Annotated in this window: 49 protein-coding genes and 2 tRNA genes (2 of these 51 cut by a window edge); 20 read left to right on the top strand and 31 right to left on the bottom strand. The window is 37.5% G+C overall.

What is annotated here, in order from left to right; translation table 11 throughout:
- The 3 genes in view from H3T57_RS02870 to H3T57_RS02860 are tightly spaced (at most 16 nt apart) and all read right to left on the bottom strand, a layout consistent with a single transcriptional unit that may run on beyond the window.
- On the bottom strand, positions 1-339 hold the start of the coding sequence (locus tag H3T57_RS02870; protein ID WP_198193128.1) for a sel1 repeat family protein. The gene continues 897 nt to the left of window position 1, outside the view; 339 of the gene's 1,236 nt are visible here — the first part of the coding sequence; the start codon lies at positions 337-339; the stop codon falls past the left edge of the window.
- 1 nt (position 340) lies between these two features.
- The gene (locus tag H3T57_RS02865) at positions 341-2,977 is read right to left on the bottom strand and encodes a virulence factor SrfC family protein (protein ID WP_198193127.1); all 2,637 of its coding nucleotides are present in this window, start codon (positions 2,975-2,977) and stop codon (positions 341-343) included.
- A gap of 16 nt (positions 2,978-2,993) precedes the next feature.
- Positions 2,994-5,918 (bottom strand): virulence factor SrfB, encoded by a 2,925-nt coding sequence (locus H3T57_RS02860; protein WP_198193126.1) that lies wholly within the window; start codon positions 5,916-5,918, stop codon positions 2,994-2,996.
- 266 nt (positions 5,919-6,184) lie between these two features.
- Here H3T57_RS02860 and H3T57_RS02855 point away from each other — a divergent pair, with 266 nt between their 5' ends.
- A complete protein-coding gene (locus H3T57_RS02855; RefSeq protein ID WP_155568166.1) occupies positions 6,185-7,552 on the top strand; it encodes an MFS transporter in 1,368 nt (455 codons plus the stop codon).
- Here the strand turns inward: H3T57_RS02855 and H3T57_RS02850 are convergent, their stop codons facing one another.
- From H3T57_RS02850 to thiD, 3 genes are read right to left on the bottom strand one after another with little or no spacing between them, the layout of a single operon-like run.
- Positions 7,553-8,476 (bottom strand): retroviral-like aspartic protease family protein, encoded by a 924-nt coding sequence (locus H3T57_RS02850; RefSeq protein ID WP_198193125.1) that lies wholly within the window; start codon positions 8,474-8,476, stop codon positions 7,553-7,555. It lies immediately after the preceding gene.
- Positions 8,473-9,456 (bottom strand): tyrosine recombinase XerC, encoded by a 984-nt coding sequence (locus tag H3T57_RS02845; RefSeq protein ID WP_198193124.1) that lies wholly within the window; start codon positions 9,454-9,456, stop codon positions 8,473-8,475. Before H3T57_RS02845 ends, H3T57_RS02850 begins: the two co-directional genes overlap by 4 nt.
- A gap of 46 nt (positions 9,457-9,502) precedes the next feature.
- Positions 9,503-10,303 carry a bifunctional hydroxymethylpyrimidine kinase/phosphomethylpyrimidine kinase gene (gene thiD / locus H3T57_RS02840; RefSeq protein WP_198193123.1) on the bottom strand — a complete coding sequence of 267 codons (801 nt, stop codon included), beginning with the start codon at positions 10,301-10,303 and terminating at the stop codon, positions 9,503-9,505.
- Between the two features lie 153 nt (positions 10,304-10,456).
- Between thiD and H3T57_RS02835 the strand changes: the two genes are divergently transcribed.
- Entirely contained in the window at positions 10,457-12,706 is a 2,250-nt protein-coding gene (locus tag H3T57_RS02835) for a primosomal protein N' (RefSeq protein ID WP_232349716.1), read from the top strand.
- A gap of 152 nt (positions 12,707-12,858) precedes the next feature.
- Positions 12,859-13,842: an MYG1 family protein gene (locus H3T57_RS02830; RefSeq protein WP_198193122.1), complete on the top strand. Its 984-nt coding sequence runs from the start codon at positions 12,859-12,861 to the stop codon at positions 13,840-13,842.
- Positions 13,843-13,904: 62 nt separating this feature from the next.
- Here H3T57_RS02830 and gabD read toward each other — a convergent pair whose 3' ends face one another.
- Positions 13,905-15,371 carry an NADP-dependent succinate-semialdehyde dehydrogenase gene (gabD, locus tag H3T57_RS02825; RefSeq protein ID WP_198193121.1) on the bottom strand — a complete coding sequence of 489 codons (1,467 nt, stop codon included), beginning with the start codon at positions 15,369-15,371 and terminating at the stop codon, positions 13,905-13,907.
- Positions 15,372-15,601: 230 nt separating this feature from the next.
- Between gabD and H3T57_RS02820 the strand changes: the two genes are divergently transcribed.
- A complete protein-coding gene (locus tag H3T57_RS02820; RefSeq protein ID WP_155569306.1) occupies positions 15,602-16,699 on the top strand; it encodes a branched-chain amino acid aminotransferase in 1,098 nt (365 codons plus the stop codon).
- A gap of 74 nt (positions 16,700-16,773) precedes the next feature.
- Here the strand turns inward: H3T57_RS02820 and H3T57_RS02815 are convergent, their stop codons facing one another.
- The 4 genes from H3T57_RS02815 to H3T57_RS02800 are packed head-to-tail and all read right to left on the bottom strand — an operon-like array spanning position 16,774 to position 21,024.
- The gene (locus H3T57_RS02815; protein WP_155566873.1) at positions 16,774-17,283 is read right to left on the bottom strand and encodes a hypothetical protein; all 510 of its coding nucleotides are present in this window, start codon (positions 17,281-17,283) and stop codon (positions 16,774-16,776) included.
- A gap of 5 nt (positions 17,284-17,288) precedes the next feature.
- On the bottom strand, positions 17,289-18,551 hold the full coding sequence (locus tag H3T57_RS02810; RefSeq protein ID WP_198193120.1) for a hypothetical protein: 1,263 nt from the start codon (positions 18,549-18,551) through the stop codon (positions 17,289-17,291).
- Between the two features lie 5 nt (positions 18,552-18,556).
- Positions 18,557-19,309, bottom strand: a complete 753-nt coding sequence (locus tag H3T57_RS02805) for a hypothetical protein (protein ID WP_198193119.1) — start codon at positions 19,307-19,309, stop codon at positions 18,557-18,559.
- Positions 19,306-21,024: a serine protease gene (locus H3T57_RS02800; RefSeq protein WP_198193118.1), complete on the bottom strand. Its 1,719-nt coding sequence runs from the start codon at positions 21,022-21,024 to the stop codon at positions 19,306-19,308. The genes H3T57_RS02805 and H3T57_RS02800 overlap by 4 nt, the downstream gene beginning before the upstream one ends.
- A 303-nt stretch (positions 21,025-21,327) precedes the next feature.
- On the opposite strand from H3T57_RS02800, the gene H3T57_RS02795 reads away from it, so the two are divergent.
- The 4 genes from H3T57_RS02795 to H3T57_RS02780 all read left to right on the top strand — a co-directional run bounded on the left by H3T57_RS02795 (position 21,328) and on the right by H3T57_RS02780 (position 23,159).
- Entirely contained in the window at positions 21,328-21,825 is a 498-nt protein-coding gene (locus H3T57_RS02795; protein WP_198193117.1) for a hypothetical protein, read from the top strand.
- Between the two features lie 2 nt (positions 21,826-21,827).
- Positions 21,828-22,259 carry a hypothetical protein gene (locus tag H3T57_RS02790; protein ID WP_198193116.1) on the top strand — a complete coding sequence of 144 codons (432 nt, stop codon included), beginning with the start codon at positions 21,828-21,830 and terminating at the stop codon, positions 22,257-22,259.
- 46 nt (positions 22,260-22,305) lie between these two features.
- Positions 22,306-22,722: an outer membrane protein assembly factor BamE gene (locus H3T57_RS02785; protein WP_155565537.1), complete on the top strand. Its 417-nt coding sequence runs from the start codon at positions 22,306-22,308 to the stop codon at positions 22,720-22,722.
- A gap of 65 nt (positions 22,723-22,787) precedes the next feature.
- Complete coding sequence (locus tag H3T57_RS02780) at positions 22,788-23,159, top strand: hypothetical protein (RefSeq protein ID WP_198193115.1); 372 nt, start codon at positions 22,788-22,790, stop codon at positions 23,157-23,159.
- A gap of 3 nt (positions 23,160-23,162) precedes the next feature.
- Here H3T57_RS02780 and H3T57_RS02775 read toward each other — a convergent pair whose 3' ends face one another.
- Positions 23,163-23,567 carry a hypothetical protein gene (locus H3T57_RS02775; protein WP_198193114.1) on the bottom strand — a complete coding sequence of 135 codons (405 nt, stop codon included), beginning with the start codon at positions 23,565-23,567 and terminating at the stop codon, positions 23,163-23,165.
- Positions 23,567-24,175, bottom strand: a complete 609-nt coding sequence (locus H3T57_RS02770) for a hypothetical protein (RefSeq protein ID WP_198193113.1) — start codon at positions 24,173-24,175, stop codon at positions 23,567-23,569. Before H3T57_RS02770 ends, H3T57_RS02775 begins: the two co-directional genes overlap by 1 nt.
- Positions 24,176-24,380: 205 nt before the next feature.
- Here H3T57_RS02770 and H3T57_RS02765 point away from each other — a divergent pair, with 205 nt between their 5' ends.
- The 5 genes from H3T57_RS02765 to H3T57_RS02745 all read left to right on the top strand — a co-directional run bounded on the left by H3T57_RS02765 (position 24,381) and on the right by H3T57_RS02745 (position 25,765).
- On the top strand, positions 24,381-24,611 hold the full coding sequence (locus tag H3T57_RS02765) for a hypothetical protein (protein WP_198193112.1): 231 nt from the start codon (positions 24,381-24,383) through the stop codon (positions 24,609-24,611).
- Between the two features lie 82 nt (positions 24,612-24,693).
- Positions 24,694-25,167 carry a xanthine phosphoribosyltransferase gene (gene gpt, locus H3T57_RS02760; RefSeq protein WP_110438092.1) on the top strand — a complete coding sequence of 158 codons (474 nt, stop codon included), beginning with the start codon at positions 24,694-24,696 and terminating at the stop codon, positions 25,165-25,167.
- A gap of 67 nt (positions 25,168-25,234) precedes the next feature.
- Positions 25,235-25,312: transfer RNA gene (locus H3T57_RS02755), tRNA-Pro, on the top strand.
- Between the two features lie 59 nt (positions 25,313-25,371).
- A complete protein-coding gene (locus H3T57_RS02750; protein WP_198193111.1) occupies positions 25,372-25,680 on the top strand; it encodes an NADH dehydrogenase ubiquinone Fe-S protein 4 in 309 nt (102 codons plus the stop codon).
- 11 nt (positions 25,681-25,691) lie between these two features.
- Positions 25,692-25,765 (top strand) — tRNA-Arg (locus tag H3T57_RS02745).
- Between the two features lie 23 nt (positions 25,766-25,788).
- Here the strand turns inward: H3T57_RS02745 and H3T57_RS02740 are convergent.
- Positions 25,789-26,451 (bottom strand): L,D-transpeptidase, encoded by a 663-nt coding sequence (locus H3T57_RS02740; RefSeq protein ID WP_198193110.1) that lies wholly within the window; start codon positions 26,449-26,451, stop codon positions 25,789-25,791.
- A 523-nt stretch (positions 26,452-26,974) separates the two neighbouring features.
- Here H3T57_RS02740 and putA point away from each other — a divergent pair.
- A complete protein-coding gene (gene putA, locus H3T57_RS02735) occupies positions 26,975-30,616 on the top strand; it encodes a bifunctional proline dehydrogenase/L-glutamate gamma-semialdehyde dehydrogenase PutA (protein WP_198193109.1) in 3,642 nt (1,213 codons plus the stop codon).
- 122 nt (positions 30,617-30,738) lie between these two features.
- Here the strand turns inward: putA and H3T57_RS02730 are convergent, their stop codons facing one another.
- From H3T57_RS02730 to H3T57_RS02705, 6 genes are all read right to left on the bottom strand, one after another.
- Positions 30,739-32,112: a 4Fe-4S binding protein gene (locus H3T57_RS02730; protein WP_110438096.1), complete on the bottom strand. Its 1,374-nt coding sequence runs from the start codon at positions 32,110-32,112 to the stop codon at positions 30,739-30,741.
- Between the two features lie 26 nt (positions 32,113-32,138).
- A complete protein-coding gene (locus H3T57_RS02725; protein ID WP_110438097.1) occupies positions 32,139-32,969 on the bottom strand; it encodes an FTR1 family protein in 831 nt (276 codons plus the stop codon).
- Positions 32,970-32,980: 11 nt separating this feature from the next.
- The gene (locus H3T57_RS02720; protein ID WP_155568187.1) at positions 32,981-33,310 is read right to left on the bottom strand and encodes a cupredoxin domain-containing protein; all 330 of its coding nucleotides are present in this window, start codon (positions 33,308-33,310) and stop codon (positions 32,981-32,983) included.
- Positions 33,311-33,440: 130 nt separating this feature from the next.
- Positions 33,441-33,971 (bottom strand): iron transporter, encoded by a 531-nt coding sequence (locus tag H3T57_RS02715; RefSeq protein WP_198193108.1) that lies wholly within the window; start codon positions 33,969-33,971, stop codon positions 33,441-33,443.
- 479 nt (positions 33,972-34,450) lie between these two features.
- Positions 34,451-35,677: an autotransporter strand-loop-strand O-heptosyltransferase gene (locus H3T57_RS02710; RefSeq protein ID WP_155566889.1), complete on the bottom strand. Its 1,227-nt coding sequence runs from the start codon at positions 35,675-35,677 to the stop codon at positions 34,451-34,453.
- Between the two features lie 12 nt (positions 35,678-35,689).
- Positions 35,690-37,981, bottom strand: coding sequence for a Hint domain-containing protein (locus H3T57_RS02705; RefSeq protein ID WP_198193107.1), 2,292 nt, complete (start codon positions 37,979-37,981; stop codon positions 35,690-35,692).
- Between the two features lie 546 nt (positions 37,982-38,527).
- Here H3T57_RS02705 and galE point away from each other — a divergent pair.
- Positions 38,528-39,544 carry a UDP-glucose 4-epimerase GalE gene (galE, locus tag H3T57_RS02700; RefSeq protein ID WP_155566891.1) on the top strand — a complete coding sequence of 339 codons (1,017 nt, stop codon included), beginning with the start codon at positions 38,528-38,530 and terminating at the stop codon, positions 39,542-39,544.
- A gap of 66 nt (positions 39,545-39,610) precedes the next feature.
- On the opposite strand, the gene H3T57_RS02695 is transcribed toward galE, so the two are convergent.
- The 8 genes from H3T57_RS02695 to cydD all read right to left on the bottom strand — a co-directional run bounded on the left by H3T57_RS02695 (position 39,611) and on the right by cydD (position 48,867).
- Positions 39,611-40,093, bottom strand: coding sequence for a YbhB/YbcL family Raf kinase inhibitor-like protein (locus H3T57_RS02695; protein ID WP_110438103.1), 483 nt, complete (start codon positions 40,091-40,093; stop codon positions 39,611-39,613).
- A gap of 157 nt (positions 40,094-40,250) precedes the next feature.
- Positions 40,251-41,000, bottom strand: a complete 750-nt coding sequence (gene recO, locus H3T57_RS02690) for a DNA repair protein RecO (RefSeq protein ID WP_198193106.1) — start codon at positions 40,998-41,000, stop codon at positions 40,251-40,253.
- 28 nt (positions 41,001-41,028) lie between these two features.
- A complete protein-coding gene (gene tsf, locus H3T57_RS02685) occupies positions 41,029-41,934 on the bottom strand; it encodes a translation elongation factor Ts (RefSeq protein ID WP_198185373.1) in 906 nt (301 codons plus the stop codon).
- A 131-nt stretch (positions 41,935-42,065) separates the two neighbouring features.
- Complete coding sequence (gene rpsB, locus H3T57_RS02680) at positions 42,066-42,854, bottom strand: 30S ribosomal protein S2 (protein ID WP_110438106.1); 789 nt, start codon at positions 42,852-42,854, stop codon at positions 42,066-42,068.
- A 306-nt stretch (positions 42,855-43,160) separates the two neighbouring features.
- On the bottom strand, positions 43,161-44,993 hold the full coding sequence (gene recQ / locus H3T57_RS02675; protein ID WP_198193105.1) for a DNA helicase RecQ: 1,833 nt from the start codon (positions 44,991-44,993) through the stop codon (positions 43,161-43,163).
- Positions 44,994-45,019: 26 nt separating this feature from the next.
- On the bottom strand, positions 45,020-45,409 hold the full coding sequence (locus H3T57_RS02670) for an OmpA family protein (RefSeq protein WP_122123676.1): 390 nt from the start codon (positions 45,407-45,409) through the stop codon (positions 45,020-45,022).
- Between the two features lie 76 nt (positions 45,410-45,485).
- Positions 45,486-47,171 (bottom strand): thiol reductant ABC exporter subunit CydC, encoded by a 1,686-nt coding sequence (gene cydC, locus H3T57_RS02665; protein WP_198193104.1) that lies wholly within the window; start codon positions 47,169-47,171, stop codon positions 45,486-45,488.
- 1 nt (position 47,172) lies between these two features.
- Complete coding sequence (gene cydD, locus H3T57_RS02660) at positions 47,173-48,867, bottom strand: thiol reductant ABC exporter subunit CydD (RefSeq protein ID WP_198193103.1); 1,695 nt, start codon at positions 48,865-48,867, stop codon at positions 47,173-47,175.
- A gap of 267 nt (positions 48,868-49,134) precedes the next feature.
- Between cydD and H3T57_RS02655 the strand changes: the two genes are divergently transcribed.
- Both H3T57_RS02655 and H3T57_RS02650 read left to right on the top strand, forming a co-directional pair.
- Positions 49,135-50,970: an ABC-F family ATP-binding cassette domain-containing protein gene (locus H3T57_RS02655; RefSeq protein ID WP_198193102.1), complete on the top strand. Its 1,836-nt coding sequence runs from the start codon at positions 49,135-49,137 to the stop codon at positions 50,968-50,970.
- Positions 50,971-51,134: 164 nt separating this feature from the next.
- A complete protein-coding gene (locus tag H3T57_RS02650) occupies positions 51,135-52,193 on the top strand; it encodes a tRNA-dihydrouridine synthase (protein WP_198193101.1) in 1,059 nt (352 codons plus the stop codon).
- A gap of 455 nt (positions 52,194-52,648) precedes the next feature.
- Here H3T57_RS02650 and H3T57_RS02645 read toward each other — a convergent pair whose 3' ends face one another.
- Complete coding sequence (locus tag H3T57_RS02645) at positions 52,649-53,647, bottom strand: Gfo/Idh/MocA family protein (protein WP_198193100.1); 999 nt, start codon at positions 53,645-53,647, stop codon at positions 52,649-52,651.
- 241 nt (positions 53,648-53,888) lie between these two features.
- Between H3T57_RS02645 and secD the strand changes: the two genes are divergently transcribed.
- Both secD and secF read left to right on the top strand, forming a co-directional pair.
- The gene (gene secD / locus H3T57_RS02640) at positions 53,889-55,442 is read left to right on the top strand and encodes a protein translocase subunit SecD (RefSeq protein WP_198193099.1); all 1,554 of its coding nucleotides are present in this window, start codon (positions 53,889-53,891) and stop codon (positions 55,440-55,442) included.
- A 10-nt stretch (positions 55,443-55,452) separates the two neighbouring features.
- Positions 55,453-56,391 carry a protein translocase subunit SecF gene (gene secF, locus H3T57_RS02635; protein ID WP_155565555.1) on the top strand — a complete coding sequence of 313 codons (939 nt, stop codon included), beginning with the start codon at positions 55,453-55,455 and terminating at the stop codon, positions 56,389-56,391.
- Between the two features lie 38 nt (positions 56,392-56,429).
- On the opposite strand, the gene H3T57_RS02630 is transcribed toward secF, so the two are convergent.
- Positions 56,430-56,762: a hypothetical protein gene (locus H3T57_RS02630; RefSeq protein WP_155569327.1), complete on the bottom strand. Its 333-nt coding sequence runs from the start codon at positions 56,760-56,762 to the stop codon at positions 56,430-56,432.
- 51 nt (positions 56,763-56,813) lie between these two features.
- On the bottom strand, positions 56,814-57,269 hold the full coding sequence (mscL, locus tag H3T57_RS02625; protein ID WP_110438589.1) for a large-conductance mechanosensitive channel protein MscL: 456 nt from the start codon (positions 57,267-57,269) through the stop codon (positions 56,814-56,816).
- A 213-nt stretch (positions 57,270-57,482) separates the two neighbouring features.
- Between mscL and rpmE the strand changes: the two genes are divergently transcribed.
- Positions 57,483-57,671 carry the 5' portion of a 50S ribosomal protein L31 gene (rpmE, locus tag H3T57_RS02620; RefSeq protein WP_110438117.1) on the top strand. Its footprint extends 39 nt past the window's final position, so only the first 189 of its 228 coding nucleotides appear in the window; its start codon is at positions 57,483-57,485; its stop codon lies beyond the right edge, outside the window.

The following is a 57,671-nucleotide window of genomic DNA, read 5'->3' as shown; positions in this document are numbered from 1 at the left end:
ACTGCTGACATCATCTATTTTTTTATTTTCAACAACTTTTCTGGAAACACTTCGTTTGCCGATAATGGGAGGCCAGATTACGGTTTGGACAAGATCCAGTTCCGGAACCTTGATCTGGCATGGGCTCCCCGCCTCCAGTAAATCACATAAACGGTCAGCTTCAATAAATAAAACCAGATCATTTCCTTGTTGTTCCTGACGTATAACCTTTTGAACAGGAATTGAGGGAAATTGTGGAAACGTAATATTAAAATTCTGTCCCTTCAAATCTGCCTTACTTATTACGGTAATAGCGGCTTCACCTGGTCCTGATGCAGAAATTTTTAATACCGAATTCATTTTATAAACCTTTTAATACGGTTATGATACGCCCCAGGGCTTCATTTGCAGCTGGATCAATTCCATCAAGACTGGACGCGCCAGCATTTTCTTCAAATCGCTGTACCATGGCTGAAATCCAATCTCGAACAAAACGTTCGTGATATGGAACGGGATGTTCAGGTAAAATCAATATATCATTGGGTGCCTCTCTTGGTTCGAATACATGATGCTCACCCTTTAATCCTCTTGTCATGGGTCTTTCAGATAATGGTACGGAATGATAACCCAAATAATAAACAAAATTACCAATTTCCATTTCTGCCAACAAAACCTGTGTTTCACCCTTTAATGAACCACTGGTGAAAAGCGCCGCATTGCGTCTTAATTGTTCAGCAAGCCTATCCCTGAGATTTAACCGTCTTGCAAGCAAGGATATCTCTGCCGTTAATGCGGTTAATTGTTCTGTTGAAATATAAAAATGCTGTTCAACCTGATCATTACGAGAAAAATCATCCATAATATGATTCCATTTGGACAATACTAAATCGGCATATTGTTCATGACGATCTTTTGCCTGTCCCGTATCCACTTCTTTTTCCTGTTTTTGATCCGATAAATCAGCATCTGGAAACATATCCTGAAAAAGATCGTCTACATCACTTGTTCGACCGATCAACAATCTCTGGTTGGAAAGCTGCATTTCCATACTATGCCATGCTTCCATCATATCCTCTCGCCTAACCTGGAGTGACCGTAACAAAGATCCAAACATTTGTGATTTGACGGATTGCATCAATGATAGAGCTATTGATTGAGCCTCCGATGAAGCCTTTTTGATAGCTTCTTCCGTATTGCCACTATGATAATAAGGTGAAATGAAACGTGCCAGGTTAACAGCAAGATGTTCGATCTGTCCATTAATCTGTTCAACTTTTAACCGTGCGTCACATACTTTTCCCAATGCACCGGCAAGATAGGTGATACCTCCATCATTTGGCTGCAAAACAGCATTCCATGCCTTTTCAGGATTAGCCACATAACGCTTGATTTCAGGATTACTCAAATAAGCCTGTTTCATCGTTTCAACTAATTTTTTTGCCCGTTCAGCAATTCCAGCTTCTTCCTTATGTCCGTTAACGACCGTATAATCCATAACAGCTGGGAAACTTATAGAGGGACTGCGTAACCAGTAAAGATTATTGAAAGGATGATTATCTCTCCAATTCTCAATCCAACTGCACGTTTTAAAAAAGTCAATTAGACTTGCATTAATTCTGGCTGTCCATCTTGTGCTTGATGAAGGAGATTCTCCCGCTTTTTGTTCAAACTCCCGATCAAATTTTGTCAAAACAACAAACAAATTATCTCTTTGTCTATTACGTTCTTCTTCCGTCGCACCGATACTGTTTCTTACCCATCCATCAATCATACCTGGCAGGGTTGAAACATTCTGTATGGAATCACCAATACACAATAACATTGCCGAAATTTCACGTTCGGCTTCATAGCGTTGAAAAAGATAGGCCACCTTTCCCCGAAGAAATAAACGTCCCAAAGCTTCTGGTGCCTGGAGAAACGCTTGTGGATCGTAAATCATTTCTCTTGATCTTGCGCCAGGAAAATCAAGCAAATCCGTTTCCTTGAGAAATGCCCATGGAGCATCACTTCCTATTGGAACGGTTAATTCTGCCGTCAATGCCGTTACAATTGAACGATCAATTGATTGTCTTTCCCCTTTTGAAGTCAAAACGGTAATTTTATCCTGGGAATTCATTCCAAGCGTGAATAGAGTTTCAACATTCAATATACTTTTTTCTCTTGGCTTCAGTGCTTCTGTAGAGCAATAGACATTTTCCGTTTTTCCCAAATTTCCTAAAACTGTAAATAAATTTCTTCCTAAATTGGTAAATTGCCCCAGATTGTTCCATAATGGTGAAAACAAGACAGCCGATTCATGAGCTGGAATATACGGAACGGTTTCCCTCAGTTGCTGCCAGTAAATTTCTCTTAATTTTTCAAATCTATGATGGTCGGGATATTGTTTTTTCAAATATTCATATAGAACCTCTATATCATCAATATCTATAATTGAATTAATGATCTTGTCTTGCATAAAAGGTTTCATGGACTGAAACAAATTCTGTAGTGACTGATCGTCAATTTCGGCATCTTTTGTCTTAAAATCCTCAATTGATGTATTGGTCAATATTTTTATGACATCAACCGCTGACAACAATCGTAATGGAACAGGCATATTTTCATCAATAACGTCAATTTTCCGCGTCGTAAAACGAGATACAAGCCCCGTTGACTCATTACCCCCTTGTGGATTCATATCCGTTAAGAAATTAAGATTTTCTTTTTGATAATACGCTATCAATGCCTGTCCTGGTTTTGTCGCCAAACTTGAAACAAGATAGGATTTACCTGCCTGAGACGCTCCAAAAACCGCCACGGCAGGTGGCTGGTAAGCAGCATTGTCAAGTTGTCTGGCCTGCCGACGAAATCGCCTAAGGGTATATTTGACTGCATCCCCATCTCCCCTAATAGCTTTTGGATTATCTTCAAACCAGTGTAAAGCCATATCAACAGAACATAATACATTCCCGGTTCTTTTTTGTAGATGCCTGGTCATTTCTTGAATATCGTTTGGCATATTAAATAATCTTTCTCTAGGCTAAGGTAAAGCGACCTGTATCACGCCAATAACCTTCGGAATTCATCATGGTTTGCAATCTCAGGACCAAAAGCCGGGTGGGATATTGCTCGCCATTCCGATCTGTTATTTCAACAATCCTGAATTGTTCGCGATCTGAATAATCATTTTTTAGATTTTCCTTTTCTTGATCGATATCCTGACGCTTAATTGTTACCGTCAAAGGCAGGGCAATTTTATTCAGAGCATTGAAATTATTTATTTCCAAAACATATAATGGCGACGCTGGCCATCTTTCAATTCCAAGCTGACGAAAACCAATCTTGGTGGTATTTTCAAAATCATCAATCTTGAAACCTACATCTTCTTGAAGCTTCCTTTCGGGTAAATCTATATTCGAAAGCCAAACATTTTTATTCCTCAACTGACCATTTTTTTCCAAACGACCAATAAAACGCACAGTGGAATACATATGCAAATCACGTGATCGTAATACAAAATTCTGTAACTTCCCTTCCGCTTGCAAACATAAAGATGCACCAACTACAACGGTGGTTTTTGGATCACTTATACGGTTCTGAGCATCACGGAAAGAATAATATGCACCAACACGATAATGGTACATACCTATAATACGGTGAACCGGAACCGGCATGGCGGCCATAATCATATCAACAATTCTGCGTAATCTTGAAGGTCTACCTGAAATCAACAAGACATCACAATCATAGGTCCAAATTGCTTCGCACAATTTCGCTATGACATCACCCATAACATATGTGATCGAGGCCTCAACCTGTTGCACCTTGGCTATGATTTCCAAGTCGGTTATTTTAAAATTTTCTGCTCCTGCCTTTTTGGCAAGGGTCTGAATGTAATTTTGGGATCGCTCGATATTTTCCTTGTCCTCACCAAGAACATCGCCAATATGGAATGCATCAAGTATATCGATTGTTCGATCAGTTAAATTTTCATAACGGGACAATATTGCCAATGCAACCGGTTCCAAAACATTATTGACAAAAAGCTGTCTTAAATGACGCTCCTGTTCTGATTGCCCTCCCCAGTCCTGTCCAATGGCGGAACTAAAAAATGCCTGGGTGTCAATTACGCCCGCTTTACGTAGGGAATTTTCCATTATGGGTAAAATGATATGCGTTATGATATGTTCAAGAATATCATCCCCTGCTATTTTAAAGCTTTCCCTAAATTCCTGATGTGGACAAATTGTCTCACCCACAGGCACAGAATAGGAACTTATCATCAAATCAGTCGTTCCACCTCCAATATCCAAGCTTGCTATCCTAATTTTCGGTATCCGGTTATCAGTTTCCCTATCTTTATCGACATGACCGTTTAATTGCATGAACTCATCCACATTTCCACCGAGACGTTCGGTAATCTCGTTATATAACCAAACGATTTGGGTTGCTGTTGCCTCATCAAGATGCGTGTGAATTTTTGGCCGTTCTTTTGTAGATATACCCAGCATTTCGCAATATAAATCAATGGCTGAAATCGCACGATTACGTAAGATTTTCTGTTCCGCTACCGGCATACCGGGAGGTAAAGTCAATGTTACTGACCGAAGATGTCTCATTAAAGTTTTATTTTGTCTTTGTTCACGATTTTGAGGCGAGTTCATCTGTAATCTCGCTTGAAACAAAATTTCCACAAGCATAAAGGTAAATAATGAACTCCGTGAAAAATTTGGTTGTGTGGTGATATTCTCCCCTATTAAACGTTCCTCCTCAGTCAAAACACGACCATCCGGTGAAATCATTGCCATAAATGCCCCCGTAACTGGAGGATCGATTATTCTGCCCGAAATACCCATGGAACGGCTATTGTAACGCCAGCTTTGTAAAGATAAACGCGTGTCCCATATATATCTTTTAGGAGATGTGATACCGGTTATACCTTCATTTCCAATTCTTGTCCCTGCCAAATGTGCCGCCTCATAACCTACCCTGACCGGACTTGGCCAATAAAAGGCAGACACCCTTCCGGAACGACGAGAGAGAAGATCACTTCCAAAATTTGCACGAGCAAATTCTATACAGCTTGGAAATGGTTTGTCATATTTAAGATTGGGACGTGAAAGATCTCTAAGAATCAAAGGATAGCTATTTGAAAAATTAACATCCTGTCCCGGATGATCCTCAACTAAAATTCCACAGCTCCTTGAATTTCCCAAATCCAGAATTAGGTCTACCTCAACCGGCACTTGTGATGTTATTCCCTTACCACCATCCAGCAAATGCACTGATGGTAAGGTTTGCAAGGAGGTTAAAATCTGTAGGAATGCCTGATAGACGGCATAATGCCAACAATATCGTTCTTCATATAAAGAACTATTGACAACATTTTCCTGTTTGATTTTCAAAAGCCAATCACCCACCCATCCTTCATTCAAAAACCATGCCACATCAGTAAAATTAGAAACGAATTTATAACAGTCCTGTCTTTGGCTATCTTCTATAGTGGGTGCATTATAAATTTCATTATTATCCTGTGTTTGCAAACTTGTATCGAATACAAGATCAAATTGATACAAATCCTCCCTTATCTGTGTAAGATATCCACGTACCCAATTTGCCGGTCCATTTCGAAAATGCTCATCACCTGTTTCTTCACCCGATATGAGCGCAAAAAAAGGCAAGGGTATCCATTGATGCAGAAACATTTGCATCATCCCTTTCCAGGAAACCTCATAAATCTGATTTTCAGGTGGAACCTGACCGGATTGAACATCCCTCAACACACCTGTTTCGGGATCCTCCCTAAGGGAATGCAAGATATAACGTGGTGTACCATCATCATATTCACCATTACGCTCTTCCCAAAACCAGCAATGAACATTTTTTAATTGCGCAACAGGAATTTTTATAGACCAAAACTGTATTCCACTGTCAGGAATTAAAGTGATGATACGAGACATATGATTCTCAATCCCCTGAGAAATATTAGGACACAAATTGATAGATTAAACTATAACAGCTATTATAAAATAAAAAATAAATAATTGAATTATTTTAACGACCGAATTTTTATGAAATAATTTTGAAAATCTATTTAAATATAAATTTCAACCAATTAAAAAATAAATAATATTCTGAGTATGATTGAACATTATATTTATTAAGTTTCATATCTTGACTATATAAATCAAATACCGTACCTAAATTACTAGGTATATTAATAATCATGAACATTCCGATTGAAAACAATCAAAAACGGTTTTTACCCATTGTCGCAGCAATATCATTTTTCATGGCTGCACTTGATTCAACTGCCGTCAATACAATAATTCCCTACTTATCCAATTTTTTTAACACACCTTTATTCAAAACAAAAAATATCATTATTTATTATATGGTGGCTGGATCCCTATTTATTCCTCTTACGGGATATCTATGCCAAAAACATGGATGTCGCATAATTTTTTGTCTTTCGCTGGCAATTTTTACATCTGGTTCTCTTTTATGCGGACTTTCCCATAACTTGAATGAATTGTTAATCGCAAGGATTATTCAGGGTTCTGGAGGAGCACTTATGCTGCCGATCGGTCGATTGGCAATTATCCAGACCTTTTCCAAAGACGAACTGGTAAAAGCATTAAGTATGGTAACCCTTCCCGCTTTGACTGGTCCCTTGATCGGTCCCATTGTTGGGGGGATGATCACTTCTTATTTTCATTGGTCTCTAATATTTTTAATCAATATACCCTTCGGTATTCTTGGAATTATATTTGCCTTACGAATTTTTCCCGATATCAAGGATAAATCAATTAAAATGGATTATACAGGGTACGGAATATTTGCCATTTCAATAGCCTTTCTTACCTATGCACTCAGTCTATTTAGTGAAACAAAACAATTTAAAATTCCAACCCTGATTCTTATTCTGGGCATCCTTTTAATGATATTTTACTGGATAAAATCCTATAATCATAAACACCCCTTATTTCATCACAACCTTTTTAAAGTAAGAAGCTTCACAATTGGAATTTTCGGTAACATCGTTGCACGTATCGGATGCGGCGCCGTACCATTCATGCTGCCATTGATGTTACAAATTCTATTGGGACTTTCACCCGTAAAATGTGGTTTTGCAATGTTACCATTGGCCATTGCTTCTTTTGTAGGAAAATCTTTCGTCGATCAGATTATAAGACAGACCGGTTACCGACGTTTTCTGTTTATCAACACTATATTGCTCAGTTTTTCATATATTTCGTATGTAACTGTAACAAGTTCATCCAGCTGGACATTATTGATTGTTCTAATGCTCATTACTGGATTTATAAATTCCATTCAATTTACAGCCATGAATACAGTTACCGTTATTGATCTATCTTTTAGTAAACAACCTTCAGGAAGCGGTTTATTATCCACAGTCATGCAACTTTCCATGGCTTCTGGTGTTGCCGTCTCTGCAATACTTTTAAATGTAGATCAATCTTTGCATCCCAATTCCGCTCCTGCAATACATTTTCATTTTACATGGTTTTGGTTGGGTATAACGACACTTTTCAGCTCTTTTATCTTTTGGTTTTTGCCAAAAGGAAAATAATTATTCTTCTTTATTATTTATAAAATACAATTTTTCCCGTTTATAGGATATCCATATTTTATTTAGTGCAAACCAGTCTGAACCAATCAGCATATCTGCTTCATCATGCAATGGGGATACGGTCAATGTAGGTTTGATTTCAACCTGTCCACCAATTTCGAAACGCTTAAATTGATACCAGTGATAAACAACCTCTTTTGAACCAATCGAGCTTGCCAGTCCACCCGGACGTGTGGCCAGCTCATCTTCATGAATTCCCATTTCTTTTACTTTTTGAAGGGCAACTATTCGGGATCGTGCACCACTGTCAATTAGGGCTTCTAGGGGAAACTGATCAATTCTTACCTTTGTAAACACACGAAAACCTTTTTTGTCCAAATCAGTAATATGACCTTTTTCTTGCCAAAAAGGTGGTACCATACATAATAATGAATGGCTGTTCACCTCCCATAAATTCAGCTTTCCTGTTTTTAATGAAAATTCAACATCAAAATTTGATAATATATCTCCACCGATCAATCCTGAAATGGCAGGTTTAATTCTTGGAAATTGAGGTAAATTACCAACTGGTATAGATAAAGCGCCCAGATTGTACGTTCCTATGTGCATATTTCGGATAAAAACATTTTGTACTGTTTTACTTCCCCCTTTTGAACCCAGTATTATTGTTTTTTGGCCTGGATCCACAGGTAAATGCAGCCTTGAAGCTCCATCCAAAGAAATAAGACTTCCTTCTGAACCTGTGTCAATAATCAGGGAAACCATTTGTCCATTAATTTGAAAATCCCCTATTATATATCCTCCTATATTTCTGAGAGGAATTTGCGCAATTTTTTCATAACTGCATAAATTCCTTTCGGCTTTGGCAGAATCAAAAGACCATAAGCCTGTAAAAAAATAAAATGTCAGAATGAGTTTTTTCATATTTTTCTATTTATATTCGCTTTGGGATGGGCTTTATTCCATACTTCAAGTAAATGAGATTCATCCATCAATGTATAACGCTGCGTTGTAGACAGGCTTGCATGTCCTAACAACATCTGTATTGTTCTTAAATCTCCTCCGTTTTGTAAAATATGGGTGGCAAATGAATGACGTAGAGCATGAGGTGTTGCCAATTCTGACAATCCTGTCATGCGTCTGTATTCACGCATATTTTTTTGGGCAATCGATGGATTTAACCTTTTGCCTTTAACACCGACAAAAACTGGTGATTGAGATTTTATCATAAAAGGGTAATGTTTTTCCCATTTTATTAATGCCTCAGCCACATAGGACAAAATCGGCACAAGTCGTTCCTTATTTCCTTTACCGGTTATCCTTAGGGTTGCACCCTCATGGGTCAGATCTGCATTTCTGAGATCCCCCCAATTTAAGGATAAGGCTTCAGACAACCGCAAACCACAACCATACAACAATGTAAATAAAGCGATGTCACGATTTTGAGTCATTGGGGACTGATCAACAATCGCAATATTCCTAGTCAACTCTGAAGCCTCTTTTTCCGTCAATGGATGAGGTAAAGGTTGATTGACCTTTGGAATCTTTATTAATGAAGCAATATTATTCTCAATATAATAAAACCTTGCCAAAAAGCGATAAAATGACCGCAATGCGGATAAACGTCTTTTACGTGTACGGATTGCGGCATCTTGCGTATGTCGACCCTGACCAAGATAATGACTTTTAAGGGCTTTGTTATTTTCATCCGCCATCCATGCTCTGACATCCTTATATGAAAGATCGGCAAGATCATGCCCGGTTATTTCTTTACCCCTATAATTTGCAAAAAATTGTAAAAAAAGGGTTAAATCTTGTTGATAGGCAATAATACTATTAGATGAGGCTCTTTGACTGTCCCTCATCCATTTCAAGAAATGCTTTAAATAATCTTCTGCCAGCATGATTGGATCCTTTTCAACACGATTCTGTCACTGAAATGATAATTTATTATAAATTCCATATTCTGTAAAAATGATTGACCGGCCCATGTCCCTTACCCACTTGCAGCTGATTGCCAGCCTTAAGTGCATGCCCTAGATAAGTCTTGGCCTCTCTGACCGCATCAGGAATTTCCATAACGGGAATCAAGGCTGTTATGGCAGAAGACAACGTGCATCCTGTACCGTGATTATTATTTGTCAGCACTCTTTCATCCTCATAATCGAAAATTTCATTCTTATTACATAATACATCTAAACAGTTAAATCCCTCGAGATGTCCCCCTTTTAACAAAACCCAATGAGATCCAAATGAAAGTAATTTCTGTGCCTCCTCTTTCATTTCCAGCATTGTTATTGGATCATCTCTATTCAATAAAACGCATGCCTCCGGGATATTTGGGGTAATAAGGGTGGCAAGAGGAAATAGTTCGTCCTTCAATGCATTAACTGCCGCATCATTGATCAAATGATCACCGCTTTTTGCCACCATGACAGGATCAATAACGACCTTGGCAACATTATATTCTCTCAATTTCTGGGCTACAATCCTGACAATAAGCTCATTGCCAAGCATTCCGATTTTGACAGCGTCAACATGGATATCCTGAAAAATCGCATCGATCTGATCTGCAACCATTTTAGGATCCATAATTTGAAAAGATCTTACCCCTTGGGTATTTTGCGCAACAACCGCCGTTATAACTGACATTGCATAGGTTCTCAATGCGGAAAAAGTTTTGATATCAGCCTGGATTCCCGCCCCTCCACTTGGATCGGTTCCAGCAATTGTTAAAATATTTTTAATCATGTAGATCCCAATTTATGTCTAATATTTTATGATTATAGCTTTAATTCATTTTAGAGATATATTTTATCTTAAATCCAGAACATATAGTTTCAAACAATGCTATACTATCCTCGTAAAATAAGATTTTGCCTCAATTTCAATTGAGTTTGTCAAATGAATCCTGATATTTTATCTGATATGCCTCTATCTTACCGTAAAATAGTCCCGGTTCTTCTTCCTTACCCATTCAAGGAACCTTTTGATTATATAATTCCACACGACCTAAAAATAGAAAAAATCATTCCTGGTACCCTGGTTATTGTACCGCTCAATCAACGTAAGGAAATAGGGGTTGTCTGGCAAGATCACGTTCTATCAGGCAATTTGTCTTTATCATCCACCCCCAAAAAAGAAAAAAGAAAATTAAAAGAAATTATTTCCATTTTACCCATTCAACCCCTACCAAGAGTTTTAATGCAATTCATTGATTGGATGGCAAATTACAATTTTACAGAATCAGGTTCCGTTCTGGCAATGGCAATCCGTAATGTCAGAACTCTCACCGTTCCCTTAAAAAAAGAATATGGATGGATAAAAACTTCACCTTTGCCAACAAACTTGAAAATTACCGAAAAAAGAAAAAAAATTCTGGATTTCATGAATATTCCAGATCAAGCCTATACAACAAGGGAATTGACAGAAAATTTACATATAAAACCTTCGGTTATTTATGGACTGGAAAAATCAGGAGGCATTTTCAAACAACCCCTTACCAATTTTACACAATTTTCGAAACCTGATCCCAATTTTCATCAACCTAGCTTTTCCGAAGAACAAACCAAAGCAACAACTTTTTTAAGGAAACAAGTCGATAAGAAAAAATTTTCTGTTACTTTACTGCAAGGTATTACCGGTTCAGGAAAAACAGAAGTTTACATGCAAGCCATAGCTTCCTGCATCGAACAGAATAAACAAGTTCTGGTTTTATTGCCAGAAATCGCTTTGTCAGCTCAATGGACCAACCGGTTTTACAAACGTTTTGGCGTAAATCCTGCACTATGGCATTCCGATCTAGGTTTGAAACACCGTAAACAAACCTGGATGGCTATATTAAAAAATGAAGTTTTCGTGTTAGTTGGCGCGAGATCCGCCCTATTTCTACCTTTTTATGATCTGGGATTGATAATTGTGGACGAGGAACACGAATCTTCCTTCAAACAGGAGGAAGGTGTTATCTATAATGCTAGGGATATGGCCATTGTCAGGGCTAAACTATCCTCGTGTCCTATTATTTTGGTTTCCGCCACCCCTTCAATGGAAACCCTGATAAATGCGCATCAGGGAAAATATTTTCATCTCACCTTAACCAAACGACATGGTGGGGCTATCATGCCACGAACCGAACTGGTTGACATGAAAATACATCCACCAGAAAGAGGACATTTCCTGTCACCACCTCTTGTAAAGGCAACACAGGAAAAACTTGACAAAAACGAACAGGTCTTGTTTTTTTTGAACAGGCGCGGTTACGCCCCTTTAACTTTATGCCGTGCTTGTGGTTACCGTCTTGAATGTCCACATTGTTCAGCATGGTTGGTTGAGCATCGCAGCACTAGAAAACTGGTATGTCATCATTGCGATTATTCTATACCCGTTCCGCTGGAATGTCCCCATTGCAATACCAAGAATAGTCTGGTTCCCATTGGTCCTGGAATTGAACGCATTACCGAAGAGGCAAGAATTACCTTTCCTGACGCAAAAATCCTTGTCATGTCCAGTGACTGTTTAAACAGCCCCAAAATGACAGCCGAAGCCGTTCGCCAAATTATGCAAAAAGAAGTCAACCTTATTATCGGCACCCAAATTGTTGCCAAGGGATGGCATTTCCCTGATCTTACTCTTGTTGGGGTTATAGATGCCGATTTGGGATTAACCGGCGCAGATTTACGTGCGGCTGAAAAAACATTACAGTTATTGCATCAGGTCGGGGGTAGAGCCGGTCGAGCCAGATTTCCCGGTACAGTTATAATTCAAAGTTTTTTAACAGATCATCCCGTAATGGAGACGTTAATCAAAGGTGATTTCAATCAATTCATGATCGAAGAGGCGCATGAGCGTAAAGCCGGATTTTGGCCTCCTTACGGTCGATTGGCCGCCATAATCGTAAGTGCGGATACAAATCAGGATGCTTTGGAAACAGCTCAGCAACTCGGTCTAAATGCGCCCAGCCGAGATGGAGTCATCGTTTTGGGACCTGCCCCAGCTCCCCTATCTCTGCTTCGTAACCGTTATCGACAGCGTTTATTGCTAAGAACACATAAATCCATCGCCATACAGCCGATCCTACATCAATGGTTGGATCCAATTAAACCCAAAAAAAACGTAAAAATAACTGTGGATATCGATCCAATATCGTTTTTGTAATATTGATCAAGATTTATAGTCGGAATATTTTCATAATTAGAATTCATATGAAATATTCTGTATGAAATCTTAATTAATCGCTCGCATCCAATGATGTTTTTATTTATTATGTTTTTTCGTTATTAATTTATTTGTACTGATCAGGAGATCCCATGCCTAACTCCCCTACAATTCATTCTGATTCTCTTACAGAAGGATTGATGGATTATTCAAAGGAACTTTTAATCGTCACACATAACGGACGTTTTCATATTGACGATGTTTTCGCCTTTACAACCTTATTTCTTGCATTGGATTTAGAAAATAGACCCTTTCGGCTGGAAAGAACACGTAACCCTGAAATCATTGAAAAAGCTGATATTGTTTTTGATGTTGGGGGAATTTTTGATGGTAAGCGTTATTTTGACCATCACCAGATTGGTGCTCCTGAAAGAGATATCAAACAGACACCCAAAAACATGGAAGGAACTATTCCCTATAGTTCTGCTGGTCTTATATGGACCGCTTTTGGCTTGGATGTCATTAAAAAACTAGCCCCTGACCTGGATGAGAAATCACATCGTGTTGCACATAGTGTAATTGAAAAAGCGCTAGTCATTCCCATAGATGCAATCGATAATGGAAAAATGCAACCTGAAAACGGATTAAATTTTTCATCAATCATAAATATTTTCAATCCTGCGTGGGATTGCGACGACCCGTCAAACCAGCTGGAACGTTTTTTTAAGGCAAGTAAAATCGTTCAAACTGTTTTGATTTATCAACTTAATATTGAATTTGCTCGTAACAGAGCCATCAGCTGTTGTGAAGAAGCATACAAGAACAGCCCCGATAACCGTATTTTGATGTTGCCTCGCTGGATGCCACATATATATCCGATTTTTGCCAATGGTTGGAATACACAACTGGTAATTTACCCTGCAGAAAATGAATGGCGTGTCGGGACAGTTCCGATCCGTATGCACGGAAACGATCGACGTAGATTGTTTCCTGCCAGCTGGGGAGGACTAGAAGGTGAAAACCTAGAAAAAGAAACAGGAATTCAAGGGGCGAAATTCGTTCACAAGGGATTGTTCATAGCTGTTGCCACATCAAAAGAGGCAGCAATTGCACTTGCGCACAAAACCCTGGAATAATTTATAAAAACTATAATTAAGGATTAGAATTCGTGTTAATCCTTAATCTTGTCTAATCTAATTTACAGGTGAATACCCAAGCATAAATATTTGATTTCAAGATAATCATCTATACCATATTTGGAACCTTCCCTTCCAAGACCTGATGCCTTTATTCCGCCAAAAGGTGCCATTTCATTTGAGATCAAACCAGTATTAATTCCCACAATCCCGTATTCCAAGGCTTCTGATACACGTGTTATTCTTGAAATATCATTGGCATAAAAATAGGATGCCAAACCAAATTCCGTATCATTGGCCAAATGAATAACCTCTTCTTCAGTTTCAAAGCGATATACAGGCGCCAAAGGTCCAAAAGTTTCCTCTTTCGAAACCAGTGCATTAAATGGTACATTCGATAAAATTGTCGGCTCGAAAAAACATCCCTCAAGAGCTTCACCACCCATGACAACAGTTGCGCCTTTATTTACAGCATCATCAATATGTTCTTTCACCTTTTTCAAGGCATTTCGATCAATCAAGGGGCCAATGGTTACATCTTTATTCAATCCATTGCCAACCTTGAGTTTGGTAACGGCATGTTTAAATTTTTCAATAAATTGATCATAAACTGAATCATGAACATAAAATCGATTTGCACAGACACAAGTTTGACCCGCATTTCGATATTTGGACATCATTGCCCCTTCCACCGCCGCATCAATATCTGCGTCTTCAAAAACGATGAAGGGTGCATTCCCCCCCAATTCCATTGATAATTTTTTTACCGTACCGGCTGATTCCTGTATTAATTGAGCGCCAATTTCTGTTGATCCTGTAAAGGTTAGTTTACGAACTATTGGATTAGAGGTCAATTCTCCACCAATTTCCCCTGAGGATCCTGTAATGATATTGAAAACCCCTGGCGGTAATCCAGCTTCTTCAGCAAGCACACCCAGGGCCAAGGCAGAGTAAGGGGTCATACTTGCGGGTTTAAGTACCATTGAACATCCAACTGCCAATGCTGGACCAGCCTTGCGGGTAATCATCGCGTTGGGAAAATTCCAGGGAGTAATTGCAGCCGTAACCCCAATTGGTTGTTTGATAACCGAAATCCGATTATCTGCCGCGTGTCCGGGAATGGTATCGCCATAAACCCTTTTTGCCTCTTCGGCAAACCATTCCAGATAAGACGCGCCATATTGAATTTCCCCCTTAGCCTCCGCCAAGGGTTTCCCCTGTTCAAGTGTGAGAATTAATGCAAGATCATCCTTGTTTTCTTCCATTAATTCATACCAACGACGCAAAATGACAGATCGCTCTTTTGCGGTTTTTTTTCGCCACGCAATCTGGGCGGTTTGTGCGGCTTTAATAGCCTTTTTTGTTTCGTTACCACCCATTTTCGGAACAGTTCCAATAATTTCATCAGTTGCAGGATTGACAACCTGAATTACTTGACCATTATCTGCATTCAACCATTGACCATCAATGAAACATTGCTGTTTGAACAATGACTTGTTTTTTAAATCGTCAAGACTTTTTTGAACCATGCCTGTTGCTTTCTATCATTTGGAATAATTAATGTTATTGAGATTATAACAAAGCGAATTCTGTTTTGTTATAATTTACATTATCATAACAAAGAATTGTTTTTGATTTATATTTTATAATAGATCCATATTAAAATTTTACTGAAAACAACTTGCATAACAATCTATTTTGCTGTTGTATATTTTGTAACAAAATTACTTAAAACTAAAGATAAAAGAAAGATAAGAAAATGAATTCCGGAAAACAATTTCCGATTAAATTCTCCCAAAATCCAAACAGCCTGTCAAAAAAGGAACGTGAGGCAATTTTAAAAAAACCTGGTTTTGGGCAAAAATTCACAGACCATATGTTGGTAATTCATTATAATGATGAAAAGAAATGGCATGATGCGGAAATCAAGGCTTACGGACCAATTAGTTTGGATCCTGCCGTTTGCGTTTTTCATTATGCACAAGAAATATTCGAAGGCATGAAGGCCTATAAGGCAAATGATGGTCGTATTCTTTTATTCAGACCAGAAGCCAACGCAAAACGTTTTGCCAATTCGGCCAAGAGGCTTGCCATGGCCCAACTTCCTGAATCACTCTATTTACAAGCCATTAATGAATTTGTTAAAGCGGAAAAGAACTGGATCCCAGACCAGGAGATAGGTTCTCTATATCTCCGTCCTTTCATGATTGCCAGTAAACCTTATCTTGGTGTTAAACCTTCCCCGGAATATCTGTTTATGCTGATTGCCTCGCCAGCCGGTTCCTATTTTTCCAAAGATGCGCAATCTGTATCTGTATGGGTTTCTGAATTCTATACAAGGGCGGCCCCCGGTGGAACTGGAGAGGTTAAATGTGGTGGAAATTATGCAGCCAGCCTTGCCGCCCAACAGGAAGCTACAAAAAATCAGTGTGACCAACTTATTTTTCTTGATTCTGTAGAGCATAAATGGATTGAGGAAATGGGAGGGATGAATATCTTTTTTGTATTCAAAGATGGAACTTTACTAACCCCCCCCTTAAGTGGAACCATTCTACCTGGGGTAACCCGTGATTCTCTTATTACCTTAGCAAAAGATAAGGGACTGACCGTTAAACAGGAAAAATATTCAATCCATCAATTGATTGACGATATTCAATCAAAAAAAATCTCTGAAATCTTTGCCTGTGGCACTGCCGCTGTCATTACGCCTATTGGAAAAATAAAAAACTCAAAAGGCGAATATATTATAAATGAAGGTAAATCAGGAAAAATTACCCAAGACCTTCGTAAAAGTTTGATTGACATTCAATTCGGAAATGTCATTGATCCCTATCAATGGGTAAAAGTAGTAAAATAAAAACTTTTTGTTTTTCTTATCTTTAATGACCATTTTCCAAACTAAATATATATATATTTTAGGGAAAATGGTTTTCATTTTTCTGAAAATCCGAATTTAGCCTGGCTTATACAATAATTAAACTTGCTTAACATGGATGGCAATCCAAGCAAATCAACAATATTTACGGGTTGCTGACCATATTCAACAACAACCAAATCTGCATAGGATAATTTTTGCAACAAATAGTTGAAATCCCTTAAATTCAAACGATTCATCAACATATTCTTATCCATCGCTTTCATCGTGAACAAAAAATGTTCCTTATTAATTGTCAAGGCTATATTTTTATTTTTACCCGGAATTTGCTTACCTTTTGAATCCCATAAAATCAAACCAACATTATTTGCATCCCTTTCAAACCCAAGAACCAGATCATTTGAAAGAACATGACATGAATCAATTTGCTGTTTCATATGTGAATAATGAAACGCTGTCCAATTTCCTTCATGTCCATCCAGATGATATGTTTGTTCCGCAGCATTCACTTGCAAGCAAAATAAAAATAAACTGTAAACTAGAAATAAATAATTACGAAACATCATCTTGATTATCGTTTAAATATACCTGTGGACTGATGACCATTTGCGTCTATATATGTACATCTTGCTTCGCGATCATTCAATCTTGTACAAACATTTTTACCACTGATAAGATGAAAATCCCCCTGACAGTCCTCTGGTTGATTCAGTACAAGCTGTTCACCCTGAAACCCGGCATATAAAGGTCCCTGACATGTCCCACCATCTCGCCTTGTTAAAACCTGATGACCCGCCGCGTTCGGATTAAAACACAAGGACCAGTTGGTTACAGGTTGATGAGAATTGAAAAATAAACCGTGCGTATATAATTCTAGATGTGTTGTCAAATGCCAACATCCCTTTAACATTGTCGTGTCTCTCTTGTTCCAGGATTCTTTTGGAAGATCAACCTTGTTATTGGATTTAACATCTGTTTTTGGTGGAACAGTTGAATTTACGGGAGGTTTTGGAACATTTTTTTTCTGCAAATTTTCTATATCAGATAAATTCGGATTATCTTTCAGGGATGGTATTTCAGGTAATTGTTCAGGAGGTGGTAAAGGGTCAATTTTTGTTGGATCAATAGGTACTAAGGGTTTTACCGAAGGAATTCGACATTGATTTTGTAAAATATTCCACTGTTCAAGCAACTTATTTCGTTCATCCGCCAATCGATCCTGACGTTTTTTGTCATTCATAACATGCCTGACTTTATTTTTTGAAGGATAAATGATTTCACATTTTTTTCCATTTAAATCTTCATCCGTCCAAAATATTGACATCAATAAACCTAATGCAAAAGCACTCAATGCTGTAATCCAAGGAAATCTGTTCCAAAAAAACAAATGATTTCTCTTTTTTCTCTCAACACCCATCAATGGATCATAGGTTTTCTGGTCACATGAAAAACCCCATGCAGTGATTACAGGTTTTCCATCAACGGCATACAAAAAATCCAAGCCAGGAAATTGACGGCATTGATTGAAAAATCTTGAAAGCGTGAGACCAGGATAACGTTGAATGATTTCCTCAATATCCAGCAAAATTGAACGTGTTGCCTGTAATAATTTTTGCTGCTGATTTTGATCAAGTTCTTTCCATGAAAAACTTGTTTGTCCCTCCGCATTCCAACGAACGATATCGTTATTGAATTCTGGCTGAGCAAAAATTTTTGCGTGATCCGCATCACTATAGGTTAATATTTCATTATATATCTGACGATAAAAATTCTGTTGCCGATTAAAAAGAGGTTTTAACCGATTGATTTTTTGTCGACTTAATACCAAAAGCATCAGGTTCATTCCTTATTGACCAAAGAATGAAGATCTTTTTGTTTTTTTAGTATCACGCCAACAACAAGCAATGTCAAAAAAAACAACACCAAAGGTAAAAACCAATAATAACGACAATAATTTATTGATATGATTCCTTTCCACCATGGCAATATCATCAATAACAGTAAAATGAGACCACTAGTTATCCATGGCCAAAAATTTTTGTTATCAATGCGATTATTAAATGGTGAAACTGGAGGAGGAAGAATTGTCATAACTTTCATATTCCTCTCCTTTCCCTTGGCGGACAAAACTTCCTTTTTTGAATAAGGCTGATTTGATTCATGTCCCCATTCCAATATGGCTGGTCCATGAGGGGTTGCGATTATGAATTCGTCATTGGGAAATTGTAATGCATCCAAAAGAAGCTTGCCTTTTTGCTTTTGCAATGAATCTGGAGAGTTTATCAAACACTGAGCGTATTTTTTCCCTTCTTCGATATAATCATACGCCTCTTTTAAATTCTCCTCTTTTGATAAATGTTTGACAGGGAGATTTTGGCTGTCGACAGGCAAATACCAATCAACCTCTCCTCGTCCCCGATCCAATTGAGGTTCAAGCAATAAAGCGGCACATTCAGGACTGACATTCTTCTTCAAGAGGTCATGCAGAATATGCCAGTTTTCCAATATCAACTGACCATTCATTCCAAGCGGTTTTGCCTTATTGAAATTGGTTGTAACAATCGGTCTTCCTGGAATAAATTGCAATTTCATTTTGAATTATCCTTTTTAGATTCAATAGGATCAGAAGATGATTTATTATTATCCTGCTCGGATTTATCAGATTTAGATGCGGGCTTGTCAGTCGATTGGTCTTGCTTTTCAACCGGTTCAGGCTGGCAGGCTCCCGATTGAACCTGGATAGGTAGATTTGAGGATTGTAAGACTCTAACAATCATGTCGGATTTTTGTGCATAATTACCATGGGAGGATGTATACTGATCCATCGTTACAAACGTGTTTACTCCAACTACCCTTCCACAAAGATCAACCAGTGGACCTCCAGAATTACCCGGGGAAACCATTGCGCTATGAGGCATTATTTTTTCGCCATTGTGATTATTCTGAATTCCATTAATCTGTCCCTTGGTCAATATAACACCAGGAATTGCTTGTAGATCACCCTTCATCAGCCTTTGCATCGCATCATCCTGGCTTATCATGATTCCCGGATAACCTGCAGCGACAACATCCTGTAAGGGTCGTGCATCTAATGAAAAACTCAGAGGTTGTTGCGGTGGCGCATTTTCAACCTTAAGAATTGCCAGGTCCAGTCCTCCATTTTCTGTAGTCTGACTTACAGAAACAACATGAGCAAGTTTCAACTGTCCCAAGGACTTATTGGTAACCATTACAGAATTGTTCTTGGCATTTTCAACCACATGTCGATTAGTCACGATTGTGTCGGATGTAACGAAAAATCCTGTACCCGAAGCGGCAGATACATCATCGTCCTTTAACACCATTATAAAAACAGTACTTTTTTCAAGCAGTTCCGGTAAACTACCTTCAAAAATTTTTCCGGTTGAAGTCATTGGTGTAAATGGATGTTCTAAACTTTTATTTAATGATGGATCTGCACGAGATTCCCTTATGTTACAGGGTGGATTTTCTAACCTATCCTTCAAAATCTTAATTTCTGTTTCCAGATCATGATTGGATTTCTCTATTTGCGGATATTGTTTAACAAGATTATGAGCTTCCCGAACTGTAATTCCATTAATTTTGATTGGATGTTCAGCAAAAATTATTCGCCAACCCAACAATAAACCTATAAAAAAAAATAAAATCGCCGCTATTAATCGAGATAAAACAAATTGATTATTGAAATTTGTCAAAAACCGAAAACGTAATGATATTTTAGGATTTACCGTAGAATTTTCTCGTGATTTAATAGATGACTTTATTTGTCCATTTACCTTTTTTTCATCAGAGAAATGTGAAATAGCGTCTTTTGCAGGTTTGGGCTCAGATGAAAATTGAAACAATGATGGTAAATATATTCCTGATTTTTTATTGTCCTGAAAAGAATTTGCTCCCCAATTCTTAATAATTATCTTATCCCCGCTTGTAAGAATATCCCTAAAATCCGTAATATGTAAAACAGCTTCAACAATTTTTCCGCTCGAACTTTTTTTGGATATATTTTCAAACAAATTTTTAAATGAAATAGCCATTTTCTGATAAATTTGCTGCTTTTGCGGCCCAGTTATTATTTTTGGCTCTTCAAAGGTATCCACATACCAGGAAATCAATAACGTATCTTTATTTTGATTTTCTGTAACAACAGGTTCAGCCAATTGTATATCTGGACAATACTGAGAAAAAATTTTGATGATCAAATCGTATTTTTCATAAATAATTTGATCATTAATAGTCATTATTTCTGATTTTTTTAGATTCTGTTTGTCAAGAAGAAATAATGTCATATTTGCTCGCAAATTTTATGAAATATCTTTTAAACTTAATGATAGTAATCCAATGTTATATTCTTGCCAAGTATGGCATAGCAAAGCCAAGCTTTGAGTCCCGTATAACAAGTAATTATCAATAAAATAAAATCAGGCAAAACTTGCCAAAACTATTCATTTTTAAAGACAAAAAACAAAAAACAATTTAAGATAATTGAAAAATCAAATTGGGATTTTTAAATAAACCATTTTACCAAATTATATTATAATAATTTCAAATGTAAAAAAATAACGGAATGATTTTCCAAACCGGATACACCAATGCTAACTATCAAAAATTATTTGAATTTGAATATCATTATCGGAATTACATTGGCAGTAATCCCCTTATCTGTTCATGCAAAAAATGACAAGTCTTTGACAACAATGGAAATACGGACTTTACAGACAAGGGAATTCCCGAATTTATCTTCTTCTCAAGCCTATCAAATTGCTTTGTCTACCTTTCAGGATCTTGGATTTATTATTACAGAAACTTCACCTGCCATGGGGCTTATCGCAGCCAACCAGACTCACCCTGATTTAAATCAGGTTATTTTGGCAACTTTAACTTTAAGTTTAAAAAATGATTCTGTTCATACAATCATTGCACGCCTATCCTTAAGTGCCTATCCACTTTATAATGGTGAAGAAGGTGCAAATTTAAACGGTGGTCCTCCAAGACAATCTGAAATCATTCGATCCCCTGTAACATATCAACAGTTTTTTGATGCCTTTTCCTATTCACTATCCCTTCATCAAAATTACACATCCCGATGAAAATGACACTTAAATTTTTTCTTTGCATATTGGGGTTGTCATGTTTCTCACTGACAGCTTGTTCAAACAATAATGAATCTGTGCTTCCCGCCACTCAAAAACGTGTAAATGAAACGCGTACATTCGAGGCACCTAATCGAGATATTTTATTGAAAACCATTATTACAACACTGCAGGATCAAGGTTTTAATATTGTAAAAGTCAATTTGGACAGTTCCGAGGTAACGGCACAACAAAACAGCAATATAATATTGAGTGTAATGACATATCCCATTGATAGAAATAAATTTGCTGTAAGAGTCAATGGACAAATTTACAATAATTTCAGCGCTTCCTCAACCGGATATGAAAATATAGCAGACCCTGTTTTTTATCAAAAGAATTTTTTTGAACCACTATCCCGGTCACTATTCTTGCAAAATCATCCATTTTAACCTTACTGTAAATAATGGCTTCTCTATTTAATAATGGACAAACATCATGCGCTTTCTCAAATATGTGATTATTCCCACCACAGTTTTACTCATGGCTGGTTGTGAATCAGCATCAAAACAGGCCCAAGATGCTCAGACGGCTCAAAATACAGATGCCCATCTGACTCTTGGAACCATTGAAAGCCAACTTCATAAAGGTATGAGTAATGCCTCGGTTGTTGAAATTTTTGGGCCACCCAATATTGTAACTTCCGATGATCAACATCAGGAAGTATGGGTGTATGATCGGATTTCAACCATGCGTACACATTCCAGTTCGGGAGGATGGGCAACCATTGTTATCCTCGGGTTGGGAAACAAAGCCAATACATCCAGCACGTCACAACGAACACTCACCTTGATTGTGAAATTTGACCATAATCAAAAAGTTAGAGATTATTCTTATAGATATAGCAATTTCTAGGAATGCAAACATTTTCTCGTATATATATTTCTATATCCCTTTGGGGCCAAATCTTCATTGGGATCATGGTTTTATTAAATCCGCTTCAAACTGTTTTGGCAAAACCGCAACAGACTCTTGCACTAAGGGCTGTTCAGAGTCGATCATTTGAAACTACGGATCAGCAAAAAATGATCCAGGCCATTTCATCTACGCTGCAAGACATGGGATATATCATTGTGAGATCAAATGATCAGATCGGTTTTGTCACGGCAATCCATTTTACAGATGACATAATTGAAATTACCGTTACGACACAACCCAATAAAGATCATATTATCGTCAGGGCTACGGCTCGTATGAATAACTTGCCATTGGACAAAAACCCTGAATTCTATCAAAATTTTTTCAATCAGTTGTCTCAAGCCACATTCTTGAACGCCAACGCCATTTATTAGAGATCAGGATAAATTACGTGACAACGTATCAAAAAATTCCTGATAAACTTGGGGTGACGTTACGGGATATTGATTGTAGCGCAAAGCTATACGAACTGTCGTACCATGGTTCACCGTTGATATTGACATTATATTTGCCTGCATAATATGTCCGTTTTCCAGACGTATGACTTCAATCAGATGGCTCAGATCATCCACCCTGACAATTTGAAAATCCAGACTGACCAGTGTTTTAATTACGGCTCGATTAACCCTATTTATATCTGACTGATCAAATTGCCGCATTTGCATATTACGAAGCTGACCTGTCGGTAAGGCAGTCAATCTCAGGTTTGTTGGTATGGAATTCCCATTACATCCTGCCAACAATAAAACCACTACCACAGAAAATAAATGAAAAATTTTCATTAGGATTGAGCCTGTAAATAAATTGCTTTTGACAAAGCATCAAAGAAATTCTGATAAATTTTTGGATCCCGGACCAACCAGATTTCACCGACATGTCCGTCATTGAAAAAATCACGCATTTCAATTGAAACATGAATTTGAAATCCTTTTTTATTATTTTCCAAAGGCAAAAGCACAACAGAAACAGAACTGTTTTTCTTGGCAACATATAAACTATTTTGTCCACCAGCCAGTTCAAACGGTCCCAGCTGAATTGCCAAATTTCCACCCGCCCACGGTTTTTGATGGAAATGAGTGATCGGAATTCCAAAAAAACTCAAAGGCTGACCAATATCATATGTCTGGTCTGCATATAAGGTGCCAATCCCCGCATTCACCTCTCTTATAACATAATGCTGATCTTGGACAACATTCATTACAGCACGCATAAGCTCTGATCTATCAGTTATATCGAAATCCCTGCTTTGCATCGAAAAACGAGCGACCCTGTCTGAGGTTAACCTCATACTATTTTGAGGAGGTGTATCAGAAGCTGAACATGCACTTAAAAAAATCAAGATGACAACCAAACTGTCTAGACAATAAGAAATTAGGTTTTTTTTATCCATATTCATATAATCCGTCTTGACTTCTGAAATCTTGAAACGAATTTCCAATATTTAAAAGCCTATATTTAATATCTGTAACAAATATTGTAATCATAAAATATACAGTTTCATTCTACATTAATATTTTCCCATATTAAAATAAACAAGATATATTTGTTTGGATCGTTTCGTTATAAACTCTTTACCGTTTTACCATGGATTCTTTATGAGTGATAAATCAAACATCAGGGCAGGTTCAAACGAAAGGGTAACTCCTAGCAATAAGCAGGGAAGTTTTCCTTTAAAAATTGATTCTGATTCAGTCATTGGTTCCAAAAATACTTTATTTTACTTAATTTACCCACTCTTTTGCCAGAATCCCTCTTGGAAAAACATGTTTGTGCCATTATTAATTTACCTTTCAACCATCAGGGATCAACTGCATTCGACACGATAGTGCTTTGTATGCCTGATTCCAAAAGTTATTACATTCCTTTTCGGCCAGATTACTCAATTCCAAATGGAGGTTCTTTATTTTAATGGCTACCAAATATATGACCGTTTCCTGGGATCAATTACACAAAGATGCCCGTATATTATCTGAACGCTTGAGCAATTTTAATTTCAGAGGAATTATCGCGATAACCCGTGGCGGGTTAATTCCCGCGGGAATTATTGCACGTGAATTGGAACTTCGTTTGATTGATACAATATCAGTTGTCACTTATGATGAGGAAAAAAGAGGTGAATTAAATATCATTAAAAATCCCTCCATTACCGAAGATGGTAATGGTTTTCTAATTATTGACGACCTCGTTGATTCGGGAATTACTGCCAAAGCTATTCGTAAGTTGTTACCAAAAGCTTATTTTGCCTGCCTTTATGCCAAACCTGCCGGCAAGGAATATACTGATCAATTTATCATGGAAGTTCAACAGGATATGTGGATCCTGTTCCCATGGGATATGGCCCCCGCCTTTGCACCCCCTCTTATCAAATCCCAAAAAAAATAAAAAAAAGCATATTTTATAAAAAAATAACTTGCCTTATAGCGCAGAACAGGATAGCTATAAGGCCATTCGGGGTGTGGCGCAGCCTGGCTAGCGCGCTTGTTTTGGGTACAAGAGGCCCCCGGTTCGAATCCGGGCTCCCCGACCATTAATAAAGACCTTGGGTTAAAATCCTTGGGTATTTTTTAATAAGCAAAAGAGGTTTTCATGACACGGGCGCGAATTTATAAATGCACTCAAAAGGCTACACAATCTGGTAAAATTCGCAGTCATAGATGGATTCTTGATTATGGACAATCCTCCCCTCGATCACACGATTCCTTAATTGGATGGGTAGGATGTAGTGAGACACAAACTGAAGTAAAACTCAGTTTCCCTACAAAAGATCAAGCAATTCAATATGCAGAAAAGAATTCAATTGCTTATGATTTAGAAGAACCAGGTAGTCATCATTATGTTGTCAAAAATTATGAAGATAATTTTCACAACAATCGGAAAATGAACTGGACTCACTGAAATTATTTTTTGCGCCCTTAGCTCAGCTGGATAGAGCAACAGCCTTCTAAGCTGTGGGCCGCTGGTTCGAATCCAGCAGGGCGCATTTCCAATTTTTCGCAAAACTGTTTAATCATTTTTCATAGACGGCAAATTCCAAACCTGTTGTTTCTGATGATAAACAACTTTAGGTAATAATACATAAATTGGATGATAATCAGGATTAAGCCATCTAAGAATTTGTGTCATATCCTTTTCATCCATTGCTGTACAACCTGAAGTCACCGCATTTGCATTTTTTCTTAAATGTGCAAAGATACAGCTTCCATAATGAGGAATATTCTTCTCATTATGTTCAATGACAAAACCTAATTTATAAAGTTGGTCCCCTTTAAAATGAATATCCCTACGCATAGGTTCAGACAAAATAAATTTTTCTTTTAAAGAAAAAATTTGTTTATCAATAATTTGATTGTATTGAGACGATGTAGGATCATCAATACAGTAGTCATATTGTGTCATGACATGGTAAGGATAATTTATAGAAAGATTATTCCTATAACCAAATGCAAAACCTATTTTGAACATTCCAACTGGACTGCGCTTATCACCCTCTTTTTTGTACAGACCTTCTTGGATAAATGGATGCAATCCCCTGCCCCAAGCCAATCCTTGACTACCTAGAGATACAGAAACACCATTTCCTTTTTTGTGCCATTTTGAATGCAAATATTCAAATTTGTATAACTTTCCCCTATTACTATACCATCCATCAGTTATAACAACGATCATTTGCTGTTTTTTTTGCCAGTGATACAAAATTGATTTTTGTGAATGATTACAACTTGAAAAAAATAAACAACCTATTAATGGAATGATTTTTTTTGAAAATAAATTAAACAAATTATTCAATATCCATTTTTGATGAACACCATATTCTCAAACAGAATCGAAAACAATTTTTACTATAAAAATACAATAATAACTTATCACCAAATATACGATTCATTAAGCTGCCACTTTCAATCAGTATCTCAAATAATATGTAATATTTTCAATTATTTCCCTAAGGTAAAGCTACCCATCTCCGATTAAATTACAATATAATAATTTCGTTGCAGTTAAATACATAATTACGCAAACATAATTCATATCCTGTTTTTTTCATTATTAAATTAGAACAATAGCGCAATAAATAAACATAAAATTTATAATAAAATTATCATATTTATATAATTCTTGTTTTATTCAATGGATAAATTATGTAAGAAGCGACATAATCTTAAATATTATATTTTCAGTTTCGAGGATTTTTATGTCTGTTTTTTCTCAATTTGACAATAATATACGCACTCAGAACTCTTTAAGAGATAAAATTACGGCGACAATACGACTTCCAGAAACGGAATGTGTCAAAACCCTACTTCCACAAGCTACCCTATCTGATGAAATGAACAGACAGATATCGGAACATGCAAGATCATTAACACAATATTTAAGAGAACATCGCAACCTGAAGGGTGTCGAGACTCTTGTTCAGGAATTTTCATTATCTTCCGCCGAAGGCGTTGCACTTATGTGCCTTGCCGAAGCTCTTTTACGCATTCCTGATACTGAAACACGTGATGCATTAATCAGGGATAAGATCAGCACTGGTGACTGGATATCACATGCAGGTTTCAAGAAACCTATTTTCACCAATGCCGCCGCATGGGGACTTGCTTTGACAGGAAAACTCGTTACACCTGTAAAGGAAAAAAATCTTGCAGCAACCCTTACAAAATTGGTTCAGCGGCAGGGTGAAAGCATAATCCGTATCGCCCTTGATCGAGCTATGCGCATGATGGGTGAACAATTTGTTCTTGGCCAAACAATGGAAGAGGCTTTAAACCAAAGCAGAAAAATGGAGGATATCGGATTTCGTTATTCGTACGATATGCTTGGCGAGGCTGCGATAACAGAAGAAGATGCGGAACGTTACAGGGTTGATTATGAAAATGCTTTGCATGCAATCGGCCGTTCAACACATGGTAACTCGGTTTATGAACGTGCTGGATTATCCATTAAATTATCCGCTTTACATCCCCGTTATTCTCGTTCCCAATATGACCGAGTCATGAAAGAACTTCTTCCGACTTTAACGAATTTGGTTCTTCTTGCACGACAATATAATATTGGCATCAATATTGATGCAGAAGAGAGTGAGCGCCTTGAAATCTCTCTTGATTTGATGGAAGCCTTATGTAATCACCCAGATCTGAAAAACTGGAACGGTATTGGTTTTGTTGTCCAAGCATATGGCCGCAGAGCTCCCTATGTCCTGGATTATTTGATTGATCTGGCTCGTCGAACAAACCGCAGATTGATGGTGCGTTTGGTAAAGGGTGCCTATTGGGACAGTGAAATTAAAAAAGCGCAGGTTGAAGGTCAATCCGATTTTCCTGTCTATACCCGCAAAATTCATACAGATATTAGTTATATTGCATGCGCGAAAAAATTATTGGCCAATAGAGACGCAATTTTTCCACAGTTTGCCACACATAATGTTCGAACACTTGCAACAATTTATGCACTTGCAGGAAAAGATTATGATGTTGAACAATATGAATTTCAGTGTCTCCATGGTATGGGTGAACAGTTATATAGCAAAATCGTACAAGCGGGTGATCTTTCACGACCATGTCGTATATACGCCCCTGTGGGAACACATGAAACTTTGCTTGCTTATCTTGTTCGCAGATTATTAGAGAATGGAGCTAATTCTTCATTTGTAAACCAGATTGGCAACAGTGACATTTCAATTGATCAACTGATTGCAAACCCTGTGGATGAAGCTCTGAAAGTAAATCCTGTTGGCAGTCCTCATCCAGCCATCCGTTTACCACGCTCCATTTATGGTCAGGAAAGACTGAATTCAAGAGGCATTGATTTCAATAATGAATTTACCCTACATGATCTTTCTAAGGCCCTTAAAGATTCTCCAGCATCTTGGGAAGCATTTCCAATTCTTGCAGGAAAGAAAACTAAGTTCAAAAACAAACCATTGGATGTTTTAAATCCTGCTGATCATAACGATAAGGTAGGGACAGTTATCGAGGCATCACAAGCGGAAATTGATCGTGCGTTCAAATCGGCAGTAAAGGGTGCCAAGGACTGGGCTGGATTGGATCCTGATAAAAGGGCTGTTCCCTTGTTGAAAGCTGCAGATCTTTTGGAAGAGCAATTGTATCCTTTATTGGGACTGATTATTCGTGAAGCGGGAAAATCTTTTCCCAATGCCCTGGCTGAAGTAAGAGAAGCGATTGACTTTCTTAGATACTATGGTTCAACAGTTGCCAGAACTTTCAATAATAATACTCACGCACCATTGAGTGGACCCGTTGTTTGCATCAGCCCATGGAATTTCCCACTGGCCATTTTTATCGGGCAAATTTCTGCAGCTCTTGCTGCCGGAAATCCTGTTATTGCCAAACCAGCCGAGGAAACGCCTTTAATTGCCACTAAGGCAGTTCAAATCATGCATGAAGCGGGTATACCGGAAGAAATTCTTCAATTATTACCCGGTAAGGGAGATATTGGGGCATCTCTTATTTCAAATAAGGAAGTTCATGGAGTAATGTTTACAGGATCAACAGCAGTTGCCCGTGAAATTTCTAAAAATCTTGCCAGCAGAAGATCTCCATCAGGCAACATTATTCCTTTTGTGGCTGAAACAGGCGGACAAAATGCACTTATCGTTGATTCCTCTGCCCTCGCTGAACAAGTTGTTGTTGATATCATCAGTTCTGCATTTGACAGTGCCGGTCAACGATGCTCTGCCCTAAGGGTATTGTACGTTCAGGAAGATTGCGCGGATCGGGTTATTACCATGTTACGGGGTGCAACCAAGGAGCTTATTATAGATAAACCTCTTTCTCTCAAAACCGACATAGGTCCTGTAATCAGTCAGGATGCATTAAATCGTCTAAATAATCATGTCGAATATATGAAAAAGAAAGGATTTAAGATCTGGTCCCTACCTTTACCTGAAAAAACAGAAAATGGTACATTTATGATGCCGACCATAATCGAAATCAATCAGATATCCGATATTCCTGATGAAGTTTTTGGTCCTGTCCTTCATGTTGTTCGATTTAGACGAGATCAGATTGACCATATAATTAAATCGATAAACCAAACAGGATTTGGGTTAACGTTTGGTATTCATTCCCGTATTGATGAAACCATTGAGGATGTAACAACAAAAATTAATGCAGGTAATATCTACATTAACCGTAATATCATCGGGGCGATTGTTGGCGTACAACCTTTTGGGGGAAAAGGTCTTTCCGGAACAGGTCCAAAGGCAGGTGCACCCTTCATTCTAAGAAGGATGTTGCAACAAAGCCCCGTTTTCGATGAATTCCCCAAACAATCTCTACCCCCCATTGCACAGCAGTGGCTGGACTGGTTGACAAGCAATCAAAAGAATTTTGTTTCTACAGCAAAAAATCTGTTATCCCATACAATAGTAAATTCAAATATTGAATTAAATGGACCAGTGGGTGAAAAAAATATTTATTCTCTCTCACCACGAGGAACAGTATTATGTATCGCTAAAACACGAGATATCTTATTGAGACAAATTTCCTTATCCCTGAAATGTGGAAATTCAGTCCTGATTTTTGCACCTGATCAGATCACAGAATGGTATTCACAATTGCCCCATGAATTGTCATTACACATCAGAAAGGTAAAATCAATGAATGAGCAACCTTGCACGATCATTCTGGGTGAAAAAGATGTTCCCGAATTTGAAGAGGCTCGTCAGAACATGGCATTTTCAGACAATGGAATTATTTCTGCACTAGATGTAGATGAAAATTTCGAAAATACGGATCTTCTCATGGAAGAGATCTCCATAAGCAATAACACGACTGCTGCAGGGGGAAATGCCTCTTTAATGACAATAGATTAATATCAATTTTGATTTATGAAACACAAACCCTTATTATTTTATATAATAGGGGTTCAATAAAGACCGACCCTATTTACAGAATAAAAAAGATAGGGTTTTCATTTATTAATGTTTTCAATTATTTACCATATCCAAAACATTAAAACCCATGCCCCAACAACGGGTATTACAGATACAGTATAAAGGGTAAACGATAAAAACATTTGATAAAAATATTTATTATATTTCCGAAGAATTTTATAGCCCAAGTATAAACTCCAAATACTGGCGCCCCCTAGAATAATCGCACGCATGTCCTTTAGCCACCAAAAGACAATCCCCTCATATTGAAGTAATTTGACACTTGTTGCGTTGAGACCGAGAAAAAGACCTGCCGCTGCCAAAGGTATGAGCGCTTGGGAAAAATATAGATAAAAATCAGGTTTATGATAAAGTCTGGCCAAAAATTTGTAGATCAATGTTAACCACACGCCATAAAGGATTCCGGATCCAAGAATGTAGAAACTGACACAAAAGCCATCCAGCAAATTGAAACTATCATTGTTGGCAGGGTAATTCGTTAAAATCCACCAGGGAGCCGTTGCATTCAATGGCCAAAATATTTCATGATTAACCAACCATTCTGCCAAATATTGTTTAAAATAAACGAACCAAGGCGAAACCGTCCACGTAAATGCTCCAATAGCAACGCCAATCATACCGAATAACAATAGTCTGATCTGCCAAATATTTTGCTGTTCATTACCGTAAACAAGAATTTCTTCATTTACGGATCTCGTCTGCAAACTGACAGCATTTCTATAGCCTGCACAACGTCCACACATATGGCAAGCTGAAACGCCATGAAGCTGTCGAATATTAATCATTGGTGGGCAATGCGGATTTGAATGCTCTTTTTCTTGAAATTCTGACCATTTTTGCTGATCTGTCTTAAAAGTAAAAGGAGAAAGCCGAGAAAGAAGATTAAACACACCATTAACCGGGCACAGATAACGACACCAGACACGGTTACCATTTCCATATAGATAGCCTATAACTATTGCTGCTGCTGTTGAACCTCCCAGTATCAATAATGCAGGTATCGCATAATCATAAACACTTATAAGTTGTCCATACAAAGTGGTTAATATAAAAGCAATCGCCGGCCAACCTCTCCATTTGAGTAAACGGGGGATTTTCTTGTTTCGTCCGAAATTTTTGGATGTCCATTCCGTCAAAGTTCCCTCTGGACAAAATACACCACACCAAATTCGTCCTATAAATAACATTGACAATATTACAAAGGGCCACCAGATTCCCCAAAAAACAAATTGGGCAAATAAAACAATATTGTTAAAAATATGCGAATGTTTTGGGGGTAAATGCATTAAGGCGGGAATAATCAGAAGCAAAAAATAAATTGCAACAACAAACCATTTAATTCCCTGAATAATGGTTTGATGACGTTGCATAGCAATTCCCGTTTGATTAATTGCCTTTTTCAGCAAAACCCTCATTATTTGTTCCAATGTTATTTATTGTATTAATAAGTTTTTTTAAAAGTTACGTTGCACAATAAAATGGCAATGAACCAGTAAATAACAAGAGCTGAAATTTGCATTAATGAAGGTTCCGCATGATAACCTGTCAAACCTGTTAAGGTACTGTTGTCAGGAATAAACCCTGCGGTACTCCATACAGGATTATCCATAAAATTATAAATCCATTCCGGAATATCATAAGCGGCAATCTGGACAGAGGCTTTATCAATGGCGCTTATAAAAAGTCCACCACCAATTAGAAGCAAAAGAAATTCACTGACAATAAAAAACCATTTCCATGAAATGAATTTAAATGATTTCTGTAAACACCAAAATGTTAGCAATGCCAAAATTAATCCCAAAAAACCGCCCAGTATAAATAACCCCAATGAAGATCCCTTTTGTTCCGCACCAATACCTGCCAAAAATACAACTGTTTCTGATCCCTCTCTTGCAACTGCCAGCATGGATAAAAGAAGAATCCCTATTCCACTTCCGGATTTCTGTACACTTTCGGCTGCCTCCTGTTCAAGATGCTTTTTCATACCTCGACCATGATGATGCATCCAGATTACCATTTGCAATATCAAACATGCCGCGACAAACATCATAATGGTAAAAAACCATTCTCCACCCGCACCGGCAAACCAAGTGCTGGCGATCCAAAATGCAACAGCCAATAATCCTGCAAGCGCCAGACCAAGTCCCGTTCCAATCCATAGCTGTCTTGTCAGGGATACCAGATTTTCCCTTCTCAGCCATGCATATAAAATGCCTATAACCAGTAATGCCTCAACGCTCTCACGCCATACAATAAACAAAGGCGCACCCATAATAAAAACTCCTATTTGGAAATAATGTCAAAGCCTGGCATATTGACGTGAAAATCATCGATAAAATGATATTTCCCCGTTTTAAGCGGATGTATAACCACGAAAGAGGTCACATCAGGCCCCAAGACCTTTTCAACCCTTAAAGAAAGATTTTCAAATTCAGCCGGTACTTTACCTGTATTTTTAATGGTAATTTTAAAACGCTGGTTTGCCGGCACTTCTATTGATGAGGGTTTAAAAACACCATCCGTGATGGTGATATCATAATTTTGAAGTGGTGCACCGAAAACGTGTACTGGCCAAATGGAAAACAATGACAAAACAGCATAAAATTTTTTCATTCTGAATATCCGAAAATATGCTTTTAATGATTGGGTTATCAATAAACAATCTCAAATTATTAAGATGTAATATTTATTTATAAATATGTTGAACGTCTTAATAATTTATATTTAGTCGCTGCTTTAAATATTAATACCCACCCTTTTTACCAGTTCCGGCATATGTAAAGTCATATTGTGTGACACATTCCCCAAACCAGGGTGCAACACCCGTTTCCTTGTCAACATGACGACCAAACATGGATTCTCTGGCCGGTGGAAGAAGCGTGAGTTTTAAATGATATTTTCCCGCTCCCAGAAGTTTGATATTCTCGCCATAATGCGGTCCATCATTTGCAACCATTGGATGAAGTATACCTTGTAATTTTTTCTCATCACCAATTTTGGTTAATTCATAAGATACTTGTAGATAAGGCATCCAGCTGCCTTCTTGAAAACCATTTTTATTATTGGCTGTTGCATGAATATCCGCTTCAAGATGAACATCAGATTTTGCCGCTGACAACATGATACCGTCAGGCTCCATTTCAATAGGTTGCAGATAGACTGCTGCAATTTCCATATTTCCACATATCTGTGGTTTGCCAATGGGATATTCTACAGCCAAGGCTGGTGTTGAAAATAGGATTGTACAGCCTATCAAAAGATATTTCTTAAACATTATAAATTACTTTCCTTAATCAAATATGTGATCGAATCAATGAGTTAGAGCATAAAATGAGAATAGAAATCAATTTTATATGCAAATAAAAATTAATAGCAACTGTTTATATTAAAATATCAATTTTATTCATAAAAGTTTATAACAATGCATTCATATGGAAGTTTGACCAGACCTGTATATTCAAAAAGAATTGCCTGATTATCAGAAATCTCGGAACAAATACAACCCAACATCTTATTTCAATAAGAAAACAATTATTAGCATTTTACAAAATATAAAATGTGAATTACTTAATAAAACTGATGTAATGTAAAAAAATTATTTAACAAGATATTTATGTAATTTTTTATTATTGATATTAGGAAAATATTTTAATTAATTTATTATATATAATTAGGAACAATTTAATTGTTTTTAAAATTTATTATCAGGGATTTTTTATATTTCCATGATAATAAATTTATTTTCTGGTAGAATCATTCTTTATTTATATTTGAAATCAATTTTTGAATGACTTGAATAACAAAAGTTGAAGTTATTGATTTCGTACATTCATAATGTCTGGGCGTATCACGATGTCGTGGACACCACGTATAATTATCATGTTCGAATTCATATTTCATATCATTCCAGCAGGAATTACACACATGCCAATTTATAATCCGATATGGCGTATAGAATTCGTTCATGGGATGGGTAAATCCGGAAATCATGACAACAGGAATATTCATTGTCCACGCCATCCAGGACAATCCTGAACTCAATCCAACAAAAAATTCAGCATGTTTCAACCATCTTGCGCGTTCTGATAAAGGCCGGTTTCCTGTTTCATTTTCCGCATTGTAAGGTATGGAATTAAATATTATACCATGTCCCGAGATGGTATTCTGATCAATGCAGATCACCCTGTAGTTTTGACTTTTCAAATAATCAACAACAAGTTCCCAACCTTTGGGATTGTTCCAATATTTACATTGAGAGCTTGCTTGAACGGCAATACATACATATTTTTCTTTGATAGGCCTGGATTCATCAGGTAATCTAAGGGTTAGTTTCTCATCTTTTTCTGTCGACAACCCCAAAATGTAAGCTGCAGTTTTATGCAACCCCACCAACCTGAAATCACATGGCTGATATAAATTTTGCTCGTCCTTGAAAAACAGACCAAAATAATAACAGGCATAACTATCAGAAAATATGTTATTTTCCTCGGCCTTTTTCATTGTTGTAAAATTGATTTCTGGATATGATTTTTTTAAAAGATCAATAAATTTTTCATCAATTATACAGTGCAGCTTACACGAATGTTTTTTCTTGAATTCAATGGCGTAGGGTAACCAGGCAAAAGTATCACCGATTGTTCCAACCGGACATTGAATGACAACCTTTTTATCTTTTAGATCCAGTTGATGATTGAACAATTGTCTGGTTACGTTATTTTCTATTTCCTCCACAGTAATTTTAAAATTTACATAAAAACGTTTGGAGGAACTGACCGTTCCCCCAGCGACTTGACCTTGGAACAGGATATTGCCGGTATCAAGATCTTGCAATGTAACTTTCCATAACCCCTTTTCTCTTTTGGGAAGCATTACTCTGGCACCCAAATTGAAATCATATCGGATTTCTTTGGGTGCCGATTGAGTAGGTACAGGTGTCACATTTACATAGGATTTTTTATCCTTTGATGATTCAGACGTCATGTAAATCCGATTTTACTGTTCTACCGCTTTTTTGTGTTCTTCATTTTCCTCAAGAACATAGGGACCTGCAGAAACGATTTCCAGAACGAGAACACATTTATCGTCTTTGCAATAATCCTCCAAAGGTAAAAAGGCATTGCCATTTGTCCATCTGACTGAATCACTGTCCAGTTTATGCCATCCATCCAGATTTTCTTCACTGAGATGAACATCAATATCAAAACTCTTATTTTTATTGAAAAGCTTGATGCTCTTGATCAATAGACCGAGATAGCGTCTATCATCAACAAATGGACCAATAACATCACTTGGTCGGCTTGCACGGGAAACAATCCGGACATTCCTGGTATTTTTTGGAATAACGAAGGTTACTTTTCCATTATCAATTCGCTTTTCGATCACATTGCCATTATCGGCTATAAGGCAAATATCATGATCATTTGTAATTAGGGGTTTTCTGCCTTTTCTATCAATATGTTTGGCCAAAGCCTGATCCAAGAGGGAATTATATACTTTTTCCACACTATCACGATCAACGTTTAATGGAGCCGCGGCATCGTTTACCCAATTTTTAGGCAACCGGATAACATTATTTTCAACATCCTTGATGGTGTCCCTGGTATTCAAATAACTTTCAGTAAGCATCCCATTCGCCGTGATGACAGAATGTTCTCCTGTTTCAATATGATAGTATCTGTACATTTTTTGTGAATGATCGTAATAAATGGAATGATTATTGACCAACATACGCACGGGTATAAATTTACCATCAATAAACAGGCAATGTTCAGGTGTTACATAAGTATCTTGATACGGAATATTCTCGGAAATGGCATCTTTCAGAATACAGACAGGATATCCACCCTCATCATCGGGCAAATGCGTGTTAACAAAATGTGTATCACTGACTATGGAAGTTATGGGCTGTAATTGCAACCCGTTTTCTGTGTGAATATAAACCCTGTCATTCACCCCAAGATTTTCAACCGCGATATCACCCCTATCAGTTTTGATTAAAGTTCCGGCTAAAAAGCATGGATATGTTTCATCACCTTTAACGGGTAATGTTATATCTGTTCCATTTGCATTTGCTGAATTATCAATATGAGGATTAACAAACCCTGCGCCATTTGCTATAGTATATTGACCTGCACCATCTGTTGTACGAAAAGAGCTTGATCCATTTACCAAATTGGGATTTTTTAATATACCTCCGTTTCTATAATCTTTATCTTTAACATCCTTACTTGTGGTAGGATTATAAAAAGTGTCATCATCAGATATTCCACCATTTTCAATTTTGGATACTTCTGATATATATTTATTGTGTTGTGAAATTCCCCCACTGGATATATTAAGATAACCATTAAAAACCGTGGAGTTTGTCAGTTTACCACCCGACTGAATATTTATAGTTGGATTAGCATCACCACTAAAGCCACTCATATTAGCTATTTGATTGAGACCATCCACGACTGCCCCACTATGAATAGTCAATATGCCATGAATCATATCTACAGGACCATAAATCTTTTCGGAGTTGGGCTGTCCTTCCCGTTGAAAATAGGTTTTACCTTCTTCATCCACATCCGCGATCCAGTTGCCACCTGTTAACAGAGGATAGTCATTTTCTATCGGATAATTTGTAAAATCAGGCGGGACATAGTCTTCAGGTTCATTATATACAGCCCCACTTGCTATATGTAATTTAACATTTTGAGCGCCTGAATTAATGGAGGTAATATCAGGCATATGATGATCGGTCATAACGGCACCTGACGCGTAGTAAATGTCTGACCTGTTTGCCGCAGTTCTGAAAGAGCTTGATCCCCCCTTCAAATTGCTATTAATTAATGTACCGCCACTTTCTGCTGTATCACCTGGATTGTAGAATGTATCATTATTTGAAATTCCGCCATTATCTATCGTCACTTTTTCTGATACCATAGAGTTATCGGATGAGATACCGCCATTATAAATATGAATATCACCATTTATAAGATTGGAATCTTTAATCACACCACCTGACTTAACATTAATTAATGGATTAGCATGATCACCATTGAATCCACTCATATTCGCTATTTCATTTAACCCACTTACGACAGCACCACTTTCAATATCCAATATGCCATGAATCATGTTTACTGGCCCCTTGACACTGATACCACTGCTTACATAGACAGTATTCCCGGCATCATCTAGTTTTGCGGTCCAACGGCCACCGGATAATATTGGATAATCATTCTTAATAACAAGATGCCTAAAATCCGTATCACTTGAAATAATATTATTACCAGCCATAACAGTTTTATCCCTATAAAATAAAAAATTAAATAATCTAAATCAATCTTTCCAATTGTTTAATATTTCACTTAAGCAATATGAAACCAATTTTCAATATATAATTATAATTTTACCACAATTATAATTATGATGTAATTAATGAAATTATTAACATAATAATTATTTTTAAGATACTGATTTTATTCAGAATTAAAATTCAACTTAAATTTATATAGGTAAATCGGACAAATTCAGTATAAATTTAACAAATTCATGACGTTTTGAAAACGTAAATAATCCTAAACAAAAATAATATGTGAATAATACATATATATTATTGATAAATATGTAAAAAATTTAATAATCGATCATATCAAAAAATTAGTTAGCATTTTTTAGCCTAGAATATATTAAAATATCATTAAAAAATTTTATTCTTTTTTGAATTGTAACATTTCATGGGACTAATTAATTTCTTTATTTACAAATCCCAGTACAGTAATATGCTGACCGATTTAATTTGAATAGTAATATAATTTAATTTTTAAATATAGGGCCATATTCATGACAATATTAGTTACAGGTGGTTGCGGTTATATTGGAAGCCATACTTGTATTCAACTAATAAAACAAGGTATTGATCCAGTTATCATTGACAATCTTTATAACGGCAAGGAAATCGTTCTTGATCGCATTAAAAAGATTACTGGAAAACGACCAAGATTTTATCAAGGGGATATTAGAAACAAAGATCTTTTAGACACCATATTCAAAGAAAACAATATAAAGGGAGTTATTCATTTTGCAGGACTGAAAGCCGTTGGTGAATCGGTACGCAAACCATTGGAATATTATGATGTCAATGTTTATGGTACTATCAATTTGCTTGATGCCATGAAAAAGGCCAACGTCAAAAAATTTATTTTCAGTTCATCCGCAACTGTTTACGGAACCCAGCCGATTATTCCATATATCGAAACCATGGAAACCGGAGAGCCAACCCAACCTTACGGTCGCAGCAAGCTCTTCATTGAGAAAATTCTTCAGGATCTATCAATCGCGGACCAGGACTGGTCCATTACAATATTAAGATATTTTAATCCCGTAGGAGCGCATCCATCAGGATTGATTGGCGAGGATCCTCAGGGTATTCCCAATAATCTCATGCCTTATATCACTCAGGTAGCTATTGGAAAATTGGACTCCCTTGCAGTATTCGGCAATGATTATGAAACCAGAGATGGAACGTGCATCAGGGATTTTATTCATGTTATGGATTTGGCTGAGGGACACTTGGCCGCACTCAACTATAATGACACCCAATCAGGAGTGAATATTTTCAATTTGGGTTCCGGTCAGGGAAATAGTGTACTGGAGGTTATAGCCACTTTTGAAAATGTGTTCAGAAAAAAATTGCCATATCATTTTGCGCCACGCCGTGATGGAGATCTACCGGCATATTGGGCTAATGCTGATCGCGCCAAAAAATTATTGAATTGGGAAACGAGATTGAATCTGCATGATATGGTACAGGATTCTTGGAACTGGCAAAGTAAAAACCCCAACGGTTTTGAAGGGTAGCTTTTAAATTAGCGATATATTGATCAAATTATCACAATCTGTAAAACAATGATTGTGATAATTCATTCAACCTTTTAAATGACAGATCAATTGTGCAGAAGCCAAAGAATGATGATGCACGTTAAAACCGACGAAAGCTGGGGTTGAGGAAGGTGTCACATCTATTCTTGCTATATTCAATGCATGAATCGTAATTATATAACGATGCGGTTTTCCAGGTGGTGGTGCTCCACCCCCGTATTCCTTTTGACCAAAATCATTTCGAATCTCGATTGCACCTTCAGGCAGCAATTTATTGGAGGAAGCCCCTTCAACCAGATGTGTTATGTTGGGTGATATATTGACAACAACCCAATGCCACCATCCAGACCCGGTTGGAGCATCAGGATCGTACATGGTTATAACAAAGCTTTTTGTATTATCTGGAGCATCCTCCCAAAATAAAGAGGGGGAAAGATTACCTCCATTCTGTCCCATGCCATGATAACGTTGGGCATTGGGCATTTCATCACCTTCTTTATAGGAATGACTCCAAATTCGGAAAACCATATCAATCTCCTTAAATATGTCATTATATGACAGTTATATTTTATTTTTCTAAGACTGTATATGGTTTTAATTTTGCAGAGATTACAAATAATTTGATATTACATGCAAATTCTTTACATTTTTTATTTCATAAATCCAGGAAAAATGAATTTGAATATCAAAAATTGTCAATATTTGCCGCCACTCTTTCTTCAAAATTTTTTCTTGCCCTGGGCAAGTCTTTATTTATTAAGGAAAACACATTTTTCTCTAGAAAATAACGGGATAATTTCAAACCATTCATCCAATCTTTCTGATTGCCATTTTCTTCCTCATTCAGAAAAAAAGATGGAAAAGGGAATAATTTTCGCTTCCACTTTCCTGCCATAACTTCCGTAACCACTTTTCCCGTACGTGGAGACACAAAAAAAGATTGACACTTGTCAGATTCATAACAGATTGATATATCCAACGCATACCCCAGTGCCGCAAGAAAATTTAATTCCCATCGTAATAGCCGAGGAACAATTTCTTTATTTGAATCTGTAGGGTTTTCCGCGACAAAATCAAGATATTGTAAAGATGATTTTGCAATATATTCCACCGGTTGACGCTCGAGTAATCCACTCTCGGCTACAGCACATAAGGACAGCATGGCTGAAAATGCCAATGGACAAGACGATAGAATTGCAAAATTCGAACGTATCAATTCGCCTTTGAAATATCCCAACTGATCTGATAGTTTCGCTGACCAATCGACATTGACAAAATTTCCCGTCTGCCAAATGGAAATTTGACGACGGGAAATCATACCCTTGACAAGCCCCCTGAATAATCCCTGCTCTAGCGAAAGAACAGACACTATTCCATCAGTTTCTCCATAAGGGCGTGTATTCAAAACAATAACCGGGGAAGACCATTCCTGCATTCTATCTCCCCCACCCTGTTAATTGTAATCAACCCTTGGCAGCTTGGGCAACTTCAGCAGCAAAATCGCTTTCTTCTTTTTCAATGCCTTCACCCAGATGGAAACGTTCAAAGGCAACAAGTTTTGCTCCATTTTTGTCAACAACAGCCTTGACTTTGCTTTCACCATCATGAATCCACGTTTGTTCCAAAAGAACAACTTCTTCATAGAATTTACGTAAGCGACCCTCAACCATTTTTTCAATGATATTGTCCGGTTTACCTGATGCACGCGCCTGTTCAATAAAAATGCTTTTTTCACGTTCAACAGCGGCAGGATCAATTTCTTCAACACTTAATGCAATTGGACGTACAGCGGCTACCTGCATACCAATTTTACGACCGAGATCCTCAATTTCATCAGATGCTTCAGGTGCCTCCAAAGCAACCAGTACACCAATTTTTCCTAAACCTGGACGCAAGGCGGAATGAACATAGCTTGCTACAACACCAGAAGAAACTTCAAAAACACGCACACGTCGAATGGTCATGTTTTCACCAATTGTGGCAATCAAGTTGGTTAGATTTTCTGCAACAGTTTTTCCATTTTCCATTGTGGCATTTTTCAACGCCTCGACATCTTCACCCACTGTCAATGCAACTTTGGCGACATCCTCAACAAATTGTTGAAACTGTTCATTTCTGGCGACAAAATCGGTTTCAGCATTAATTTCGACCATGGCGGCCTTGTTACCCGCTGTCGCAATTCCTACCAATCCCTCAGCAGCCACACGGTTGGATTTTTTTGCAGCAGTAGCCAATCCCTTTTTACGTAACCAATCAATAGCTTCCTCGATATTGCCAGCTGTCTGATTAAGCGCCTTTTTGCAATCCATCATGCCGGCACCGGTTTTTTCACGTAATTCTTTTACTAATGCAGCTGTAATCTCTGCCATCATTTTTCCCTTTTCTTAACACACGAACGTCTCGATCAATATCGAGACGTTATGCTTGTATCATTTAATATAAATTGATTTTTTGACGAATTTCATATTGAATCGTCAACAATCAGAAAACTTATTGGCAATTAAGCTGGAACGTCTGGTGTCTCTTGTACAGAAACAGATTCCATAATAATTTCAGGAGGCAATTCCTCTGCCGCACCAATATCTTCACCTGCGGCACCTAATTCCTTGGAAATACCATCTAACACAGCACCGGCAACCAAATCACAATATAAATTGATTGAACGTAATGCATCATCATTTCCTGGAATTGGATAGGTAATCCCATCAGGATCTGAATTGCTATCCAGGACAGCTACAACAGGAATACCCAATTTGTTAGCTTCCTGTACAGCCAATTTTTCCTTATTCGTATCAATGATAAAGAGTATGTCCGGCAAACCACCCATTTCCTTGATACCGCCAAGTGAACGTTCCAATTTATCACGTTCACGGGTCAACTGAAGAATCTCTTTCTTGGTCAACCCAATTGTATCGCCATCAAGCGTTTCTTCGATCTGGCGTAAACGCTTGATAGAATTGGTAATGGTCTTCCAGTTTGTCAGCATACCCCCTAGCCAACGGTGATTGACATAGTACTGCCCACAACGTTTGGCTGTTTCCGCAACAATCTCAGAAGCTGTACGTTTTGTGCCAACAAACAATACTCTTCCACCATTGGCAACTGTATCACGAACGGCATGCAATGCGCGATCCAGCATAGGAACCGTTTGTTGAAGATCAATAATATGAACCTGGTTACGGACACCAAATAAGAAAGGTGCCATTTTAGGGTTCCAGCGACGTGTATGATGTCCGAAATGAACACCCGCTTCCAATAACTGACGCAAAGTAAAATCTGGCATTGCCATAAATATTATCCTTATAACTGGTTAAACCTCCGTAAAGTACCGATTACCTTTTTCAAGCACCAGCGGTCGAACCTTTACGTGTGAATTGTCGAACAATTTCGATCATATCGTATATGATAGATTTTTGATAAAAATTCAAGTGAATCTTTAATAAAGAAACATATGCAAAAATATTGATCTTTATGAAAACATTTTTTAAATTTCTTTATTCTTGATTGTCAAAAAAAATAATGAATAATTAGTGTAAAATAAATGACTTCATTATCATTTAGTCTTATGCGTAAAATCATCCAATATAAATAATCATTATCTATTATTTTGAAACTCCTTGATTATTTCTAATAATTTCAATCCATAATGTTCCAATTTCATATTCCCTACACCTTTTATATCCTTAAAATCTTTCAAGGTTTGGGGATTACAAAGAGCTACCTCCCTTAACACCGAATCATGAAAAATGATATAGGGAGGAACCTGTTGTTTACGCGCCTCATCTGATCGCCATTTTTTTAATTCATCAAATAATTTATGCCGGTTTTGTGTTATTAGCAATGTATCGTCTGTATTTTGACATTTATATATTTCAGATTTTTCAATATCTTCACGCAGAAATAAACTCTTTTTCCCCCTTAACAACGGACGGGCTTTTTCCTGGTTTAGAAACAAATTTGAAAATTCCTCTCCCTGACGCAAAACATCTCGGGCCATCAATTGGTGAATAACAGAACGCCAAAAATTGTGTGATTTATCTTTCCCTATACCAAATAAAGAAAGTCGATCATGCTGGAAATTTTCAACTTGAATATTATATTTGCCTCGCAATACATTAATAATATGCATTGCTCCAAAACGTTGTCCGGTGCGGTATACTGCAGAAATCACTTTCTGAGCCGCTATAGTTCCATTTAACAGTCTTACAGGATTTTTACAATTATCACAGTGATTACAAGACTTATCCAGGTTTTCTCCAAAACAATGCAACAAAAGTTTTGTTCGGCATTCAGCCGTTTCAGATAATGCCACCATCATATCAAGTCTTGAACACGCGATTTTCTTCTGTTCATCTGTAATCCTAGAATGTTCAAGAAAATATCGCGCCTTAGCAACATCAGCACCATTATAGAATAAAACGGTTTCGGCAAGGTCACCATCCCGTCCGGCTCGACCTATTTGTTGATAATAATCTTCTGGTCCCCTGGGCATATCCAAATGTGCAACCAATCTGACATCCGGACGATCGATTCCCATTCCAAAAGCAACCGTCGCAACGATAATTAAAGGCTCTCCTGATCGAAACCTTAATAGGATACCTCTTTTTTCAAGTGCGGATAAACCGGCATGATAAGCCACAGCGTTAAAACCATAACGAACAAGATTATGAGCTGTTCGTTCAGATTTATTACGACTTCCACAATACACGATACAAGCCGCATCCCGATATTTTTTTAATAATTCCCTTAGCTGTTTGGATTCGGTATTTTTTTGTATTACACGTATAAATAAATTAGACCGATGAAAACTGGATCGCAGAATTTTGGCTTCAGGCATATCCAAAGCCTGAATGATATCTTTTTGCGTGACTGGATCAGCTGTTGCTGTAAGGGCAATTCTTGGAACAGAGGGAAATATCCGAGGTAAATCACATAAAAGGCGATATTCCGGACGAAAATCATGCCCCCAAACGGATATACAATGGGCTTCATCAATTGCAATCATGGAAATTTGAATTTTTTCCAAAAATTTCAATGTATCGTTTTGGAGTAAGCGTTCTGGGGAAACATATAAGAGTTTGAGTTTTTTTGAAGCAATATCATGACGGATATTGTATGCTTCCTCATTTTCCAATTCTGAGTGTAATGCACCTGCACTTACACCTAATTGCCTTAAAGCTGCTACCTGATCATCCATCAACGCAATTAATGGTGAAATAACCAAGCCCATTCCAGGACGACACAAAGCCGGGATTTGATAACAGATACTTTTACCTCCCCCGGTGGGCATCAATAACAAAACATCCTGATTTTGCATTACAAGATCAATCGCCTGTTTTTGCAAACCACGAAAACATTGATACCCAAAAACTGTTTCTAGTATTTTTTGGGGGTCTCTCTCATCATGTAATCTAACTTTATCAAACAAGTTAAAAAAGATTGTCCTGATAGAATTTATTGAACTATAATTTCCACACGTCTTGCCGCCACTTGACTTTTACGATTTTCTGGCGGACGGGGAATATCATGAACACGATTTGACAGAACTCCATCATCCACAACCTTTTGTGCAACAATTTTGGCACGCTGAATTGCCATCATTTCATCTTTGGATAAATCGCCATAAATTGCTGCATAACCTTTGACATAAACCTGTTTTTCAGGAAATTTTTTCGCATAAGTAGCAGCTTGAGAAATGGTTTTGTTAGCCGAATCATCCAGATCCGTGGAAGCAAATGGAAAAAATACAACATAGGTTCTGTCATTCTTTTGCGTTAAAGAACCGGATTGGGAACATGCCCCCAACAAAATGGATGCTAGTAAAACAGGAACAAATCGACGCATTTAATTACTTTCTTTCAAGGCAACATTTTCAAATCAATATATAATATCAACAAGTAATAAAATATATAATTTTCTTTTATTCCGCAACTAGTTGTCCATTAGATAACCGCCATACCTCATCTATGTTTTCAACACCCGTTAAACGGTGCATTATCAAAATCACCGTTCGGTTGCCTGTTATCTGATTTAGGGTTTGAAAAAACGCTTTTTCAGTATCACCGTCTAATCCTGATGTTGGTTCATCCAAAAGTAAAATCGGGGCTTTTAGTAACAATGTACGTGCCAATGCAATCCTTCTTCCCTGTCCTCCGGAAACCTTTACACCACCCTCTCCAAGCCAGGTATCCAGTCCATCCGGCATCTCACGAACAACATTTGCCACTGCAGCATCAGAAAGGGCTTGCCACAAATCTTCCTCTGTCGCATCAGGGTTTCCAAGCAAAAGATTCTGACGAATTGTATCATCAAATAAATGGGTGTTTTGAGAAAGCCATGCTATTCGTTTGCGGACTGATTCATTATCAAACCAGTCAAGATTTTGATCAGCCAATGTTATTGAGCCCTTTGTTGGCTGAATGACCTTTAATAACAAGGCCGCCAGAGTGGATTTTCCCACACCGGATGATCCTATAATGGCAATTTTTTTTCCTTGTGCAATCGTCAGGTTCAAATTCTGATAAAGCCATGGTTGTGACTCTCCCCAACGAAACGATACATCCCGAAACTTGATATCCCCGGTTTCAGGTGGAACTTTACTAGATTTAGAATTGTCTTCGACTTTTTTATTGTCATTAATATTCACAACTCTTATGGCGGCATTGACGATTTGACCTGCCAAACCTCCTGCCTTGCTCAAAGGAACGAGCAATTCAAATGCTGTAATAGTCAGAAAAAGACAGAAAACCGTGTGAAAAGCGTTCAATCCATGAAAACCAATGTTCAATCCGCTCATCAATACAAATAAAACAGCAACTTGACCAAAAAAATATGCGATGACTCCTATTAACGCTACTTCCCTTGCCTGAATATATTGTTGATCAAAAAGTTCATTCTCATTTTTTTTGATTAATATGGAAACTCGATGTTCTGCTCCAAAGGCTCTTATTTCCCTTAAACCATGAATAAAATCCAGAACTGTTATTCTCAGCTGTGCCGTACCCTGAACAAGTTTTTTCCCTCTTTTCCGGGTTATGAAGCCCGCACCAAATGGGCATAAAAATGCAGAAATTCCATAACAAATCACGATAGATACAGCCAATGCCAAATTATAGTGGGCTATAACTGTAAAAAGCACAAAAGATGTCAATATGGAACCGAAAAACGGTAAAATAAGACGCAAATATAATCCGTCCAATGTTTCAATATCAGAAACCAATCGGGATAATATATCCCCACTATGACGGAAACCCAATCCTGCCGCACTCCCCATAGCAAGTGTACGGAAAAACCATATCCTTAAGTCTGCTAAAGCATGAAACATGGCATTATGGGTAAACAATCTTTCCACATATCGCATAATCATGCGGGAAACCCCGACCATTTTTAAAAACAGTGAGCTGGTTATGATCGCACCCATAGCTGTCAAGGCAACCTTGCCCCCGGCAAAGCTCATTAAAGCCAATCCCAATAATACGGCTATCAAGGAGATAAAAATTCCAAAAAGTAAAGCGGGCAACCGTTTATACCATATCGAAAATATTGTTTTAAACGCTGCCGTCACGGAGGATTTTTCAGATCTGGTAATATCTTGAATATTTTGCATATTATCCTTCCTTCTGACAGGAAATTATAAATCCATGATTTAAATTGATGTGTATACCAGGCAATTTTTGCCCCTGTTCCGAATGGGTGGCCATAATGACTGTTCTATTTTCAGTCAGTTTCAATAATTGATTAAAGATATCCCTCTCCGTTTCGGGATCAAGATGAGCTGTAGGTTCGTCAAGCAATAATAATGGGGCGTTTTTCAGATATGCTCGTGCAATAGCAATTCTTTGGGCCTGACCACCCGATAACCCATAACCGTTTTCACCAATTACCGTATCAAGCCCATGCGGTAAATCTAACAAATATCGATCTATCGCCGCCGCTTCAATGGCTTGTTGAAATTCTTGCTCGGTTGCGGAGGGTCTGGCAAACATAATATTCTCACGAATAGTACCGCAAAAAATAACAGGTTTTTGTCCGATCCATGCCATTAATTTTGACAATGAAGCAGCCGAATATTCGGTAATATCCAATCCATTTACCAAAACCTGCCCCTCATTAGGCTTTATAAATCCGAGAATCATTTCGATAATGGTTGATTTTCCTGCACCAGACTGACCTATCAATAAAGCTCTTTCCCCTGCCTTGATGTCGAAATTCAGGGAATGTAATATACGACCTCTTTTAGCGTCCCAATGATAGGAAACATTTTTAAAGCTTATTTCCACTTTATCATTGAAAGGAATATCCTTTACATTGGTTGAAAATTCATTTTTGACAGGCAATTCAACGATAGATACAGCCGTTCCGCCAAGTCGTGCCCTGTCCTGATAGGCCAGAGCCAAACTGCGTAGAGGACCAAAAAACTCCGGAATAATCAATAAAGTAAAGAGAATATGCGTGACAGGAATAGATTGTATTGAATGAATTTGGACAAATTGACTTCCATCCATCAACACTACCAGAATAATTGCGATAATCATCGCACAATCAATAGAGGCAGACGACAAGAAAGCAACCCGTAATATTTTCATCGTTCTCTTACGCAATTCATCTGCTGATAATGCAAGTCTATTGGCCATGTCATCTGATCGACCAGCCAATACAATCGTTGCAATCCCTCTTACTCTATCAAGAAATTGAGCCTGCAAACGGGTCATTGCCAAAAATTGCTTTCTTGCAGCCATGGCTGCTCCAATTCCAAAAATTGCCTGTGCAATAGGAACCATCAAACCACATAAACCCATAATCAACGCTGACCATGGTTGAACCAAATACACGAAAAAAAGAATAAGTAGTGGTGAGGCAATCCATAGAACCGATGCCGGCAACCATCGTGAAAAATAACCATCCAAAGATTCAACCTGATCAACCGCCAATGCTGTCAAAGCGCCACTTGATTGTCGCCTTAATATCGAAGGACCGATTTGCATAATATGATTGATAATCAAATTACGTAGGCGATGCCGTGCTTTAAGACCGATTTTGATCGTAAAGTCACCTTCCAAAAAAAATACGCATCCTTTGAGAAGCGATAGTAACAGATAAAATAATATCAGTATTGAAATTGGAAATTGTATTGGTATGGATGGAACCAAGATTTTTCCGATAATTTCAGCAATCACCCATGCCATACCGACAGCAATCAAGCTTGAAAGCAATCCTAAAATTACAAGAGGGAAAATTGCCTTTTTGCCAATTTTCGTTTGTAATCTTGTCCAGTTTTTAATTTTTGTTTTTTTATCAGGCATATAATCCACTCTTTATCACGATAAAAAGATGCATTGGCAATTCAATCTGGGTAATTTACAATTTAAAAAGTAAAATAAAAAAATTATCAGATTATTCAAAATTTCAGTAATTTTATTTATTCCCAAATTTTTAAAAACAAAATCAATTTATTTTCAAAATTTTGTCTATTTAATAAAAATATTTACATCTTCATATTTAATAAATATGTTCTAATATACAAATTTTCTTATATAGCAAACACTCTGTTAACCACATTATCTCATTATATGTCATCTCCACTTTTGCTTATACAAAATCTCTCTTACAGTTTTGGAGGTCACCCCCTTTTTACCGACCTGAATTTCAATATTGCAAATAATGAAAAATTATGTCTGGTCGGTAGAAATGGATCAGGGAAATCCACCTTATTCAAAATTATAATGGGATTGAAAAATAGAGATTCAGGAAATCTTTTTATACAGCCTGGCACTACCATTCAATGCCTATCCCAAGAACCTGATCTTTCTTATTTCACAAAAACCATTGATTATGTTTGTTCAGAATTACCCAGTCCGGATGATCATTTTCGTGGGCGAATTCTGCTTGAGGCACTGGGATTAACTGGTAATGAAAATCCTGCACATCTATCAGGGGGTGAAACAAGACGCTGTGCACTGGCCAAGGTTTTAGCTCCAAGACCAGATCTATTACTGTTGGATGAACCCACAAATCATTTGGATCTTCCAACAATAGAATGGCTGGAATCTGAATTAAAATCTTTATCTTCTGCGGTTTTAGTGATCAGCCATGACCGTCGATTTCTGGATAATATGGCAAAAGGCATTATCTGGCTGGATAGAGGACAGGCAAGGCAACTTTCCATGAGATTTTCCGAATTTGAATTATGGAGGGAGAATTTTTTCGAACAGGAAGCGCTGGAGTATCATAAGTTAAATCGTCAAATTGCAAGAGAGGAGGATTGGGTGCGTTACGGCGTTACCGCCCGACGCAAACGTAATGTTAGACGAATGGCGGAACTTTCAGAACTTCGTCTAAAAAGAAAAAACCATATACAGAATCTTTCCTTGGACACCCTACAATCAAGTGATGCAGAAAATTCCGGTAAAATTGTCATAGATGCAAAAAACATAACCAAATCCTATAATTCAAGAACAATCATAAATAATTTAAATTTACGTATTGTACGTGGAGATCGGCTTGGCATTATTGGTCCAAATGGTGCCGGCAAAAGTACGTTGCTGAAATTATTGACAGAGCAGGAACTGCCTGATCAGGGAGAAATCAAATTTGGAAGCAAACTTGAGATCAATTATCTAGATCAACACAGACAGATTCTTGATCCTGAAAAAACATTGGCAGAAACGCTGACACGTGGACGTGGAGATTATGTAGATGTCGGAGGTGAAAAAAAACACGTTATCGGATATATGAAACAGTATCTTTTTCAACCAGAGCAAGCAAAAACACCCGTGAAGGTTTTATCTGGTGGAGAAAAAGCTCGATTATTGCTTGCTTGTGCTTTGAGCCAACCTTCAAACCTGATGATTCTGGATGAACCTACGAATGATTTTGATTTGGAAACGCTTGATTTGTTACAGGAAGTGTTGTCCACCTATAAAGGGACCCTTATTCTGGTCAGTCATGATCGAGATTTTCTTGATCGAATTGCCACTTCAGTTCTTGTAGCTGAAGGTGATGGTATCTGGACAGAATATGCCGGTGGATATTCTGACATGATGGCACTTCATGAATATAAACAGGAAAATCTTATCAGGAAGACACAAAATAAATCGCAAAAATCAACATATTCAAAAATACCCATTAAACCAAAACCTAAAAAACTTTCATACAAAGACCAGTATGAACTGGATCATTTACCAGAAAAGCTTCAGAAACTTCAAATCTCTATAATGCAGCTGAACCAACATCTCAATGATCCAGGATTATATCAGAAAGACCCTGATTTATTTGAAAAATTCACACGGCAATTACTGGATAAACAAAAAGAACAAGAAAAACTTGAGGAAAGATGGCTTGAATTGGAAATCTTGCAGGAGAATTTGAAGTCAAATGATGAATTAAGTAATTCATCTAATCAGTAAAACCTGTAATTTTAAATTATTTGTTTTACCTGATTGAATTGTCTGTCATGACAGCCATATATTTTGTAATATGTTATAGGAATGACATGAAATATCAAGCAACTGCCGGCTTTAAATATCAACAATTTGAAAATCACGTATAATCATAAGGAGGAACCCTCTTCATGGAAAATCATAACCATCCATTTTACAATCCAAGGTTAAGTTATGAGGAAAACTACCAGAATGGCCCTTTTGGAGATTTTACACAAAAACCGGAAATTTCTATTGTAAACCAACCTTCTGTTCATTTTCTGGGAAATAAGATTAATCTACCATTCGGTATTCCCGCCGGACCTTTACTCAATGGCAAATATGTAAAGGCGGCACTGGACTGGGGATATGATTTGTGCGTCTATAAGACGGTCAGAACAAAAAAATATAAATGCCATCCCCTTCCCAATGTCTTGGCTGTCCATCCGGAACATAGACTTTCAGAAAATGTTGATACAGTATTAGCTGATCAAAATTATGATTTGCCTTTATCCATAACAAACTCTTTTGGTGTCCCCTCTTTTGATCCAGATATATGGCAACCTGACATGGAGGACGCAGTTAATTATGCAAAACCTGGACAGGTTGTAATCGGCAGTTTCCAGGGCACATTGGGTGTTACCAATCATATCGAGGAAAATTATGCAGAAGCGGCCCGTTTGGTCGATGAGACAGGTGTTCCCCTTCTAGAGGCAAATTTGAGCTGTCCCAATGAAGGGGTAAATAACCTTTTATGTTTTGATATTGATAAGGTTGAACGGATTGCCCACGCGATCAAGAATGCTGTACCAGATAAACCATTGATGCTTAAATTGGCTTATTTTAAAGATAACAAACTTCTTTATTCTTTTCTTGAAAGATTGGCTCCTATCGTTGACGGCTTCTGCGCAATAAACACCCTTTCCGCAAGACCTGTGACCTCTCAAGGTAAACAGGCTTTGGGAGAGGACCGTCCAACAGGAGGAGTTTGTGGTGATGCAATTCGTTGGGCCGGAGAAGAAATGGTTTCCCGGCTATATGAATGGAGAGCCAATCATAATGAAAAATTTGTCATTACAGGTGTTGGGGGAGTCAATAGTCCTGAACATTATCGAACATATCTTTCCCTGGGTGCTGATGCTGTCATGAGTGCAACCGGCGCGATGTGGAATCCTGCGCTAGCATTACAAATAAAAAAGGCGCTTCAATAATTTTTTACATTAAATCAAGTTATCAAAATAAAAATACTTTCGATAACTTGATTTAAAGACTTCTCATGCTAATTTTTTATTTATTTCAAAAACAATAACCCTGTATTATTATAAATGTCATTTAATCTATATTATGACGATTTAACAGTTCATTTTTTAGTAAATGATTATATAATATTGTCCTGTTTAAAAATCTTAAAATGTAATCCTAGATAGCATAAAATCATTTGCCACTGGATCATATCATTTTCACATCAATATTAATTTTTATGGAAAATTAATTGTGAAACTTCAAAAATTAATACTGCAAAACTTTTTATCATGCTGATCATTTCCGTCGATGTGAAAAAAGCATTATTTACCATTTCTTCATAACAATTAGCACAAATCATCAAAACTGCTTTGTTACATCATGATAAATTACAGAACTATATCCCTTTAAAGATATATTAATATTAAAAGCTATTTGTTTTAGAATTCAATAATCCAGAAACCTGCATTCGCTCTCTTGATTCTTTTATACTTTTGATCACCGCCAATGCTGCATTCAAAGCCCTTCGCCCCGCAACCCCATCCACGAGAACTGGTATTCCATCAAGACAGGATTTTACAAAAGCATGATGCTCAGCCTCGATATTATCATGATCTTTCCATTTCACCACTTCTCTTCTAAATCCATTGGTACCAGGTAAAGGCATACCCTTTTCTTTTCCAATCATGACCAATTGATTTTCCATAAAATCAGCCGATAAATACCCTTCTTCGGAAAAAATTCGCATTTTACGCTCAGTTTTTAAGGAAATACGACTGGCTGCAATGGTCGCAACGCATCCATTTTCAAAAGTAACCCGAGCATTTGCTATATCTTCGAATTCTGATGTCACAGATGCACCCAACGCATCCACTTTTCGTATATGAGATGGTACAATAGCTAGAACAAGATCGAGATCATGGATCATTAGATCAAGAATAACAGAAACATCAACCCCTCTCGGCTTGAAAGGTGCAATTCGCATGGTTTCAATATATAAAGGCTTCTTTATACGTTCATGTATAACTTTCTGTTCCGCTGAATAACGTAAAAGATGCCCAACTTGCAAGACAAGTCCACCACTATTTGCCAGATCAATGAGATGATCAGCCTGATCAAGCGTTGAGGCAATCGGTTTTTCTATTAGAACATGCCTACCTTTTTCAAGGGCCTCAAGGGCCAATTCATAATGAAATTCGGCAGGTGCGGCAATAATCAAGGCATCACAAGATTGTAACAGCTGATCAAGTGGCATATAGGGAACATTACCGGCTTCTTTTCCAACTTTTATTGCATTGCCAATTGCTGGATCATAGATACCGATCAGATTTTCACGCTCTGCTTTAAAAGATTTTAAAGCATGAAAACGACCAAAATATCCCGCCCCAGCAATACCCACACGCAAAATCGACTGTTCTGCCATTTGTTTTCTCGCTTTATATTAAATTTAAACTTACAATTTTTCTTAAATTTGGATAGAAAATAAAATATTCTTAAACGTATTTAAACATTGTTTTTATTTATAATGCTATATATACCTTGCCATATAATATATTATAACCAAAACATATTGCATCGAATAACATGACAACGACCCTGTTGTTAAACGTTCCCTTTAACCATTTTCAGTCCATCGGGACAAAAAGGATTTAGTCGTTACTGCGATGATGTATTACAGTCGAACAAAACTTGCCCTGGTTTTCGCCACTTGTTTCATGGGGCTATTATTATGTTTACCCAATTTTGTTAAACATCCATCTTTTAAGATACCTTGGCATCAGATCCATCTTGGCCTTGATTTAAAAGGAGGATCCTATTTACTGATGCAGGTGGATGTGGAGACCATCAGCAAAAACCGTTTACAGACGTTGAGTGACAATGTTCGGCAAACCCTTATTTCCAAAAATCTAGGTTATCGCAATTTACATATGGTTCCCAAAGATCATACCATTGTTTTTAATTTGCGTGATCCAAGTGAAAAAGAGGGTGTTTTATCTGCATTGAGATCAATGCCAAAAGCGGTTCCCAATGAATTTGAGGTTAGTAATAACAATGATCAAATTAGAATGGAACTTTCAACTGATGCAATGCAGCACCGCGCAAGCGAGGCGGTAACTCAATCCATTGAAATTGTTCGCAAACGTATCGATGCAACAGGTGCTGTCGATCCATCCATAACCCGTCAGGGTACAGACAGAATCATTGTTCAGCTACCGGGCGTCAGTGATCCGAACCGGATTAAGCAATTACTTGGTACAACAGCTAAAATGACATTTCACTTATTGGATGAAAATGCAAACCCAAACCTACCTCCACCCGGTGTAACATTTCTCCCAACAGCTGGAAATGAAAATGAAAAATTACCAATACGTGATCATATTGAAGTTGACGGTGCCGACCTAACAGGAGCAAGTGCTGGATTTGATCAGCAAAATGGCGAATATGCAGTGAATTTCAGTTTTGACAATGCAGGCGCACAAGCTTTCGCAAATGTTACCCGTGCCAATATTAACAAACGTTTCGCTATAGTGTTGGATAATAAGGTTATAGAGGCACCTGTCATTCGGACTCCAATCACAGGCGGGAATGGTCAAATTACAGGCGGATTTGATGCGCAAAAAGCCACTGATCTTGCCTTACTTTTACGAGCGGGTGCCTTGCCTGCTCCGCTAAAAGTGATGGAAGAACGTTCAATTGGTCCATCACTGGGGGCTGATGCTATCAGGGCTGGAGGATTGAGTCTGGTAAGCGGTTTTGTCTTTGTCATTATTTTTATGCTTCTATTTTATGGTCGTTTTGGTCTCTATGCGAACATCGCTTTATTTGCAAATCTCGTATTGATGAGTGCCATTTTATCTCTTTTCGAAGCGACACTAACCTTGCCAGGTATGGCGGGAATGCTTCTAACCCTTGGAATGGCAGTTGACGCAAATATTCTTATCAATGAACGCATTCGCGAAGAAACACGTAATGGCCGTACGCCCCTTAACGCTTTACAAACTGGATTTGATCGTGCTCTCAATACAATCATCGACAGTAACGTCACCGCTTTCATTGCACACGTCATGTTATTCATATTTGGAACGGGTGCGGTCAAGGGATTTGCATTGACTATCACCATTGGTATTGTTACGACCCTTTTCACCACCTTATGCCTCTCTTGGATGCTGACAATTCGCTGGTATGCTGTCACCCGCCCTAAAGAACTTCCGATTTGAAAGAAAGAATATGCTTGGTCGTCCTTTATTACATCTCGTCCCACATGGCACAAAAATTCATTTTATGCGTGGACGCTTTGCCGGCCTGATAACATCAGCGGTTTTATCTGTTGCATCAATTATTCTTTTCTTTCATCCCGGCTTGACATTGGGACTGGATTTCCGTGGCGGTATTGTGGTTGAAGCGCAAACTCCTGAACCTGCTGATTTTAGCAAATTGCGCAAATTTTTATCTGATGCCGACATTACAGCAGCTGGATTACAACAATTTGGTGGGAAAAATAATGTCCTGATCCGGCTTGACGCACCCAAAGAAAATAATGGCGATGCAACCCAGATCTTGATCAAAAAAGTCAGATCAGCCGTTACAAATTATGAAACTGGTACAAAAATTGTACGAGCCGATGCTGTTGGTGCCTCTGTTTCCTCTGAATTATTCAGAAATGGGCTTTTGGCACTTGGAATCAGTCTTTTTATGATTATGATTTATATCTGGTTTCGATTTGAATGGGAATTTGCACTTAGCGCCATTATAACCTTGCTTCTTGATTTAACAAAAACAATCGGATTTCTTGTAATCACACATTTTGAATTCGATCTGGTCATGGTGGCTGCCATCTTGACAATTCTAGGCTATTCAACAAACGATAAAGTTGTCGTATATGATCGAGTAAGGGAAAATCTAAGAAAATATCATTCTATGCCATTTCAAGAATTGCTTGACCTATCAATTAATGAAACGTTAAGCAGAACCCTTGCCACTTCGTTTACCGTGTTTTTAGCCGCTTTACCTCTTGCTCTGTTCGGTGGTGCATCTCTTTCTGGTTTTGCGTGGGTAATGTTATTTGGTATTGTTGTGGGAACGTCTTCCTCCATCTTCATTGCCGCTCCCCTGCTTCTATTTATGGAAGAGGGAAGCTTGAGAAGAAAAACCAAAAGATCATCCTAGAATTATTTTATGAGCAGTTTAAAAGAACTGCTCAATTTTTAACGAATATTATTTTTATTCAAAGACTGTATCAGTATTTCCACAGAATTTTTTGCATTTTTCAAATTATGATTATTCGGTTTCGATAATGCCATCATAACGTAATGTTTTGCATTTTGATCCCTTAAAAAAATATCCTGGAAATCAGTCAATGAAACAGAAGATAAACTACCTAGATAACCAATACACATACCATGAGTAAATATGTAATTGTAGGCAATGGAATGTGGGGTTAAGCGTTCAGATGACTTTAATGAATTCTCTTGTGATTGACAGGCACTCAAGGGAAACAAAAAAAGGGTTAATCCTAATAAAACATATCGCTTAAACATTTAAAACTTCTTTGTTCCCATAGACTTGTGATCAATTTATCAAAAATTGATCTAGGATTGTTTTCTGTTTGCAAGAATGTCTCTTATTTCCTGCAGTAAAACTTCCTGTTTTGTTGGTTGTGCGGCTTTAACTTCTTGCTGCGTCTTGATGCGATTATAGATATCATTCAACCCTCTGACAATCAGGAAAACAACAAATCCGATAATTAGAAACTGAATAATCGTGTTGAGAAAAACTCCAAAGTTTAAAGTTACCGCACCTATTCTTTGTGCCTCGGCCAGTGTTTTAACATGAGGTCCCTTTAAGGTGATAAATAAATTACTGAAATCGACACCACCTAGAAACAAACCAATAATGGGATTGAAAATATCATTCACCAAACTTTTAACCACACTTGTAAAAGCGGCACCAACGATAATACCCACAGCCAGATCAACAACATTACCCCGCATGATAAAGGATTCAAATTCATGTATCCATTTAATGCTCCTACTTTTTTTAGCCATATTTTCATTACCCATTTTCATTTCCATTCAATTGCTCTAAAAAATAGTTACGTATCAATTATATTTGAAAAAAGAATTTTAAATAAGAAAAAAATGTCAAACAGTAAAAAATAACAAAGAAGAGATTGATTTCGAGCAGTAAAATGACTATAAATACATTTTCTTTCTCCGTCTGTTAACGGAGTTTTTTTTACAATCTGTTAAGAGAAAATCATGAAAAACGATATCCATCCAGATTATCACGAAATTACAGTCGTCATGACAGACGGTACTGAATTCAAAACCCGTTCCTGTTATGGCTCTAATGGCGATACATTGCGTCTTGACGTAGATCCTAAATCTCATCCTGCATGGACCGGAGTTCAGCGTATCAATGATACACGAGGTCAAGTTGCGAAATTT

The sequence above is a fragment of the Commensalibacter sp. W6292M3 genome (assembly GCF_016101315.1).
GTDB lineage: Bacteria > Pseudomonadota > Alphaproteobacteria > Acetobacterales > Acetobacteraceae > Commensalibacter > Commensalibacter melissae.
Note: the sequence above shows the minus strand (reverse complement) of the source record. Positions and strands in the feature narration are given on the sequence as shown.

Coding starts and splice junctions, on each gene's coding strand:
- H3T57_RS02715 (WP_198193108.1), bottom strand. CDS start 33,971: ATGTTTAAGAAATATCTTTTGATAGGCTGTACAATCCTATTTTCAACA.
- recO (WP_198193106.1), bottom strand. CDS start 41,000: ATGCAGGAATGGTCTTCCCCGGTTATTGTTTTGAATACACGCCCTTAT.
- gpt (WP_110438092.1), top strand. CDS start 24,694: ATGGCTACCAAATATATGACCGTTTCCTGGGATCAATTACACAAAGAT.
- H3T57_RS02785 (WP_155565537.1), top strand. CDS start 22,306: ATGCGCTTTCTCAAATATGTGATTATTCCCACCACAGTTTTACTCATG.
- H3T57_RS02860 (WP_198193126.1), bottom strand. CDS start 5,918: ATGTCTCGTATCATCACTTTAATTCCTGACAGTGGAATACAGTTTTGG.
- putA (WP_198193109.1), top strand. CDS start 26,975: ATGTCTGTTTTTTCTCAATTTGACAATAATATACGCACTCAGAACTCT.
- secF (WP_155565555.1), top strand. CDS start 55,453: ATGCTTGGTCGTCCTTTATTACATCTCGTCCCACATGGCACAAAAATT.
- H3T57_RS02815 (WP_155566873.1), bottom strand. CDS start 17,283: ATGATGTTTCGTAATTATTTATTTCTAGTTTACAGTTTATTTTTATTT.
- rpsB (WP_110438106.1), bottom strand. CDS start 42,854: ATGGCAATGCCAGATTTTACTTTGCGTCAGTTATTGGAAGCGGGTGTT.
- H3T57_RS02670 (WP_122123676.1), bottom strand. CDS start 45,409: ATGCGTCGATTTGTTCCTGTTTTACTAGCATCCATTTTGTTGGGGGCA.
- galE (WP_155566891.1), top strand. CDS start 38,528: ATGACAATATTAGTTACAGGTGGTTGCGGTTATATTGGAAGCCATACT.
- H3T57_RS02770 (WP_198193113.1), bottom strand. CDS start 24,175: ATGGATAAAAAAAACCTAATTTCTTATTGTCTAGACAGTTTGGTTGTC.
- cydC (WP_198193104.1), bottom strand. CDS start 47,171: ATGCAAAATATTCAAGATATTACCAGATCTGAAAAATCCTCCGTGACG.
- H3T57_RS02720 (WP_155568187.1), bottom strand. CDS start 33,310: ATGAAAAAATTTTATGCTGTTTTGTCATTGTTTTCCATTTGGCCAGTA.
- cydD (WP_198193103.1), bottom strand. CDS start 48,867: ATGCCTGATAAAAAAACAAAAATTAAAAACTGGACAAGATTACAAACG.
- H3T57_RS02780 (WP_198193115.1), top strand. CDS start 22,788: ATGGTTTTATTAAATCCGCTTCAAACTGTTTTGGCAAAACCGCAACAG.
- H3T57_RS02645 (WP_198193100.1), bottom strand. CDS start 53,647: ATGGCAGAACAGTCGATTTTGCGTGTGGGTATTGCTGGGGCGGGATAT.
- H3T57_RS02630 (WP_155569327.1), bottom strand. CDS start 56,762: ATGTTTAAGCGATATGTTTTATTAGGATTAACCCTTTTTTTGTTTCCC.
- gabD (WP_198193121.1), bottom strand. CDS start 15,371: ATGGTTCAAAAAAGTCTTGACGATTTAAAAAACAAGTCATTGTTCAAA.
- H3T57_RS02705 (WP_198193107.1), bottom strand. CDS start 37,981: ATGGCTGGTAATAATATTATTTCAAGTGATACGGATTTTAGGCATCTT.
- H3T57_RS02835 (WP_232349716.1), top strand. CDS start 10,457: ATGAATCCTGATATTTTATCTGATATGCCTCTATCTTACCGTAAAATA.
- H3T57_RS02795 (WP_198193117.1), top strand. CDS start 21,328: ATGCTAACTATCAAAAATTATTTGAATTTGAATATCATTATCGGAATT.
- H3T57_RS02730 (WP_110438096.1), bottom strand. CDS start 32,112: ATGAGGGTTTTGCTGAAAAAGGCAATTAATCAAACGGGAATTGCTATG.
- H3T57_RS02790 (WP_198193116.1), top strand. CDS start 21,828: ATGACACTTAAATTTTTTCTTTGCATATTGGGGTTGTCATGTTTCTCA.
- H3T57_RS02775 (WP_198193114.1), bottom strand. CDS start 23,567: ATGAAAATTTTTCATTTATTTTCTGTGGTAGTGGTTTTATTGTTGGCA.
- H3T57_RS02805 (WP_198193119.1), bottom strand. CDS start 19,309: ATGAAATTGCAATTTATTCCAGGAAGACCGATTGTTACAACCAATTTC.
- H3T57_RS02810 (WP_198193120.1), bottom strand. CDS start 18,551: ATGCTTTTGGTATTAAGTCGACAAAAAATCAATCGGTTAAAACCTCTT.
- H3T57_RS02695 (WP_110438103.1), bottom strand. CDS start 40,093: ATGGTTTTCCGAATTTGGAGTCATTCCTATAAAGAAGGTGATGAAATG.
- H3T57_RS02740 (WP_198193110.1), bottom strand. CDS start 26,451: ATGATCGTTGTTATAACTGATGGATGGTATAGTAATAGGGGAAAGTTA.
- mscL (WP_110438589.1), bottom strand. CDS start 57,269: ATGGCTAAAAAAAGTAGGAGCATTAAATGGATACATGAATTTGAATCC.
- H3T57_RS02750 (WP_198193111.1), top strand. CDS start 25,372: ATGACACGGGCGCGAATTTATAAATGCACTCAAAAGGCTACACAATCT.
- H3T57_RS02655 (WP_198193102.1), top strand. CDS start 49,135: ATGTCATCTCCACTTTTGCTTATACAAAATCTCTCTTACAGTTTTGGA.
- thiD (WP_198193123.1), bottom strand. CDS start 10,303: ATGATTAAAAATATTTTAACAATTGCTGGAACCGATCCAAGTGGAGGG.
- H3T57_RS02820 (WP_155569306.1), top strand. CDS start 15,602: ATGAATTCCGGAAAACAATTTCCGATTAAATTCTCCCAAAATCCAAAC.
- tsf (WP_198185373.1), bottom strand. CDS start 41,934: ATGGCAGAGATTACAGCTGCATTAGTAAAAGAATTACGTGAAAAAACC.
- H3T57_RS02830 (WP_198193122.1), top strand. CDS start 12,859: ATGCCTAACTCCCCTACAATTCATTCTGATTCTCTTACAGAAGGATTG.
- H3T57_RS02855 (WP_155568166.1), top strand. CDS start 6,185: ATGAACATTCCGATTGAAAACAATCAAAAACGGTTTTTACCCATTGTC.
- H3T57_RS02725 (WP_110438097.1), bottom strand. CDS start 32,969: ATGGGTGCGCCTTTGTTTATTGTATGGCGTGAGAGCGTTGAGGCATTA.
- H3T57_RS02710 (WP_155566889.1), bottom strand. CDS start 35,677: ATGACGTCTGAATCATCAAAGGATAAAAAATCCTATGTAAATGTGACA.
- H3T57_RS02765 (WP_198193112.1), top strand. CDS start 24,381: ATGAGTGATAAATCAAACATCAGGGCAGGTTCAAACGAAAGGGTAACT.
- H3T57_RS02850 (WP_198193125.1), bottom strand. CDS start 8,476: ATGAAAAAACTCATTCTGACATTTTATTTTTTTACAGGCTTATGGTCT.
- H3T57_RS02650 (WP_198193101.1), top strand. CDS start 51,135: ATGGAAAATCATAACCATCCATTTTACAATCCAAGGTTAAGTTATGAG.
- H3T57_RS02845 (WP_198193124.1), bottom strand. CDS start 9,456: ATGCTGGCAGAAGATTATTTAAAGCATTTCTTGAAATGGATGAGGGAC.
- H3T57_RS02865 (WP_198193127.1), bottom strand. CDS start 2,977: ATGCCAAACGATATTCAAGAAATGACCAGGCATCTACAAAAAAGAACC.
- secD (WP_198193099.1), top strand. CDS start 53,889: ATGATGTATTACAGTCGAACAAAACTTGCCCTGGTTTTCGCCACTTGT.
- H3T57_RS02800 (WP_198193118.1), bottom strand. CDS start 21,024: ATGACATTATTTCTTCTTGACAAACAGAATCTAAAAAAATCAGAAATA.